49 protein-coding genes and 4 pseudogenes (2 of these 53 cut by a window edge) are annotated in these 57,671 nt (G+C 52.0%); 49 read left to right on the forward strand and 4 right to left on the reverse strand.

Annotated elements, in window-relative coordinates:
• The 5 genes from ET464_RS02390 to ET464_RS02410 form a co-directional block, all read left to right on the forward strand.
• Positions 1-188, forward strand: partial view of a TerC family protein gene (locus tag ET464_RS02390; protein ID WP_129437932.1) — the 3' portion only. 484 nt of this gene lie to the left of the window's left edge; 188 of the gene's 672 nt are visible here — the last part of the coding sequence; its start codon lies beyond the left edge, outside the window; the stop codon is at positions 186-188.
• A 179-nt stretch (positions 189-367) separates the two neighbouring features.
• Positions 368-850 (forward strand): hypothetical protein, encoded by a 483-nt coding sequence (locus ET464_RS02395; protein WP_129437934.1) that lies wholly within the window; start codon positions 368-370, stop codon positions 848-850.
• Between the two features lie 55 nt (positions 851-905).
• Positions 906-2,744, forward strand: a complete 1,839-nt coding sequence (gene typA / locus ET464_RS02400) for a translational GTPase TypA (protein ID WP_129437936.1) — start codon at positions 906-908, stop codon at positions 2,742-2,744.
• A gap of 92 nt (positions 2,745-2,836) precedes the next feature.
• Positions 2,837-3,148, forward strand: coding sequence for a YlaH-like family protein (locus ET464_RS02405; RefSeq protein WP_129437938.1), 312 nt, complete (start codon positions 2,837-2,839; stop codon positions 3,146-3,148).
• Between the two features lie 40 nt (positions 3,149-3,188).
• Entirely contained in the window at positions 3,189-4,223 is a 1,035-nt protein-coding gene (locus tag ET464_RS02410) for an LCP family protein (protein WP_244226638.1), read from the forward strand.
• A gap of 274 nt (positions 4,224-4,497) precedes the next feature.
• Here the strand turns inward: ET464_RS02410 and ET464_RS02415 are convergent, their stop codons facing one another.
• Entirely contained in the window at positions 4,498-5,073 is a 576-nt protein-coding gene (locus ET464_RS02415) for a YhcN/YlaJ family sporulation lipoprotein (protein WP_129437939.1), read from the reverse strand.
• A gap of 101 nt (positions 5,074-5,174) precedes the next feature.
• Here ET464_RS02415 and ET464_RS02420 point away from each other — a divergent pair, with 101 nt between their 5' ends.
• Positions 5,175-6,524 carry a PhoH family protein gene (locus ET464_RS02420; RefSeq protein ID WP_129437941.1) on the forward strand — a complete coding sequence of 450 codons (1,350 nt, stop codon included), beginning with the start codon at positions 5,175-5,177 and terminating at the stop codon, positions 6,522-6,524.
• A 391-nt stretch (positions 6,525-6,915) separates the two neighbouring features.
• The gene (locus ET464_RS02425; RefSeq protein WP_129437943.1) at positions 6,916-8,151 is read left to right on the forward strand and encodes a type 2 periplasmic-binding domain-containing protein; all 1,236 of its coding nucleotides are present in this window, start codon (positions 6,916-6,918) and stop codon (positions 8,149-8,151) included.
• Here ET464_RS02425 and ET464_RS02430 read toward each other — a convergent pair.
• Both ET464_RS02430 and ET464_RS02435 read right to left on the reverse strand, forming a co-directional pair.
• The gene (locus ET464_RS02430) at positions 8,140-9,264 is read right to left on the reverse strand and encodes a hypothetical protein (protein ID WP_165279872.1); all 1,125 of its coding nucleotides are present in this window, start codon (positions 9,262-9,264) and stop codon (positions 8,140-8,142) included. The genes ET464_RS02425 and ET464_RS02430 overlap by 12 nt on opposite strands.
• Positions 9,265-9,441: 177 nt before the next feature.
• Positions 9,442-9,678 carry a DUF2626 family protein gene (locus ET464_RS02435; protein ID WP_129437947.1) on the reverse strand — a complete coding sequence of 79 codons (237 nt, stop codon included), beginning with the start codon at positions 9,676-9,678 and terminating at the stop codon, positions 9,442-9,444.
• Between the two features lie 277 nt (positions 9,679-9,955).
• Between ET464_RS02435 and ET464_RS02440 the strand changes: the two genes are divergently transcribed.
• From ET464_RS02440 to ET464_RS02605, 34 genes and pseudogenes are all read left to right on the forward strand, one after another.
• Positions 9,956-10,606 (forward strand): RsfA family transcriptional regulator, encoded by a 651-nt coding sequence (locus ET464_RS02440; protein WP_129437949.1) that lies wholly within the window; start codon positions 9,956-9,958, stop codon positions 10,604-10,606.
• Between the two features lie 106 nt (positions 10,607-10,712).
• On the forward strand, positions 10,713-11,750 hold the full coding sequence (locus ET464_RS02445; protein WP_165279873.1) for a ketopantoate reductase family protein: 1,038 nt from the start codon (positions 10,713-10,715) through the stop codon (positions 11,748-11,750).
• A gap of 23 nt (positions 11,751-11,773) precedes the next feature.
• A complete protein-coding gene (locus ET464_RS02450) occupies positions 11,774-12,166 on the forward strand; it encodes a DUF3397 domain-containing protein (RefSeq protein WP_341869773.1) in 393 nt (130 codons plus the stop codon).
• 201 nt (positions 12,167-12,367) lie between these two features.
• A complete protein-coding gene (gene bshC / locus ET464_RS02455; RefSeq protein ID WP_129444004.1) occupies positions 12,368-14,020 on the forward strand; it encodes a bacillithiol biosynthesis cysteine-adding enzyme BshC in 1,653 nt (550 codons plus the stop codon).
• A gap of 35 nt (positions 14,021-14,055) precedes the next feature.
• Positions 14,056-15,279 (forward strand): adenosylhomocysteinase, encoded by a 1,224-nt coding sequence (locus ET464_RS02460; RefSeq protein ID WP_425271753.1) that lies wholly within the window; start codon positions 14,056-14,058, stop codon positions 15,277-15,279.
• Positions 15,280-15,430: 151 nt separating this feature from the next.
• A complete protein-coding gene (gene rocF / locus ET464_RS02465) occupies positions 15,431-16,342 on the forward strand; it encodes an arginase (RefSeq protein WP_129437957.1) in 912 nt (303 codons plus the stop codon).
• Positions 16,343-16,486: 144 nt separating this feature from the next.
• Positions 16,487-16,924, forward strand: coding sequence for a division/cell wall cluster transcriptional repressor MraZ (gene mraZ, locus ET464_RS02470; RefSeq protein WP_129437959.1), 438 nt, complete (start codon positions 16,487-16,489; stop codon positions 16,922-16,924).
• 37 nt (positions 16,925-16,961) lie between these two features.
• Entirely contained in the window at positions 16,962-17,912 is a 951-nt protein-coding gene (gene rsmH, locus ET464_RS02475) for a 16S rRNA (cytosine(1402)-N(4))-methyltransferase RsmH (RefSeq protein WP_208543889.1), read from the forward strand.
• Positions 17,913-18,231: 319 nt separating this feature from the next.
• The gene (gene ftsL, locus ET464_RS02480) at positions 18,232-18,642 is read left to right on the forward strand and encodes a cell division protein FtsL (RefSeq protein WP_129437963.1); all 411 of its coding nucleotides are present in this window, start codon (positions 18,232-18,234) and stop codon (positions 18,640-18,642) included.
• A gap of 56 nt (positions 18,643-18,698) precedes the next feature.
• Complete coding sequence (locus tag ET464_RS02485) at positions 18,699-21,008, forward strand: PASTA domain-containing penicillin-binding protein (protein WP_244226639.1); 2,310 nt, start codon at positions 18,699-18,701, stop codon at positions 21,006-21,008.
• 91 nt (positions 21,009-21,099) lie between these two features.
• On the forward strand, positions 21,100-23,037 hold the full coding sequence (locus ET464_RS02490; RefSeq protein ID WP_129437967.1) for a stage V sporulation protein D: 1,938 nt from the start codon (positions 21,100-21,102) through the stop codon (positions 23,035-23,037).
• A gap of 54 nt (positions 23,038-23,091) precedes the next feature.
• Positions 23,092-24,579, forward strand: a complete 1,488-nt coding sequence (locus ET464_RS02495) for a UDP-N-acetylmuramoyl-L-alanyl-D-glutamate--2,6-diaminopimelate ligase (RefSeq protein ID WP_129437969.1) — start codon at positions 23,092-23,094, stop codon at positions 24,577-24,579.
• Positions 24,576-25,991: a UDP-N-acetylmuramoyl-tripeptide--D-alanyl-D-alanine ligase gene (locus tag ET464_RS02500; RefSeq protein ID WP_129437971.1), complete on the forward strand. Its 1,416-nt coding sequence runs from the start codon at positions 24,576-24,578 to the stop codon at positions 25,989-25,991. The genes ET464_RS02495 and ET464_RS02500 overlap by 4 nt, the downstream gene beginning before the upstream one ends.
• A 5-nt stretch (positions 25,992-25,996) precedes the next feature.
• A complete protein-coding gene (gene mraY / locus ET464_RS02505) occupies positions 25,997-26,959 on the forward strand; it encodes a phospho-N-acetylmuramoyl-pentapeptide-transferase (RefSeq protein WP_129444006.1) in 963 nt (320 codons plus the stop codon).
• A gap of 270 nt (positions 26,960-27,229) precedes the next feature.
• Entirely contained in the window at positions 27,230-28,660 is a 1,431-nt protein-coding gene (gene murD, locus ET464_RS02510) for a UDP-N-acetylmuramoyl-L-alanine--D-glutamate ligase (RefSeq protein ID WP_129437973.1), read from the forward strand.
• Positions 28,661-28,740: 80 nt separating this feature from the next.
• A complete protein-coding gene (gene spoVE, locus ET464_RS02515; RefSeq protein ID WP_129444008.1) occupies positions 28,741-29,805 on the forward strand; it encodes a stage V sporulation protein E in 1,065 nt (354 codons plus the stop codon).
• Between the two features lie 9 nt (positions 29,806-29,814).
• Positions 29,815-30,935: pseudogene (gene murG / locus ET464_RS02520) on the forward strand (undecaprenyldiphospho-muramoylpentapeptide beta-N-acetylglucosaminyltransferase).
• A gap of 218 nt (positions 30,936-31,153) precedes the next feature.
• A pseudogene (murB, locus tag ET464_RS02525) lies at positions 31,154-32,057 on the forward strand (UDP-N-acetylmuramate dehydrogenase).
• A 15-nt stretch (positions 32,058-32,072) separates the two neighbouring features.
• Positions 32,073-33,350: a UDP-N-acetylglucosamine 1-carboxyvinyltransferase gene (gene murA, locus ET464_RS02530; RefSeq protein ID WP_129437975.1), complete on the forward strand. Its 1,278-nt coding sequence runs from the start codon at positions 32,073-32,075 to the stop codon at positions 33,348-33,350.
• A gap of 87 nt (positions 33,351-33,437) precedes the next feature.
• The gene (locus tag ET464_RS02535; RefSeq protein ID WP_129437977.1) at positions 33,438-34,205 is read left to right on the forward strand and encodes a cell division protein FtsQ/DivIB; all 768 of its coding nucleotides are present in this window, start codon (positions 33,438-33,440) and stop codon (positions 34,203-34,205) included.
• Between the two features lie 256 nt (positions 34,206-34,461).
• Positions 34,462-35,702 (forward strand): annotated as a pseudogene (ftsA, locus tag ET464_RS02540) (cell division protein FtsA).
• 15 nt (positions 35,703-35,717) lie between these two features.
• Positions 35,718-36,854, forward strand: a complete 1,137-nt coding sequence (ftsZ, locus tag ET464_RS02545) for a cell division protein FtsZ (RefSeq protein WP_129437979.1) — start codon at positions 35,718-35,720, stop codon at positions 36,852-36,854.
• A gap of 290 nt (positions 36,855-37,144) precedes the next feature.
• Positions 37,145-38,071 (forward strand): sigma-E processing peptidase SpoIIGA, encoded by a 927-nt coding sequence (spoIIGA, locus tag ET464_RS02550; protein WP_129437981.1) that lies wholly within the window; start codon positions 37,145-37,147, stop codon positions 38,069-38,071.
• Positions 38,072-38,116: 45 nt separating this feature from the next.
• Positions 38,117-38,839 carry an RNA polymerase sporulation sigma factor SigE gene (gene sigE / locus ET464_RS02555; RefSeq protein ID WP_129437983.1) on the forward strand — a complete coding sequence of 241 codons (723 nt, stop codon included), beginning with the start codon at positions 38,117-38,119 and terminating at the stop codon, positions 38,837-38,839.
• Positions 38,840-38,979: 140 nt separating this feature from the next.
• On the forward strand, positions 38,980-39,762 hold the full coding sequence (sigG, locus tag ET464_RS02560; protein WP_129437985.1) for an RNA polymerase sporulation sigma factor SigG: 783 nt from the start codon (positions 38,980-38,982) through the stop codon (positions 39,760-39,762).
• 204 nt (positions 39,763-39,966) lie between these two features.
• Positions 39,967-40,251 carry a YlmC/YmxH family sporulation protein gene (locus ET464_RS02565; RefSeq protein WP_129437987.1) on the forward strand — a complete coding sequence of 95 codons (285 nt, stop codon included), beginning with the start codon at positions 39,967-39,969 and terminating at the stop codon, positions 40,249-40,251.
• 35 nt (positions 40,252-40,286) lie between these two features.
• Positions 40,287-41,135 carry a peptidoglycan editing factor PgeF gene (gene pgeF, locus ET464_RS02570; RefSeq protein ID WP_129437989.1) on the forward strand — a complete coding sequence of 283 codons (849 nt, stop codon included), beginning with the start codon at positions 40,287-40,289 and terminating at the stop codon, positions 41,133-41,135.
• Between the two features lie 10 nt (positions 41,136-41,145).
• Positions 41,146-41,859: a YggS family pyridoxal phosphate-dependent enzyme gene (locus ET464_RS02575; RefSeq protein ID WP_129437991.1), complete on the forward strand. Its 714-nt coding sequence runs from the start codon at positions 41,146-41,148 to the stop codon at positions 41,857-41,859.
• Between the two features lie 2 nt (positions 41,860-41,861).
• Positions 41,862-42,320, forward strand: a complete 459-nt coding sequence (locus tag ET464_RS02580; protein ID WP_129437993.1) for a cell division protein SepF — start codon at positions 41,862-41,864, stop codon at positions 42,318-42,320.
• Between the two features lie 7 nt (positions 42,321-42,327).
• A complete protein-coding gene (locus ET464_RS02585) occupies positions 42,328-42,594 on the forward strand; it encodes a YggT family protein (protein ID WP_425271737.1) in 267 nt (88 codons plus the stop codon).
• A gap of 38 nt (positions 42,595-42,632) precedes the next feature.
• Complete coding sequence (locus ET464_RS02590; protein ID WP_129437995.1) at positions 42,633-43,415, forward strand: YlmH family RNA-binding protein; 783 nt, start codon at positions 42,633-42,635, stop codon at positions 43,413-43,415.
• Positions 43,416-43,513: 98 nt separating this feature from the next.
• Entirely contained in the window at positions 43,514-44,011 is a 498-nt protein-coding gene (locus tag ET464_RS02595) for a DivIVA domain-containing protein (protein WP_129437997.1), read from the forward strand.
• A 512-nt stretch (positions 44,012-44,523) separates the two neighbouring features.
• Complete coding sequence (ileS, locus tag ET464_RS02600) at positions 44,524-47,622, forward strand: isoleucine--tRNA ligase (RefSeq protein WP_129437999.1); 3,099 nt, start codon at positions 44,524-44,526, stop codon at positions 47,620-47,622.
• Positions 47,623-47,811: 189 nt separating this feature from the next.
• Positions 47,812-48,153 (forward strand): DUF5665 domain-containing protein, encoded by a 342-nt coding sequence (locus tag ET464_RS02605; protein WP_129438001.1) that lies wholly within the window; start codon positions 47,812-47,814, stop codon positions 48,151-48,153.
• Positions 48,154-48,173: 20 nt separating this feature from the next.
• Here ET464_RS02605 and ET464_RS02610 read toward each other — a convergent pair whose 3' ends face one another.
• Positions 48,174-48,911, reverse strand: a complete 738-nt coding sequence (locus tag ET464_RS02610) for a TraR/DksA C4-type zinc finger protein (RefSeq protein ID WP_129438003.1) — start codon at positions 48,909-48,911, stop codon at positions 48,174-48,176.
• Between the two features lie 161 nt (positions 48,912-49,072).
• Here ET464_RS02610 and lspA point away from each other — a divergent pair, with 161 nt between their 5' ends.
• From lspA to carB, 8 genes and pseudogenes are all read left to right on the forward strand, one after another.
• Complete coding sequence (lspA, locus tag ET464_RS02615; RefSeq protein ID WP_244226640.1) at positions 49,073-49,609, forward strand: signal peptidase II; 537 nt, start codon at positions 49,073-49,075, stop codon at positions 49,607-49,609.
• A complete protein-coding gene (locus ET464_RS02620; RefSeq protein WP_244226641.1) occupies positions 49,587-50,534 on the forward strand; it encodes an RluA family pseudouridine synthase in 948 nt (315 codons plus the stop codon). The genes lspA and ET464_RS02620 overlap by 23 nt, the downstream gene beginning before the upstream one ends.
• Positions 50,535-50,682: 148 nt before the next feature.
• The gene (locus tag ET464_RS02625) at positions 50,683-51,918 is read left to right on the forward strand and encodes an LL-diaminopimelate aminotransferase (RefSeq protein ID WP_129438007.1); all 1,236 of its coding nucleotides are present in this window, start codon (positions 50,683-50,685) and stop codon (positions 51,916-51,918) included.
• Positions 51,919-52,335: 417 nt separating this feature from the next.
• Entirely contained in the window at positions 52,336-52,926 is a 591-nt protein-coding gene (pyrR, locus tag ET464_RS02630) for a bifunctional pyr operon transcriptional regulator/uracil phosphoribosyltransferase PyrR (protein WP_129438009.1), read from the forward strand.
• Positions 52,904-53,806 carry an aspartate carbamoyltransferase catalytic subunit gene (locus ET464_RS02635; RefSeq protein WP_129438011.1) on the forward strand — a complete coding sequence of 301 codons (903 nt, stop codon included), beginning with the start codon at positions 52,904-52,906 and terminating at the stop codon, positions 53,804-53,806. Before pyrR ends, ET464_RS02635 begins: the two co-directional genes overlap by 23 nt.
• Positions 53,807-53,848: 42 nt before the next feature.
• A complete protein-coding gene (locus ET464_RS02640; RefSeq protein ID WP_129438014.1) occupies positions 53,849-55,132 on the forward strand; it encodes a dihydroorotase in 1,284 nt (427 codons plus the stop codon).
• Positions 55,133-55,171: 39 nt separating this feature from the next.
• Positions 55,172-56,316, forward strand: a pseudogene (gene carA / locus ET464_RS02645) (glutamine-hydrolyzing carbamoyl-phosphate synthase small subunit).
• Positions 56,303-57,671, forward strand: partial view of a carbamoyl-phosphate synthase large subunit gene (carB, locus tag ET464_RS02650; protein WP_129438016.1) — the beginning only. Its footprint extends 1,850 nt past the window's final position; the window shows 1,369 of its 3,219 coding nt (coding positions 1-1,369); its start codon is at positions 56,303-56,305; its stop codon lies beyond the right edge, outside the window. The pseudogene carA and the gene carB overlap by 14 nt, the downstream one beginning before the upstream one ends.

Raw genomic sequence — 57,671 nt, forward strand, 5'->3', positions numbered from 1 at the left:
TTCTCGTTTATTTGGGTGCAGGCCTGCTTGGCTACACAGCGGGCGGGATGCTTGTGCATGACACCGGCGTCCGCGAGCTCATTCTTTCATTCAGCTGGGCCAAAACCGCGACCGAAGCGGTTCCGCTGTTCTGTGCGCCGCTGGTCATTGCGGCGGGAATTATGATCCGCCGGCGCAAAGGGATATAGGCGGAAAGGACGGGTTTTGTTCCGATACCGATTGCCTGCAACTTGGCTATCGGTATTTTTTTGTAAGGAAGGTTACCTTTGCACTGGCATTTTCACTTCACTTCCTTTAAACTAGTATAGATAAAAATTGTCGTCTTTCGTCAATTCTTGAGTGGGACGTTGTAAGGAGCGGAAGCGAGATGCCGAATAACAAATATTCCGCTGGAATTATTTTGCTATTGGCTGGAATTGTCATACTTCTGGGCAAATGGGGGGTCTTTTCTTTTTTAGGGGCCATGTTTTGGCCGCTGCTGGTTTTAATTCCAGGGATTCTGCTGCATGTACTTTATTTTGGCAGAATGCTTCCCGCTACTGTGCTGGTTCCGGGGGGCATGCTAATTGTTTATACGGTGTTGTTTATTTTCTGCAACATTTTCGGCTGGAAAGTCATCCATTATTTATGGCCGGTATTTTTGCTTGGCATCGCCGTAGGACTATATGAATATTACTTGCTTGGCAATTCCCGAACTCGTGCTATCTTGACGACGTCGCTTGGACTTGGCGGCGCCGCCATCATTTTGATCATCCTGTCGCTTGTATGGAGCTGGGGCATGTACGCTGTTGCGATCGTGCTTATCGCCGCAGGCGGATGGATGACGTTCGCCAAACGTTCGCGCTGGTGAATGAAGGACGCTTATTGTAATATATAAAAAAGAAAATTGGAGTGGATTAGTAGTTATGCATGCAAGAGAAAACATCCGCAATATCGCGATTATCGCCCACGTTGACCATGGTAAAACGACATTGGTCGACAAGCTGCTTCAACAATCTGGTACATTCCGTGAGCATGAAGCCGTTCAAGAGCGGGCGATGGACTCCAATGATTTGGAACGCGAACGCGGGATTACCATCCTGGCCAAAAATACGGCGATCACGTATAAAGAAAATCTGATCAACATCGTGGACACGCCAGGACACGCCGACTTTGGCGGCGAGGTTGAACGGATTATGAAAATGGTTGACGGCGTATTGCTTGTTGTCGACGCTTATGAAGGCTGCATGCCGCAAACGAAATTCGTGCTTCGCAAGGCGCTTGAGCATCAACTGACGCCAATCGTTGTCGTGAATAAAATCGACCGTCCGGCCGCTCGTCCGGCAGAAGTGATCGACGAAGTGCTGGATCTGTTCATTGAGCTTGGCGCGAACGACGACCAGCTGGAATTCCCGGTTGTTTATGCTTCCGCATTGATGGGCACGTCCAGCCTCGATCCGGAGAAGCAGGATGAGAACATGGAGGCGCTCTACGAAACGATCGTCAGCCATATTCCGCATCCGACCGAAACGATGGATGAGCCGCTGCAATTCCTTGTTACGCTGCTCGACTACAACGAATACCTGGGCCGTATCGCGGTCGGCCGCGTTAACCGCGGTGTTATTCGCCAAGGCCAGCCGGTTGCCGTGATGACGCGCGAAGGCGCGGTTAAACAGGCCCGCATCGAGAAGCTGTTTGGCTTCCAGGGCTTGAAGCGGATTGAGATCGACGAAGCGGGAGCGGGCGATATTATCGCTGTTGCCGGCATTCGCGAAATCAACATCGGTGAAACGATTGCCGATTCTTCTAAACCGGAAGCACTGCCGGTGCTTAAAATTGACGAGCCTACGCTGCAAATGACGTTCCTCGTCAACAACAGCCCGTTCGCAGGACGCGAAGGCAAATGGGTTACCAGCCGCAAGCTGCGTGAGCGCTTGTTCAAAGAGCTGGAAACCGACGTTGCGCTGCGCGTGGATGAAACGGACAGCCCGGACGCATTTATCGTATCCGGACGCGGCGAGCTTCACCTCGGCATCCTGATCGAAAATATGCGCCGCGAAGGTTATGAGCTTCAAGTTTCCAAGCCGGAAGTTATCATCAAGGAAGAAGACGGCAAAAAACAAGAGCCGTACGAACGCCTTCTGATCGACGTGCCGGAAGAAAGCATGGGCGCGGTTATGGAAAGCCTTGGAACGCGCAAAGCGGAAATGGTCAACATGATCAACAACGGCACCGGCCAGGTCCGTTTGGAGTTTATTATTCCGGCACGCGGCTTGATCGGCTACCGTACGCAATTTTTGACACTGACTCGCGGCTACGGCATTATGAACCATGCGTTCGACAGCTACGGACCGCTTGCTACCGGTGTTGGCGGCCGTCACCAAGGCGTGCTCGTATCGAGCGAGACCGGAACGTCGACGTTCTACGGCATGCTGGGCGTTGAAGACCGCGGTATTCTGTTCGTAGAGCCAGGTACGGAAATTTATGAAGGCATGATCGTTGGCGAACATACACGCGACAACGACATTATCGTTAACATTTGTAAAGAGAAGCAGCTGACAAACGTCCGCTCTGCTACGAAAGACGATACGGTCAAGCTGAAAACGCCTCGCACCCACTCGCTGGAGCAGGCGCTGGAATACTTGAATGACGATGAATATTGCGAAATTACGCCAAAATCGGTCCGTCTGCGTAAAAAGATTTTGAACAAAGGCGAACGCGAACGTGCGGAGAAACACCGCAAAACGTCGCAAGCCGGCGTTTAAGGCCGCTTAAGTTCATAAAGGATGCCTTAGTTGCGCGCTGTCCATGACGGCGCGCACGGCACCTGCAAGCACGCCATAAAGGGGGCTGCCGAATGCAGCATTGGTTAAGCGAACATCATTTCGTTTCCTATGTGCTTATATTGGGATTTACGATTTATATTTTCAATACCGTTTTTCGGGCGCAGCAAAGACTGCCGATTTTGAAAGAAGTTCTCGTATACCTCCTGATGGCAATCGGCGCCTTTGTGCTTATGATTCTTCAAGTTGACAAGCTTCCCATTATTCAATGCATGGGAATTGCCGTCATTATGATGCTGATGCTCCGCGGCCGCCAGCTGTACGACAAGTATAAGAAAAAAAAGGCGGAACGCGGCGCCGTGAACGAAGCGGAGCCAGGCCGGTAGGCCGGCTCCGTTAATCTTTTTGACGTGAGGGTGATTGCTTGTGTCACAAAATGCGTTGCCTCCAAGAGCTTCGGGCAAAACCGCTCCAAAATCCGGCAAGGGGAAAAAGAAAAAGCGGCCTGTGCTGCGTGTACTTTTAAGCTTGATGCTGGTTGTCCTCGTTGTTGTTGCGCTCTATTTGGGCAATATCGTGAAAAAAGCCGGCGATGCGCTTGATACGTCCAGCACGGTTGATAATGTTACGGTTCCTGCTGCCGAATCCGTCAAGAAAAAAGCAGTGGGCATTGTACTGCTAGGCATGGACACCCGTCCCAAAGGCGGGACAATGAATACGGACGTGATGATGGTTGCGGTATTTAACCCGAATACCAAAACGGCTACCGTTGTTTCGATGCCGCGCGATACGCTGATTGAACTGGACGGCTATAAGGAACGGAAAGCAAACAGCTATTATGCGAATTTTTACAATCAGGCGATTGAAGAAAAAGGCTTAAGCAAGGACGCGGCGAAAGAAGACGCGCGCCAAGCGATGAGCCGCATGATGAGCAAATATTACGGCATTGACATTAAATATACCGGCATCATTAATTTCCAAGGTTTTGTCGATGTTGTAGATGCGCTTCACGGCATTAAAGCCGATGTCGATATCAACATGAGGTATGTAGATACGGCTGACGGCACCAACATTAACTTGAAAAAAGGCGTGCAGACGCTGAACGGCCAGCAGACGCTGGATTTTGTCCGATATCGGAAATCGAATGACGGCTCCAACATGTCGAGCGATTTTGACCGGAACCAGCGGGAAAGCCAGGTGCTTAGCCTCATTACCGACAAGATGAAATCGTTAAACGGCGTAACGAAGCTGGGCGATGTGATTGAAGCGGTAGGCAAAAACTTCTCGATCGATATGCCTTCAAACGAAATGCAAAACATGCTGAAAACGTATTTTGGCATATCCAGCTCGGACATTACGCTTATTCAGCTTGAAGGAACATGGAAAAGTCCTTATGTGTATCTGGATGAATCCAAGCTCGATGAAGCCCGTGCGGCGCTTCAGGCAAAAATGGCGGAATGACCATAGACTGGCGGGGCTAATCTGTTTATAATGGAACCATGGACGCTGCAGCATCCCATTTCCTCCAGAAGGAGATCATGCGAATGACCCAAACCCATTTCATCGGACTATGGCCTGATGCAACAAAAGCGGCACCATGCGTTCTGATCAGCAAAGAGGATATGACTTCCAAACCATATGCAATCGCCGCTGCTCGTCCTTGCGGACAAGTGTGCGCGGCGCATGACAAGAAAGCCTGGTGACTCGTTCACCAGGCTTTCTTGCTTGTACCGCATTAATGATGGTGATGATGCATTTGGTTGGTCTGAACAGGAGCAGGAGCGGCCGGAGCTTGCTGCTGCTGAACGTGGTCGTCGTCTTTAGGCATGACATCACGCGGAACCTGCGGGATAATGCGGCCCATAATATCGGCCATTTCCTCGGCAAAGCCGGTTACCGGCTTGCCCCGGCGAATGTCCGCGCCAAGCTCGGCAATCCGTTTCGAGAGATCCATGTCGGCCGTTACAAGCGCGTTAATGCCATAAGGGTCTTTATGGAAAGCTTCCGCAACCGAATATTTAATGGTTCCGACACGGGAACGGTCCAGATTGCCGTCAACATCAATGCCCACTACCGCCGTATTGCCCATCACTACTGCGTGAGCCTTTTTGACGCCGGGTACGGAGCGAGCCAGCTGCTCCAAATGGTTTGCAACATCTGCGGAACTGGCTTTTGCCGGCGCCCTCGGATCGGTCTGCTGCACCCGAACGTTTTTATTATTTTGGGGAGAGGGTGATGTTTCATTCCGCGCTACAGTACCGCAGCCTGCCGCAAGCAGCATGACGAGAACTGCAGCTATCAGCTTATACATGTTGTGCCACCTCGCCTTTTTTCATCTATCCAGCAGTAGTGTATCCGCAATACAATGCGGCTATGTATGCCTATGAAATTCCGTCGCCGGGAGGGTTTTTCATGAAAAAAATATTCGTGCTCGATACCAATGTGCTGCTCCATGATCCGCAAGCGATATTTGCCTTCGATGACAATGAGGTCATCATACCTGCGGTGGTGTTGGAAGAAATCGATTCGAAGAAGCGGCTGGCTGACGAGCTGGGAAGGAATGCGCGGTCCGTATCGCGGCTTTTGGATAAAATGCGGGGAGAAGGGCAGCTGCATGAAGGCATCCCGCTTCCGAAAGGCGGCGTACTGAAGGTCGAGCTGAATCATAAAAGTTTCATTAGGCTGCAAGAGATGTTTGGCGATGTAACCAACGATAACCGGATACTGGCGGTTGCGCTGAATTACCGGCTGGAGCAGGAAGATCTGGCAGCAAGCGGCACGGTTACCGCCGCAAGGGAAGTTATCCTGGTCAGTAAAGACGTGCTGGTCCGGATTAAAGCAGACGTACTTGGCGTTCAAGCGCAAGATTATTTATCCGATCGCATTATTATGTCTTCGGACATCTATTCGGGTTATGTGACGTTATTTGTCCATCCGGCAGTGATTGACGAATTTTATACTTATCGTTATCTTGCGGTTGAGGCGCTTCAGCTTCCTGTACAGCTGAATCCGAATGAATTTGTTATATTACGCGATGAAATGGGCTCCTCGAAGTCCGCTTTGCTCCGGGTAAGCATGGATGGAGGGAAACTCGAGCCGCTTTATTTAAGCAACGACGCCGTGTGGGGCATTACGGCCCGCAACGCGCAGCAGCGGATGGCATTGGAGCTGCTCCTCAACGACGACATTCCTCTCGTGACGCTAAACGGCAAAGCCGGCACCGGCAAAACGCTGCTTGCGCTTGCTGCCGGTTTAATGAAAGTAGAGGATGAGCATAAATACAAAAAGCTTTTAATTGCGAGACCGGTTGTTCCGATGGGCAAAGATATCGGCTATTTGCCGGGTGAAAAAGACGAGAAGCTGCGTCCGTGGATGCAGCCGATTTACGATAATCTGGAATTTTTGTTCGATACTAAAAAATCAGGAGACATTGATAAAATTTTGATGGGCCTTGGCAGCATCCAGGTGGAAGCATTGACCTATATTCGGGGCCGTTCCATTCCAGGCCAGTTCATTATTATCGATGAAGCTCAAAATTTAACGAAACATGAAGTGAAAACAATCGTTTCCCGGGTTGGTGAAGGAAGTAAAATTGTACTGATGGGCGATCCCGAGCAAATCGATCATCCGTATTTGGACTCCATCAGCAATGGCTTGACACATATTGTAGAGCGTTTCAAAGGGGAGTCAATCAGCGGCCATATGACGCTGGAAAAAGGCGAGCGTTCGAAGCTTGCCCAGCTGGCCGCAGACCTGCTCTAGTCCGGGCGACTGCCACGTATAAACAAGTAATAAAAAACTGCATGGTTTCGGGAATTGGGGCTGCCCCTTGTCTCACAGACATAGGGCGCTCCCAGCTTTCCGTGCATGCAGTTTTTTTATTTATACAGCATGAAAACTAGTACAATAGTTACAGGAGTGAGCCTTTCCTCTTAATAATATTTGGACAAAATAGGCAGAACTTGCTATTATATCTGATGAATGAAGCTGAACAGGAGGGATTACTCTGACAAGGCGGGTATGGATTACCGCAGCTGTTGTGCTTTTCATACCTTTGTTATTATCGGTCACAGCGTTGCAGTCGGCTGAGGACGATAGTTTGCTTCATGTAAATGGCAAGTTACAAACGGAAGATTCCGAAGAAGATCCAGGAATGGAAGAGCCGGTTAACGTTTCTGTAACCGTTTCCATGACCTATGCGGAATTTGAAGGCCTTAAACAATATACAGATACTTTTATGACCCAATATCCCAACATTACCGTCTCGCTGTCCAATGATACGGAAGCCTCCGAGGCTAAATGGATGGATGAAGCCGAACTGGGCAGCGGCCCCGATGTTATGCTGCTGAACAGCAGCTCTGTAGGGCGTTTTGCGGGGCGCGGCCTGCTTAAGCCGGCCGAGACGCCTGGCATGTCCGAAGCTGGCTCTGAGCAGGCGGAAGCACTGGTGGAGCCGTTGAAATGGAATGGCTACACATGGGGCACGCCTAAGGATGCTGACCCGTATATATGGGTCTGGAGCGCCTCGCTGCTTTCTTCATTGGGCAGTGCACAGCCGCCTGACGATTGGGAGAGTTACAAGCTCTTAATGGAAGAATGGATTAAACAGGATGACGGCGTGCCTTATATTTATTTAAGCGGCGGTGACGCCGGACAATCTGCTGCTTGGCTTGGCGCATTTGCGCAAGACGCCGCACAAGGGCAAGCCTCCCCCGCCGGCGGACAGCTCCGCCAGCAGGAAGAAGCGGCATTAAGCTGGCTGCAGGCGAATTGGAGCGGCGTCCAGACCCAGGGACTGGACAGCGGCGTGCAGCGTCTTGGCGCTTTGCTGCAGGACAAGCTGCTGTCCGCTTTTGTGCCGTGGTCCGTTTATTTGCAGTTAAGCGCATCCGAGCGAAGCAAGCTGATCGTTGATAAAGGGCCTGTTCGCGAACCATGGCTGGACGCCAGAAGTTTTGTTATTTCATCGCACAGCAAAGTGCCGGAAGAAGCGGCAAAATGGATTGAAGAGATGACCGGCCTGAACAGCCAGCTGGAAGCTTACAGGATGTACGGCAAGCTTCCTTCGGTCAAAGCGCTGTATATGACCGCGAGCAGCGGCGGTTCGATAACGGAGTATCCGCCGAACTGGCTGCTGCAGCAGCTTCAATATGTGCCCCGGAACCGGAAGCAGACGAGTCACTGGCTCTTCATACCGATGAATGGGACAATAATTGGATCAAGCTTACAACGGAAATGGCAGAACAGCCGGATTCAAGCTCATAATGTCATGCCAAGATCAGGATACAATAAACAAACCCGCCGGCTACGGCGGGTTTTTATGCGATTGGAGCGGCGGAAACGCCGCTTTTTTTGGTTTTATTTTGGAGATGGATTGTCACAAACGTAAGCTGAGCTTTACGATCAGCTCGCCATTTGCCGTCTCCACGTCGGTAGCTTTAATGAACGAAGCAATGCTTCCCGGATAAAAGCCGAGATCGAACTTGTTTTCTAGCTCGGCGCGGGTCGTATCCGGCAATGCAAATCCGTTAAACAGCAGTTCATCGACATGGAACAGCAGCTCGTTATCGGGATCGTTAATAATGGAATAATGACCGGTAATGCTTACGGAAATATCGTCTTTTTCGCCGGAGGCGATAATTTTTCCGTCCTTGAACTGGAACTGAAAATGCTGAAACCGGTCGTCCTGCTGCCTGAGGAAGGCATTTAAATCGGTGTCCGGCAGCCGGAGCGTATAATTGAATCCGTTCATCTCCAAATACTTCTTGTTGCCTTCAATGAAATCCGGCAGCTTCCGCATCGCTTTGTCCAATGCGTCAAAATATTGCTCCACTTCATGCAAACCGGCAGTTTCCCAAAATGAATTCAGCTGCTCGATCATCATCTTCAGCTGCTCGGCATCGGGCCGGCTGCTCAACTGCTCGTCAACCTGCGACTGCAACGCCAATACGCGTTCGCGCTGTTTGGACAAATTGCTTTGAATACGGTCGAGTTCGGTTTGCTTCTCCTCCTGCTTCAAGTAACCTTCCTGCAGCTTGGCATATTGTTCTTTGTAGGCGTTTAACGCATGTTTGTCGCTTGTAAAAATCATCTGCACATAATCCCAGATGTTCAACAGCTTCTGCAAGGAGCCGGCGCGGAGCAGCGCGGTGTACAATATGTCGCGTTCACCCATATAGTAGGCGCGGATGACTTTGGATGCCTGCTCCTGCTTTTGTTTCATGAGCTGCTCTTGTTTCTTTAATTCGGCCGAGGTTGTTTCCATATCGGCAGCTAATGTTTGCTGCTGCTGCCGGATTCGGTCAATCTCCTTATCGATTTCCGTTATAGATAAGCTTTGCTCCAGCAGCTGATGCACATCGTCGCCGCTGCTGTCCGGCTGCTGCGCTGTTCCCGGGCTGTCCGCGCCCGGCGCAGCAGCCAAAGCTGCCGGCTGATAGCTTATAAGCAGCATGAACATAAATAAGGGCAAGGTTTTTTGAATGAAACGGTGAATGGCCACTTCTTGCCTCCTTTCGCGGGCTTCCTTGCCGTTAAAAGGGATAAGCCCTATAACTGTTACAGCATTCATTGTATGCGGGGCATGGCCTATTATTTCTCGTTGGCGGGACTCGCTCCCCCCGCAACAAAAAACGGCCCGGCCAGAAGGCCGAGCCGCTGTGATCCGTTATGTATACCATTAGAACGGATTACTGTATTCAAATACGGACCAATAGCTGAATCCGACAAAAGCAATAATCATATATCCCCAAAACATTACAATGTATGTTCTTTCCGTAAACCTTAAATAACCAAGAAAAACGAACGCGACGGCTTGGGCGAAAAACAGGATCGAAAATTCGATCTTATGGCCAGCAAAAGCCATCAGCGCGATAAGCAAGCAAAGGAAACCGAGTACCCGGTACATGCGTGCCATACAAACATCCTCCTTTCCAGAAGAGCCGTTTTTTTCTAAAAATCATTATAGCGTTTTCACGAATTGCTGTAAACCTGAAAATAAACAAAATACAGTTGTATTTTATCATTTTTTGGATGTAGCGGCTTGTTCTATGAGAAGTATGCGCATGTAAGCGATAAATTATGTATGAGTGAATGTAAAAATGGATATACAAATTAGTATCCAATAGATTCTATGAACTCTACCAAGGGCATAGAGATAAGTAAGTGCCTTTACGTTAGGAGGTTTTGGCTTTATGACAGCCGTCAGACAAGATGCCTGGAGTCCCGACGACGATTTGATTCTCGCCGAGGTCACCTTGCGGCATATTCGCGAGGGAAGCACGCAGCTCGCTGCGTTTGAGGAAGTAGGAGAACGGATCGGAAGGACTTCTGCGGCCTGCGGATTTCGATGGAACAGCTGTGTCCGCAAAAGGTATGAAGATGCAATACAACTTGCCAAGCAACAACGGCAAAAAAGAAATTATTTAAAAAAACAGACGGTTGCTGCCCCGCATGTCTCGTCTTTATCCGTGTTTGAAACGGAGGAACGGCCATTTAAGACGACGGACGTGTCTATGACGGAGGAGGCATTGTCCATTGATACGGTGATCCGCTTTTTGCGTCAATGGAAGACGACCTACCAGGAATTGAACAGGCAAATCAAGACTCTTGAAAAAGAACTGAAAGAAAAAGAAGAGGATTTATACCGTTTGCAATCGGATAATGAGAGATTATCAAAAGAAGTAAACAACGTTCAGACTGATTACCGTGCTGTAAACGATGATTACAAAACGCTGATTCAAATTATGGATCGCGCGCGCAGGCTTGCCGTGCTGAACCAGGATGAAGAGGCTAAACCCCGCTTCAAAATGGACGCGAACGGCAACTTGGAACGAATTGAATAGGCACAAAAAAGGCTCGCCGGCGGCGGGCTTTTTTTAATGGCCTGTTCCTGCAAATCTGGGCTCGCGGTAGCCGCTGCAAATGCGGTTATGCCATAATGGAGATAAAATGAATCGTACAGCAGAGGTGTTATTTCACATGGAGATGGATGTCATTGGCGGAGGCTCGATCGGCTTGCTTTTTGCAGCCAAGCTGGCGCTTAGCGGCCAGAAAGTAAATGTATGGACCCGAACAGAGCGGCAGGCGGGTGAAATCAACAGCAGCGGTTTAACGCTGATCGGCGAGTCTGGACCGACTGCCTCGAATATACGGGTTGCATCATATCCTGTCCGTATATCCGGCCGGGACGGCGTATCCAGCGGCGAGCCGCGAATGGCGCTGCTAACGGTGAAACAAGCTGCGATTACGGAAGAGCTGATCCTGTTTTTGGGCGAGCTGCTCAGCCATCCGGGATCGGTTATCATTTGCTTGCAGAACGGCATTGGCCACTTGGAGAAGCTGGAAGCTTCCCTCCCGCATGCGGAGGTTCTTGCCGCCGTCACAACAGAAGGAGCGCGCCGGATAAACGGCTGCTCGGTTCAGCATACAGGCCGCGGCGAGCTGTGGTTCGGGAAGGCTGCCCCCCATGGAGCGGAGAACGAAACCGGCAAGGGAGAAAATGTCGGAATGCGTCCGGACAATAGGCATATTTTGTTCCTTGACATTTTAAATGCAGCAGGATTCCGCAGCTTTCTGTCGAATGATATGAATAATCGGATTTTCCAAAAGCTGCTCATTAACGCGGTTATTAATCCTTTAACTGCGATTTATGATGTACGAAACGGAGAATTGCCGGAGCATCCGCTCCGTCTGCGGCTAATGGAGGCTTTGTACGAGGAGACAGCAGCTTTGCTGATGGCTTCGGGTTGGAAGCCGCAGGGGGATGGGTGGCAGAACATCATGGGCGTTTGCCGCGCAACCGCGGCGAATGTGTCCTCTATGCTGAGCGATGTAAGAGCTGGCCGCCCAACCGAAATCGAGTGGATTAACGGAGGGATTGTACGGCTGGCGGAGCGCCTTGGCTCGAAAGCCCCGCTGAATGAAGCGCTTTTGGCCATCGTGAAGAAGCTGCTGCCTGATGAATCCGGCAAACGATGCGAACCTTAAAAAGGGGCGAATCTTGCGTGCAAATGTTGTTGGATGGACTGAAATCACTGTATGCCTATCTGGCCGTCATACCTGTCATCCCATTCCTTCTTATTTATTTCGGTTACCAATTCATTACCGAGGACCGGAAAAAAGCGTTTCGTCTCGCGATGGATGTGACAACCGTTTTTCTCATCGGCTGCGTGGCAATGCTGCTAAATAAGCTGTTTGACGGATCTTTTGGCATTTATACCATTTTACTGATTATGCTCCTTGGCGGCGGTCTTCTCGGCAATGTGCAGTTTCGGAAAAAAGGCGCCGTCGATGTCAAAAAAGTGTTCCGCGCCATTTGGCGGCTTAGTTTTTTTATGATGAGCGTGCTTTATGTGCTGCTGATGGTCATTGCAGCGAGCAAGGCGATTTTTTTTCAAGCTTAGCCGCATTTGTGCGAAAACCTTCCTTTCGGGGAGGTTTTTTTGCTGCTTTCGGCTTGCTTGCCGCTGCTGTAAAAATTGTAACTTTTTTAATTTCAGTTTTGACGGAAGGCTTATCCTTTGTGTACAATCAAATCTGACGCCTTGTTCATAGAGCGGCAAGGACTAATGGGTTTATTCAAATTGGAGGTTGCAGGCAGCGCTATGAAAACAGAAATTTACATGATGCCAAGCGCTCAGCCTTTGACGGAAGCGTATATCCATCAAACGGATTCGAATGTGGATTCGTTATACGGATACCATCCGGAAAGGGATGAGGATTGGAGCAGAAGGCTTAAGCGCCTGCAGGATCATCCAGGCAGCAGAGCCGATGCTTCCGATGTAGCAAAGGTTCTCCGGACATATAACGAAAAACATCACGCACATCCCAATGCTATGCTTGCAATCAAATCGATTGCAGAAGGCGCCCCTGTTATTGTAGGCGGCCAGCAGGCCGGCTTGTGGACGGGTCCGATCATGGTTATCCATAAAGCAATCACCATTATTCAGGCTGCCCGCTTCGCTTCTCAGAAGCTGGGGACAGCCGTTGTTCCGGTCTTCTGGATCGCGGGTGAGGATCATGACTGGGATGAAGCCAATCACGCTTACGTGATGGCGGCTGACCAAAGTTTGCGCAAGCTGACCGTGCAGCGGCCGGAAGGCCCGAGAACGGCAGTGAGCCGTACGGTGCTGGATGAGAGCAGCTGGGCGGCTGCGCTGGAAGAGCTGGAGCAGTCGCTGCCCCATTCCGAATTCAAGGAAGGCATGCTGCAGCAGCTGAAGCAAGCGGCGGAAGGCGCGAACACGCTTTCGGATAGCTTTGCGCGTATCCTCGGTTATTTGTTTGGCGAGCAAGGGCTTGTACTTATTGATGCGGATGATGCCGGATTGCGCAAGCTGGAGAGCCCGATGTTTACCCGGCTTATCGAACGGAACGATGAGCTGGAGCAGGCTTATGCCGGCACTGCTGAGCAAATGAAGCAGCTTGGTTATCCGCTGCAGGCGGACGTGGTGGCAGGCAGTGCCAATCTGTTTGTGTTTCAACAGGATAACGGCAATGAGCGGACCTTGCTTCATAAACGCGACGGCTTGTTTCAAGACCGTAAAGGCGTTGTATCGTGGACGAAGGAGGAGCTGCTGGCGCTTGCGGCAGACCGTCCCGAGCAATTAAGCAACAATGTGCTGACCCGTCCTCTGATGCAGGATTATGTGTTCCCGGTGCTGGCAACGGTGCTTGGTCCGGGCGAAATTGCTTATTGGGGCACAACCGGCGAGGCGTTCCGGACGCTGGGCATGGAAATGCCGATTATTTTGCCGCGCCTGTCGTTTACGCTTGTGGAAGGCACGATTGATAAACATATGGCCAAATACGAACTGAGCTTCGAAGATGTGGTGAAACGGTTTGACGAGCGGAAGGAAGCTTGGCTGAAAGAACAGGACCAGCTGTCCATTGAAGAGAAGTTTGCCGCAGCCAAGCAGGCTTTTAACGACCTGTACGAACCGATTGTAAGCCTTGCTGCTTCGGTTCAACAAGGGCTTGCCAAGCTTGGGGAGACAAACCGGCAAAAGATTGTGGAGCAAATTGAATATTTGGAATCCAAAACAAAAGATGCATTCAGCAAGCAATACGAAGCGTCCATCCGGCAGCTGGACCGCATTTATTCGACTTTGTGTCCGGAGGGCAAGCCTCAGGAACGGGTAGTGAACTGCACGGTATATTGGAACCGGTTCGGACAAGATATCATTGGCAAGCTGCTGGAGCTGCCGTTTGACCGCAGCGGCACCCATCGAATCGTATATTTATCGCGGGAGGAATAATATTGAACACGATAGACAAAAGCATTGTCCGGGACATGTCGCTTGCGGGCGAAGGCCATCTGAAAATTGATTGGGCCAGCGCCCATATGCCGGTATTAAACCGGATTCGCGAGCAGTTTGAGAAGGAACAGCCGTTTAAAGGGCTGAAGGTTTCCATTTGCCTTCACCTGGAGGCCAAAACCGCTTATCTTGCCAAAGTGGTGCAAGCAGGCGGAGCGGAAGTGACCATTACAGGCAGCAATCCGCTGTCGACGCAGGATGATGTGTGCGCGGCGCTTGTAGAAGACGGCATTACGGTATATGCCAAACATAATCCGGGCATGGACGAATTTAAACAGCTGATTGTCAAAGCGCTGGAAACGAAACCGGATCTCATCATTGACGACGGCTCGGATTTTGCGACCATTTTGCACGGCGAACGCCCGGAGCTGGCTGAAAATATTCGCGGAGGCGCAGAAGAAACGACAACCGGCATCATTCGCCTGAAGGCGCTGCAAAAAGACGGCATCTTGAAATTCCCGATGGTTGCCGTCAATGACGCGTACTGCAAATATTTGTTCGACAACCGTTACGGTACCGGCCAGTCCGCTTGGGACGGCATTATCCGTACTACCAATCTGGTCGTATCGGGCAAAACGGTTGTTGTCGTCGGCTACGGCTGGGTCGGCAAAGGCATAGCGATGCGCGCCAAAGGGCTGGGCGCCAGCGTAGTGGTTACCGAAGTGGATCCGATCCGCGCAGTTGAAGCGTATATGGACGGATTTAAGGTGCTGCCGATGCTGGAAGCTGCGAAAATCGGTGAAATTTTCGTAGCAGCTACCGGCAATAAGAGCGTCATCAACGGCGAACATTATGCCGTCATGAAAAGCGGCGCTTTGCTTGCGAATGCGGGCCATTTTGACGTCGAGGTAAACAAGCCGGATCTTGCCGCGCTGGCGGCGGACATCCGTACGGTGCGCCGCAACATTGAAGAATATCGTTTGAAGGATGGCCGGAGCTTGTATCTGCTTGCGGAAGGGCGCCTTGTCAATCTGGCTGCTGCAGACGGCCATCCCGCTGAAATTATGGATACAACGTTTGCTTTGCAGGCGCTTGGCTTGAAATACGTCAATGACAATTACAAAAACCTGTCGAAGCAGGTTGTGAATGTCCCTTACGAACTGGACGAACAAGTCGCCCGGTTTAAGCTGGAATCGCTTGGAGTTACAATCGATTCCTTATCCGATGAGCAGAAAGCTTATTTGGACAGCTGGAAATAAATTATAATTTATGCGGCACGCCGCCTGTTACAGCAGCTATCTCGATGATGCTGCCGCAACAGGCGGTTTTTTTTGTGGAGTAACAAGCTGTTGATGTCCGGCGTAGCATAAGGGAAAGAGGGCCGCTTATGCAGGAAGGGGAGGACATCAAATGCAGCGGGACATGGAAGTGTTGCTCGTTCCTTTCGGACAGGGTGCGGGCAGACCGGGCAGTGAATGGGGACCGGAGGCGTTAGTGAAAGCAGGGCTGCTGGAAAAGCTGGAAGCGCAAGGCTGCAAGGTGAACCGGAGCTGGGTGGTGCCGCCGGCTGGCAGCAGCGTCAGCTTGGAGAAGGTCTGCGCGGGTGAACAGATCGGGGCGATGAAGCATAGCTCATCTGTACGGGGCATGAACCGGCTGCTGGCGCAGCAAGCTTCGGCTGCTGTCCGGCGAGGACGTTTTCCTTTGCTCATAGGAGGAGATCACAGCCTTGCAATGGGCATGCTGGCCGGCATAAGCGAGCATTACCGCCGTTTGGGCGTGATTTGGCTGGATGCGCATGCGGATATGAACACGGAAGCTACCAGCCCGTCCGGCAACATGCACGGCATACCGCTGGCGGTTGCTATGCATGTTGCCGAGCTGAAGCTAGCCGATATTTGGCCCCGCGCCCAATCGATTGATCCGCGCCATTTGGCGCTTGTAGGAGCAAGAGATATTGATCCCGGTGAAAGCAGGCTGATGGAGGATCTGCATATCCGCTGCTTTTCACCTCAAGAAATAAAACATCGCGGCGCGGCCAATACGATGCTGGAAGCGCTTCAAATTGCACAGCGCGGAACGGATGGCATTCATTTGAGTTTTGATGTGGATAGTCTGGATCCGCAATATGTCCCGGGAACGGGTACGCCGGTGCAAGGCGGCCTCGTGCCAGGCGAGATAGCGGCCGCTTTTGGCGTTCTAAGGCGTTCCGGCAAGCTGACCTCGATGGACGTTGTAGAAGTGAATCCGCAGCTGGATCAGCCGGACGGCAGAACAGCGAGGCTGGCCGCCGGACTGGTTGCTTCTTTGTTTAACCGTTGATGTGAATAATTTTTAATCACATGAAATAAATTCTAAAAATCCTTCTCATCGAGAAGGATTTTTATTTTAGGTGGCGAACTAGTCTTAACAAGTGGGGAATAGTGGTGCAAAGTGGTAGACTTGGGGGAAGGGTGGAACGGTTTAATGTTCATGGGCGAATATCAGCATAGCATTGATGATAAAGGCCGCATCATTATACCGTCCAAATTCCGCGAGGAGCTTGGCGCTTCTTTTATTGCCACTAGAGGTCTTGATAACTGTTTATTTGTTTATCCGGCGAGTGAATGGGCAGTGCTGGAGCAAAAGCTGAAATCATTGCCGCTCATGAAATCGGATGCCCGCGCGTTTACCCGCTTTTTCTTCTCGGGTGCAACCGAATGCGAGCTCGATAAACAGGGAAGGGTAAATATACCTGGACATTTGAGAGAATATGCAAAGCTTGATAAGGACTGTATGGTGCTGGGCGTATCCGGCCGTGTGGAAATTTGGAGCAAAGAAACATGGAGCAGTTACTACGAACAGTCCGAGCAAGCCTTTAACGAAATCGCAGAAAAACTGGTTGATTTCGATTTTAACTTCTAAGCGAATGGCTGACAGAAAGAACGGGAGGCAATATAACGTGTTTCAGCATATTACAGTGCTGCTGGAGGAAGCAGTTGAAGGTCTGGCAATAAAGCCGGACGGTATCTACGTCGATTGTACGCTTGGGGGAGCGGGACATAGTGAAAGGATCGCATCCAAGCTTGGCGATGGAGGACGGCTCATTGCTTTCGATCAGGACGATCTGGCGCTGGACAATGCGCGTGTGCGGCTGGCTCCCTATATGGATAAAGTCACATTAGTAAAAAGCAATTTTCGTTATCTCGAAGATGAGTTGAAAGGTTTGGGCGTTCCGATGAAAGACGGTTTGCCGCAAGTCGACGGCATACTGTTTGACCTTGGCGTATCCAGCCCGCAGCTGGATGAAGCCGATCGCGGCTTTAGCTACAACCACGATGCGCCGCTGGATATGCGGATGGACCGCGATACCGATTTGACAGCGGCAGAAATCGTCAACGAATGGGAAGAGCGGGAAATTTCCCGCATTTTATCGGTATACGGGGAAGAGAAGTTTTCCCGGCAGATCGCCCGAAACATCGTGCAGGCGCGCGCTAAAGCGCCGATTGAAACAACAGGAGAACTGGTCGAGCTGATCAAAACTGCGATACCGGCAGCTGCAAGACGGACAGGCCCGCATCCGGCGAAACGTTCGTTCCAAGCGCTCCGTATCGCGGTTAACGATGAACTTGGCGCAGAAGAAGATGCGCTGGAGCAGACGGTAAGATGCCTGGCCCCGGGCGGCAGAGCATCCGTCATTACATTTCATTCGCTGGAAGACCGCATTTGCAAGCAGGCATTTGCCAAGTACATTGAAAAATGCACATGCCCGCCTGATTTTCCGATGTGCGTCTGCGGTGCCAAAGGAACGCTTAAGCTGGTAAACCGCAAGCCGATTGTGCCAAGCGAGCAGGAATTGGAAATGAACCCGCGCGCGCGTTCCGCCAAGCTGCGCGTAGCGGAGAAACTATAACGGAGCGGGCAAATTGCTTGCGAAGCAGGCTTTTGCCCCGTACCTAATCCTTTAACGGATTAGGTATTACTTACAAAACCAAGCGAAATGCTTACGAAGCAGGCTTTTGTTCGTACCTAATCCTTTAACGGATTAGGTATTACTTACAAAACCAAGCAAAATGCTTACGAAGCAGGCTTTTGTTCGTACCTAATCCTTTAACGGATTAGGTATTACTTACAAAACCAAGCGAAATGCTTACGAAGCAGGCTTTTGTTCGTACCTAATCCTTTAACGGATTAGGTATTACTTACAAAACCTTAAGGAGGGTTATTAAACGATGGCTTATACAACAAACGGGAATTTGGCGATGCAGCCGAAGAAGAAGCCGGAGCAGCAGCCGGTCTACCGTGAAACCAAAAAGATTGTTGTCAAAAAGAATCCGCTTCCGACACGTGAGAAGCTGCTTTGGCTGTTCACGATTGTCGTGCTTGTTGTTGTAGCGGGGACTATTATTTTTCGTTACGCTCAAATCTATAATACGAATCTCGAAATCAAGCAATTAAAAAATGAGTATAATGCAGTTAATTTAGATATTAAAGAAATGCAAAAGCAAGTAGAGTCGCTTAGCGATCCGGACCGGATTACTGCTATTGCGAAATCGCAAGGAATGATCAGCTCGATGGACAGCGAGATTACAGTCGATCCGGATAAAGGCGGGGCTTCAGCAGCCGCGACGGGCAGCAGGTGATTGGCATGGGAACGGGAAAACGAATTAGAATGCGCACGCTGCTTTTTGGAGGGATAATGACCCTCCTTTTTGCTGTTTTAATCGGCCGTATTTTTTGGGTGCAGGTTGTGCGCGGCGACTTCTGGCTGCATAAAGCGGAAGCGCGCTGGTCGGCATCGGAGACGCTTAAGGCCAAACGGGGCAATATTACGGACCGCGATGGCAATATTCTTGCGATGGATACGCTGGCTTATACCGTGGCGGTAGAGCCGGACCGGATAAACAAGCTGGGCGATCAAGAGGAAGTCATTCAAGGGCTGCACAATATATTAAATAAGCCTGAGAACGAGATTGAAGCGCTTGTAACCGCCAAGGATGAGAACGGCAAATATTATGTGCAGCGTGAAGTGAGGCCGGAGGGCTGGAAGATCGACAAAACGACAGCCGACAAAATCACTGCTCTAAACGATCAGATTAAGGAAAAGACCGGACAAAAGGACAACGGTATTCTTTTAATCAACGATGAGAAACGTTATTACCCGAAACAAACGATGGCTTCACAGCTGCTTGGCTACATGAGCAAGGAAGGCCAGCCGATGACGGGCATTGAATCGTATTTCAATGACCAGCTCAAGGGCGAAAACGGGGAGTTCAAATATATGAAGGACGGCAAGCAGGTACAGCTGTCAAAAGGAGAGGTGGATTATACGCCGGCGAAGGACGGTCAAGATATTAAGCTTACGATCGACAGCATGATTCAGAACTACGTGGAGGAAGCCATTAAGGAGGTTTATGATAAATACCAGCCCAAAAGCATAACGGCGATTGCAGCTGACCCCAATACGATGGAAATTTTGGCGATGGCGAATATGCCAACGTACAATCCTAATGATTATTGGAATTATGGATTTGAAAACTATTATAACCATGCGACCAAATCGTTGTACGAGCCAGGTTCAACGTTTAAAATCGTGACGCTGGCCGCTTCGGTACAGGAAGGCTTGTTTAACCCGAATGCAACCTATCCTTCTGGCAGCATTCAGATTCCCGGGTCTAAGCCAATCCGGGACATTAATCGTAACGGATGGGGAACGATTACGTACTTGGAAGGGCTCAAACGGTCCAGTAATGTGGCGTTTGTCCGTCTGGAGCAGGCGCTTGGCGCGCAAAAGCTTCATGATTATGTCATGAATTTTGGTTTCGGACAAAAGACTGGTATCGCGCTTGGCAGCGAACTGGCAGGTAACGCAAATTTTAATGCCAAAAACGCTCGTGACAGCGCCTCTGCTGCGTTTGGCCAAGGCGTATCGGTTACGCCTATTCAGCAGGTCGCAGCAGTGGCTGCGGTCGCCAACGGCGGCAAGCTGCTGCAGCCGCAAATTGTGAAGGAAATTTATGACCCGAACACCAAAACAACGCAGAAATTTGAACCGAAGCTGGTGCGGCAGGTCATTTCGCCGGAAACGTCCAAGCAGGTGGGCGAATATTTGGAGCAGGTCGTGTCGGATGCAAAAATCGGCACAGGCCATGGCGCTTATATTGAGGGTTACCGGATTGCTGGCAAAACAGGTACGGCGCAAAAAGCGGTTAAAGGCGGAGGTGGCTATTCCGCCGATAAGTTTGTCGTTTCCTTTATTGGCTACGCGCCGGTCGAAAATCCTAAAATCGTCGTTTATATCGTCGTCGACGAGCCTAACGATTCAACGGCCGGCGGCGGTAAGGTGGCCGCTCCGGCTTTTCAGGAAATTATGTATAAAAGCTTGCGTTATATGGGGATAGCCCCAACAGTCACTCCAAATAAAGATGACGCCAATGCGAAGGAAGACAATATTACCGTTCCGGATGTATCGAATTTGACTGTTGCGAATGCGGAATCGAGGCTGAAGGACAAATCGCTTACGTATGAAGCGGTTGGCAAAGGCGATAAAGTGCTGCGCCAAATACCTGCTGCAGGTTCAGCTGTTCATGCTTCGCAAACGATTTATTTGATTACCGAGCAGCAGGATAAGCTGCAAATTCCGGATTTGAAGGGCGCTTCTTTGCGCGACGCAGTTGAAATGGCTTCCATTTTGGGTATCCGGCTTGAAACGCAAGGAGAAGGTTATGTCGTCAGCCAATCGGAAGACACTCCGAACGGCCAGCGGGTGTTAAAGCTGGTGCTGCAGCCGCTGGGAGGTCCCGACGAAGAGGACGCAGACACGGATGAATCCGGCAGTGCCGCCGGTGAAGAAGGAGGCGCCTCGGACGGTTCTGCTTCCGCCGATAACGGCGATTCCGGCAGTACAGGAGGATCTGCTGACAACGGCAGCTCCAGCAATGCCGACGGTACAGCCGATTCCGGGTCCTCCGGCAGCACGGCTGGCAACACAGCAGCGCCGCTAGACTAATGCTTGTTCTATCCCCCTCTTGTCCCGAATAGGCTGAGATTAAGCGCGTCCACGCGCGCTCTACTGCAGCAGAAGGCAGAGGAGGGGGAGAATGAAAGTTTCAGGTGTGACGGTGAGACGGCGGTTATTTGCCGCATTAATCATCGCGATAGTTGCGTTTCTTGCCTTAATCGTCCGGCTCGCCTATATTCAGCTTTGGCAAGGGGATGAAATATCGGCAAAAGCGGAGGATTCGTGGCGCAGGGATATTCCTTATATGGCCAAGCGCGGTGAAATTCAAGACCGCAATGGCGTCAAGCTTGCTTATAACGTCAGCTCGCCTACCGTTTGGGCGGTGACGGCGCAAATTAAGGACCGCCAGAAAACGGCGGCCGAGCTTGCTCCGATTTTGGACATGACTCCGGAAACCCTTCTAAAAAAAATAACGACCAAACAAATGCTTGTCGAGCTCAAGCCCGGAGGCCGCAAAATGACGCTCGCCAAAGCGCAGCAGGTAAAGAACCTTAATCTGCCCGGCATCGTTGTGGCGGAGGACAGCAAACGGTATTATCCGTTTGGCGATCTGGCTGCGCAGGTGCTTGGCTTTACCGGCATCGACAAAGGGCTCACCGGCGTAGAAGCTTCTTACAACAGCGAATTAACCGGTGTGCGCGGGAGTGTCTCCTTCCTGTCGGATGCCTCCGGCGGGACGATGCCGAATTCGTCCGATACGTATACGCCGCCCAAGGACGGCTTGACACTGCAGCTTACTCTGGACGAGAAAATCCAGGCTTCAATGGAGCGCGAGCTCGATCAGGCGATGACGGCGCTGCAGGCAGACGGGGCGATCGCCATTGCGATGGACCCGAACACCGGCGAAATATTGGGAATGGCCAGCCGGCCTACGTTTGACCCGGCCAATTATCAGGCTTCTCCACCCGAGGTCTACAACCGTGATTTGCCGATATGGATGACGTACGAGCCCGGTTCCACGTTCAAAATTATTACGCTGGCCGCGGCACTTGAGGAAAAAAAGGTCGATCTGAAACATGAAATGTTTTTTGATCCCGGCTCGGTTGAGGTTGGCGGCGCCAAGCTCCGCTGCTGGAAAAAGGGGGGCCACGGCAGCCAGACGTTTTTGCAGGTGGTCGAGAACTCCTGCAACCCCGGCTTCGTCATGCTCGGTCAGCGGCTGGGCAAAGACAAGCTGTTCCAGTACATTAATGCGTTTGGCTTCGGCAAAAAAACCGGCATTGATCTGGGCGGCGAAGAAAACGGCATTTTGTTCAAGCCTAGCCAGGTAGGTCCGGTCGAGCTGGCCACAACGGCGTTTGGCCAAGGCGTATCGGTAACGCCTATTCAGCAAATCACGGCCGTGTCCGCTGCAATCAACGGTGGGATCTTGTTTAAGCCTCACGTTGCCAAAGCGTTTATCAATCCCGACACTGGGGAGACGGTTAAGACGATTGAGCCCGAGGAGGTCCGGCAGGTCATCTCGGCGGATACGTCCAAGCAGGTCCGCGAAGCGCTGGAAAGCGTCGTCGCCAACGGGACCGGCGGCAATGCCTTTATCGACGGCTACCGTGTAGGCGGCAAAACCGGTACCGCGCAAAAGGTCATCAACGGCAGATATTCGCCGAACGAGCACATCGTATCGTTTATTGGATTTGCGCCGGCCAACGATCCGAAGGTCGTCATCTACGTTGCGGTCGACAATCCGCAAGGCATCCAGTTCGGCGGCGTTGTGGCGGCCCCAATCGTCAAAAGCATGATGACCGATGCGCTGCAAGTATTGGGCGTGCCGAAACAGGCGAACCAGATCGACAAAAAATATAAGCTGGGCGAAGCGCCGTATGTGACTGTGCCTAATCTGGTAGGCAAAACCGTGTCCGATATTTATGAGGATATGAACACGAATTTTAACTTGACAAGCGCAGGCTCCGGAGATACGGTTATTCGGCAAGCACCGGCGGCCGGGGAGCGTATGACGAAGGGTTCGACGATACGCATCTATTTAGGCGCCGGCGATGATACAATGCATTCGCATTGACTATAATGGTAAGGAATGGAATGTGCCGTTTGATTTGAAGGAGGAAATAGGTTTATGCAACTGAACGAACTGGCAAAGCTGCTCATTACGGCAAAATTAAAAGGCGACGGAGCTGTGTCCGTAACCGGCGTCGAAATCGACTCCCGCAAAGTGAAGCAGGGTGATCTGTTTATTTGCTTGCCCGGGCATACGGTAGACGGGCATGATTATGCGCCGCAGGCGATCGCAGGCGGAGCTGTCGCGCTTGTGACGGAGCGGGATCTTGGCGTCAGCGTGCCGCAATTGATCGTTAAGAACGCCAGGCTCGCCATGGCGGTTGTTGCGGACCGCTTTTACGGGCATCCAAGCCAGCATGTAAAATTAATTGGCGTTACCGGAACAAACGGTAAAACGACCACTACATATTTGATCGAAAAAATGTTGAACGACAACGGCCGTCCGGCCGGCGTAATCGGCACGATTGAAGCCCGTTACGCGGGTCAGGTGCTGCCGATGTCCGGCACGACGCCGGAAGCGCTTGGCCTGCAGCAGTATTTGTCGCTCATGCAGCAAGCGGGCACGGCATATTGCGCGATGGAGGTATCCTCTCATGCGCTGGAGCAAGGCCGTGTGAAAGGCTGCCGCTTCCGGACCGCGATCTTTACGAACCTGACGCAGGATCATCTGGATTACCACGGTACGATGGAAAAATATGCAGCGGCGAAGGAACTATTTTTCTCGCGGCTTGGCAATGATTATGCAGCCGATCCGGCTGAACGCTCTTACGCGGTGCTGAATGCGGATGATCCGGCGGCGGCTCAGTTTGCCCGGGCAACGGCGGCTGAAGTCATTACGTACGGCATTGACCATGAAGCGGACGTAAGTGCTGCCAACATCCGCATTACGGCGCAAGGCACTTCGTTTACGCTGCGCACGTTCCGCGGTGATACGGAACTGACGCTGCAAATGGTCGGCAAGTTTAACGTTTATAACGCGCTTGCTGCAATATGCGCTGCGCTGATTGAAGGCTTGCCGCTGGAACAAATCAAAGCGAGCCTCGAAGCCGTACCGGGCGTTCCGGGACGGGTGGAGTCGGTCAACGCCGGCCAGCCGTTTGCGGTCATCGTCGATTACGCCCATACGCCGGACGGCCTCGACAATGTGCTTAAAGCGGTGAAAGAGTTGTCTCCGAACCGGATATTGTGCGTCTTTGGCTGCGGCGGAGACCGCGACCGGACGAAACGGCCGCTAATGGGCAAAATCGCTGCCCGCTATTCGGATTACGTGCTTGTGACATCCGATAATCCGCGCACCGAAAACCCGGAGCTTATCCTGCAAGATATTAAAGCGGGTCTGGACGAAGACGGCGTCTCGGAAAATCGTTACGAGCTTATTGTGGACCGCCGCGCCGCAATTGAAAAAGCGGTTGAAATGGCAAGCCCGGGCGATGTAGTATTGATTGCGGGGAAAGGTCACGAAACATATCAAATTATCGGAACGGTAACGCATTCGTTTGATGATAGGCTTGTGGCGAAAGAAGCGATAAGGGGATTGTTACATTGATTAAACGCCGATTGGGACAAATTGCCCGCATGTGCGGGGGACAATGCGATGCGGCTTTTGCCGATATCGAAATTGCCGGCGTAGGCAAAGATTCACGCCAGGTGGAGGCGGGATCGCTGTACGTACCGATTGTAGGCGAGCGCTTTGACGGGCATGATTATGCCGCAGGCGCGCTGGCTGACGGTGCGGCGGCTTCGTTATGGCAGCAGGACAAGGCGGTGCCGGAGGAGCTGAAGGAAGCTCCTCTTGTATTCGTGGATGATCCGCTTGCCGCGCTTCAGCGGCTGGCTGCCGCTTACCGGAACGAGCTGCCGGTCAAGGTGATCGGCATCACGGGCAGCAACGGCAAAACAACAACAAAAGATATGGTCGCGGCGGTGCTGTCGGCGAAGTTCCGCGTTCATAAAACAGCCGGCAACCTGAACAACCATATCGGGCTGCCGCTTACGGTGCTTCAATTGGACGAGACGGTGGAGGCGGCTGTACTTGAGATGGGCATGAGCGGCTTCGGCGAAATCGAGCTGCTGACCCGGATTGCGCAGCCGGATATTGCGGTCATTACCAATATCGGCGACGCGCATCTGCTCCAGCTTGGTTCGCGCGAAGGCATCACACAAGCGAAGCTGGAAATAACGGCCGGCCTGCGAGAAGACGGCCTGCTGCTGTTTAACGGCGATGAGCCGCTGCTTCATGCCGGCTTGCAGAAGACGGTGCTGCCGCAAGGCGTCCGGACGGCCACTTTCGGTCTGTCGGAGCAAAATGACTGGTCGCCCGCACAAATTGAAGTGGAAGCTGCAGCCTCATCGTTCTCTGTACGCGAATCGGATAATTGGCATTATGCGCCTGCCGTTCACATTCCGGTGCCCGGCAAGCATAATGTATCGAATGCGCTGGCTGCGATAGCGGTCGCCCGGAGCCTTGGCGTCCCGGAGCCGGATATCGCCAAAGCGCTTCAAGCCGGCTTGACGCTGACCGGTATGCGCATTCAGCCGGTTGCCGCTTTCAACGGCGCCATGATTCTGAATGATGCCTATAACGCCAACCCTACGGCTGTCAGGGCTGCGGTTGATCTTGTCGGACAACTGTCCGGTTTCCGCCGCAAGTGGGTTGTGCTGGGCGATATGCTGGAGCTTGGCCCGGACGAAGATGCGCTGCACCGGGAAATCGGCGAATACGTTACGCCTGACAAAGCGGATGCGCTGCTGGCGTTCGGCCCATTGTCGAAGCATACCGCCGATGCGGCAAAACCGCTGTTTGCGGGCAAGGATCAGAGCCTGATCCGCCATTTCGAAGACCAGGAAGAGCTTGCAGGCTTTCTTCGCAGTGAGCTTCAAGCGGAAGATCTGGTTTTGGTGAAAGGCTCCCGCGGCATGCGGATGGAGAAAATTGTTCACGTTTTGGAAGCGAGGTAATGAAAATGGACATGATGGTCATCTTTTTCTCAATCGGGGCTTCCTTCCTGCTAGCGGTATTGCTCGGACCATTGTTCATCCCGCTTCTAAGGCGGTTAAAGTTTGGTCAGCAAATTCGCACGGAAGGCCCGCAAAGCCATTTGAAGAAAAAAGGGACGCCAACGATGGGCGGCATTATTATTATGCTGGCCATGCTTGTGGCGTTTCTGAAATTTTCCGACAAGACGGACGACTTCTGGGTGCTGCTGATCGCTTCGCTTGGTTTTGGCCTTATCGGATTTTTGGACGATTATATTAAAATCGTATTTAAACGTTCGCTTGGGTTAACAGCCCGCCAAAAGCTGATCGGACAGCTCGTATTTTCGATTGCGGTATGCTGCCTTCTGTACAATATGCACCACAGCACGGAAATTACGGTTCCCGGAACAAGCTACGGTTTTGACCTTGGCTGGCTCTATTATCCGTTTGTAGTTATCATTTTGTTTGCGACAAGCAATGCCGTCAATTTTACGGATGGCGTGGACGGACTGTTGTCCGGTACAAGCGCGATTGCGTTTGGCGCCTTTGCCATTATTGCGCTGCATGTGTCGGCGAACGAATCCGCCGTTTTCTCGGCGGCAATGATCGGCGCGGTGTTAGGGTTTCTCGTGTTCAACGCCCATCCCGCCAAAGTGTTTATGGGCGACACCGGTTCGCTTGGCATCGGCGGGGGTATTGCGGCGGTAGCGATTTTGACGAAAACGGAGCTGCTGCTCATTATAATCGGCGGGATATTCGTTCTGGAGATGTTATCTGTTATTTTGCAGGTCGGTTCGTTTAAGCTGAGAGGCAAGCGGATATTTAAAATGAGCCCGATTCATCACCATTTCGAAATTTCCGGCTGGTCCGAATGGCGTGTCGTTACGACATTCTGGTCGGTCGGCCTCGTATTTGCAGTCGTTGGCCTAGCCCTCGGCAAGTTTTTGTAAGAACATGGGGAAGGGACAGCTTGGCACACAAGCCTGTCCCTTCCGCTATGCCTGCCGCTATGCACAGCTGTATGGCCGGATGTGACAGCTTTCCAGGCATTCGCGCCGGCCAACGAACCGGCGGCATAAGCCCCATGCACGGGCTGTCGCCCCCCTGTTGAACCAAATGTCCTTTCCTGTCACGAAAATAAATGCAGGCGTTCTCCTCATCCGCTGTGACAGCGGTACGCTTGTGAACCGAACAAGTATGCTTAGAAGGGGTTGTCCATCATGAATCACCCGGCTTCCTACCGGAATAAACGCGTTGTAGTATTGGGTTTGGCAAGGAGCGGTGTCAGCGTAGCAAAGGTATTTCACGCTTTGGGCGCAGACGTCACCGTCAATGATAAAAAAGAACGTGAACAGTGTCCCGAAGCGGATGAACTTGTCGCTTTGGGCATTTCTGTACTATGCGGCTATCATCCGGACGATCTGGTTACCGCGGAAACGGCGCTGCTGGTGAAAAACCCCGGCATTCCGTATACGGCGGAGCCGGTACAGCAGGCGCTCCGCCACGGGGTGGAAATCGTTACGGAAGTAGAGGTTGCTTATCATCTGTCACCGGCGCCGATTATCGGCATTACCGGCTCCAACGGTAAAACAACGACCACGACCTGGACCGGCAAAATATTGGAAGAGGCCGGGCTGAACCCGATTGTCGCCGGCAATATCGGCCGCCCGCTTTGCGAAGCCGCACAGGAAGCAGACGCGTTGAACTGGATTGTCGCCGAGCTGAGCAGCTTCCAGTTAAAAGGGACAACCTTCTTCCGCCCGCGTGTCAGCGTGCTCTTGAACTTGGCGGAAACGCATCTCGACTATCACGGCGGCATGGACGATTATATCGCGTCCAAAGCGAAGCTGTTTGCCAATCAGACGGCGGAGGATACCGCCGTATTGAACTGGGACGACGCCGTATGCCGCCAGCTTGCAGGCAGCCTTGCGGCGAAGCTGTTCCCGTTCTCGTTGTACGAACGGCTGGAGCAGGGCGTCTTCATCGACCCGCCGTTCCCGGCACCGGGCACGGAAGATTCGCATCCGGATGCGGAACGCCGCATTGTAGTACGTGACAGAGGTTCAGAAACCGTTATGCTGCCGGTTCATAAGCTTGGCCTTCCGGGCCGCCACAACGCAGCGAATGCGATTGCGGCGATTGCGGCCTGTTACGCGGCGGGAGCCCAGCCGCAGCAAATGCTGGATGCGCTTCGCGAATTCCGCGGCGTAGAGCACCGGCTTGAATTTGTAAGGGAGACGGGCGGCGTATCGTATTACAACGATTCGAAAGCGACGAACGCAACGGCAACAACGATGTCTGTCGGCTCGCTGAAAGCCCCGATCGTGCTTGTCGCCGGCGGGCTGGACCGCGGCTCCGACTATATGGAGCTGCTGCCTGTATTCCAAAGCCGGGTCAAGGCGCTTGTCGCGCTTGGCCAAACCAGGGAGAAGCTGGCGAAGGTTGCGGCTCTGGCAGGTTTACAGCAGGTCGTTATCGTCGAACCTAAAGAGGACGCCGAAGCGACCTTGAAGGAAGCGGTACTGCAGGCTGCGCGTCTCGCGGAACCGGGAGATGCGGTACTGCTGTCACCGGCTTGCGCAAGCTGGGATATGTTTGAATCGTTTGAACAGCGGGGAAGCATTTTTAAGCAATCGGCGCATACCTTGTAAGTAGGGGGCTTGTCCCTACTTTGCAACGCTTAAAGAGGTGTGTTTGCTATGGCCAAAGGCAGGTCCGCCCGGACGTGTGGATGCTGGTTTCGATCGGATTAATACTTGCGATCGGGCTTATTATGGTTTACAGCGCAAGCGCTGTGCTTGCCTTTCATGATTACGGCGACCGGTTTTATTTTGTCAAAAGGCAGCTGCTGTTCGCCGGACTCGGCGTAGGCGCGCTGTTTTTTACGATGAATATCAGCTATACCGTCTGGCAAAAGTGGTCAAAGCTGTTCCTGATCATTTGCTTTGTTTTGCTTATCATCGTACTGATCCCCGGCATCGGGGTTGTCCGGGGCGGCGCCCGGAGCTGGCTTGGGATCAGCTCCTTCGGAATTCAGCCGTCCGAATTTATGAAGCTGGCCATGGTGCTTTTTTTGTCCAAATGGCTGTCGGAGAAGCAGCAGAACATTACGCAGTTCACACGCGGGCTGCTGCCGCCGCTTGGCCTTGTGCTGCTGGCGTTTGGCCTTATCATGATGCAGCCGGACCTCGGCTCCGGCACGGTCATGGTAGGCGCTTCGCTTATATTGATCTATACGGCAGGCGCCCGGATACGCCATCTGGCTTCACTAGGGCTGCTAGGCGCTGCCGGTCTGGTTGGCCTGATATTAGCGGCTCCTTACCGGCTGAAGCGGATTACCGCCTTTCTGGACCCGTGGTCCGATCCGCTTGGCTCCGGCTATCAGATCATTCAATCGCTGTACGCGATTGGGCCGGGCGGGCTTGTCGGTCTGGGACTTGGCATGAGCCGGCAAAAGTACAGCTATTTGCCGGAGCCGCAAACGGACTTTATTTTTTCCATCGTGTCCGAAGAGCTTGGCTTTATCGGAGCTTCGGCGCTGATTCTATTATTTTTAATTTTAATATGGCGAGGCATCCGCACGGCGATTGCAGCTCCCGATACGTTCGGCAGCCTGCTGGCCGTAGGCATTACCGGCATTATCGGCGTACAGGTGCTGATTAATATAGGCGTGGTCATCGGCATGATGCCGGTGACGGGCATTACGCTGCCGCTTGTCAGCTACGGCGGCTCTTCATTGACGCTGCTGCTGACTGCGCTTGGCATTTTATTGAACATATCCCGCTACTCGAGGTGACTTTTTTACATGCGTATCGTATTAACAGGCGGCGGCACAGGCGGGCATATTTATCCCGCCGTCGCCATCGGCAAACAGATGGCGAAGGACGAGCCTGGAACCGAGCTTTTATATATCGGCACGGAGAAAGGGCTGGAGAGCCGTATCGTGCCGCAGCTTGGCATTCCGTTTGAATCGATTCATATTACGGGCTTCCGGCGGAAGCTTTCCTTTGAGAATGTCAAGACAGTCGCCCGTTTTCTGAAGGGCGTCCAGCGCTCCAAACGGCTGCTGGAGAAGTTTAAGCCGGATGTCGTTGTAGGAACCGGCGGTTATGTATGCGGCCCGGTCGTTTACGCTGCAGCGAAGCTGGGCATTCCGACTTTTATCCATGAGCAAAATGCGGTTCCAGGATTAACCAATCAATTTTTGGCCCGCTATGCCGATACAGTAGGGGTAAGCTTCCGCGAGGCGGAAACGTTGTTTCCGAAGGCGAAGCGGACGGTGTTTACCGGCAATCCGGTTGCAACAGCGGTGATGAACGCCGCGTCTGGTAAAGGGAAGGGCCTTGCTTCGCTGGGATTGCCGGAAGGAAGCAAAGTAGTGCTCGCTGTCGGCGGAAGCCGGGGGCGAAAGCGATAAACGATGCGATGGTCGACATGGCGCCGAAGCTCGGCAGGCTGCCTGACGTCCATTTTGTGTTTGTTACGGGCGAATCCTACTATGAAGCGACCAAAGAACGGATTCGGCCATCCGGAGCACTGGAGTCGGAACAGCTGAAGCTTGTACCCTATTTGCACAATATGGCGGAAGTGCTGGTGGACAGCGAGCTGCTTGTCGGCCGCTCCGGCGCATCCTCGCTTGCAGAGGTGACGGCTATCGGGCTCCCGGCGATTCTTATTCCTTCTCCGAATGTAACCAACAACCACCAGGAGGCGAATGCCCGCAGTCTTGCGGCTGGCGGCGCAGCCGAAATTATTCTGGAGAAAGAGTTGTCCGGCGAGCTGCTGCTGGAACGCATCGGCGCGATCATGGGCGATGAAAGCCGCAAAAAACAGATGGGCGAAGCGGCATTGAGGCTGGGGATGCCGGACTCGGCCGAAGCCATCGCTGCGGAGCTGCGGCGGCTGACAGGCGGGCGTACCCGTTAAAATCTGCTGTTTATGCGGATGAAGAGCATAACGGCGGAACACTTAGGCAGCTGTCACACACGATTCATGCAAGGCATAATATATCCCATAATCGTGGCCGTCACCCTACAGACGGTTGTTGCAGATGCTAACCCTGTTTGTTTCATGCTTTACGCATCAGGCGAACAGGAGCGAATCCGTATCCGGATCGCACCAATAAGCAAAGGAGGTTCGACATTATGGAACAACTAATAAGCGAGCTGCAGGAGGCAGGCATCGGCAAGGTGCTGCCAAATGAACCGCTTTCTACCTATACAACCTGGAAGATAGGCGGACCCGCTGATCTGCTGATCGTCCCTGACACCAAAGATGAACTCGTGTCGGCCGTCCGGCTGCTGAACAAGCATGGCATTCCGTGGTTTAGTCTGGGCCGCGGGTCTAACATGCTGGTGAGCGACAAAGGGATTCGCGGCGTTGTCATCAAGCCTGGAGAGGGCTCGATTATGCTCGCTTTGAGGACACGGTCGTCCATGCTGGCGCATCGTACTCTTTCGTCAAGTTATCCGTCATGGCCGGTAGAGAAGGATTAACCGGGCTTGAATTCGCGGGGGAATTCCGGGTAATGTCGGCGGAGCGGTCTATATGAACGCAGGCGCGCACGGATCGGATGTGTCGCGTATATTCAGATCAGCTGAAGTTGTGCTGGAAACAGGTGAATTGGTTCGATACGAACGAGAGGATATGCATTTTTCCTATCGTCATTCCATTCTGCAGGAGCACAAAGGGATAGTCGTGGAAGCGACCTTTGAGCTGCAGCATGGGGACCGTAAGGAAATATCCGCTGCTATGGCTGCGCTCAAAGAGAGAAGGCTGCGTACGCAGCCGCTCAAGTCGGCGACCTGCGGCAGCGTGTTCCGCAATCCGCCGGGCGATTATGCCGCTAGATTAATTGAATCGGCAGAGTTGAAAGGGGTTCGTGTCGGAGGCGCAGAAGTTTCCGTGCAGCATGCCAATTTCATTGTAAACACCGGGCAAGCGACAGCTGAAGATGTTCTCGCTCTCATGTCCCATATTCAAGGCACCGTATATGAACGATTCGGAATTAAGCTTGTGCCTGAAGTATTGGTGGTGGGTGAGCGGTAATTCGGAGGTGATACATTGGACAAATTGGTGATTGAAGGCGGGAAACCTCTCTCAGGAACCATTGTTATCCAAGGAGCGAAAAATGCCGCTTTGCCGATATTGGCTGCAAGCATGCTTGCTAATGGCACCGTGACAATTGATCATGTGCCCAAGCTGCTCGATATCGAGGTTATGCTGAACATTTTGCGCGAACTGGGATGCCGCGCCGAGCACATCGGCGAAACCGTCGTATTGCATACGGATTCGGCTACTTCTTCTCATGTCCCGGAGTCGTTGATGAACAAGATGAGATCGTCGATCTTCCTGATGGGGCCGCTGCTGGCCCGATTTGGAGAGACGACGGTTTATCAGCCCGGGGGCTGTGCGATCGGCGAAAGAAAGATTGATCTTCATTTAGAAGGACTTAAGGCGCTTGGCGCAGAAATTGAAGAAACAGGCAACCGGATTGTATGCCGGGCAGCTAAGCTTCGGGGTGCGGATATCCATCTGAGCTTCCCAAGCGTCGGAGCCACCGAGAATATAATGATGGCAGCCGTGCTTGCAGAAGGCCGGACGACGATTACGAATGCTGCCAGAGAGCCGGAAATTCAAGATTTGCAGCGTTTTTTGAACACAATGGGAGCCAAAATTATCGGAGCAGGAACGGATACGATCACTATTGACGGTGTTAAAAAGCTTCAGCCATGCCGCTATACGGTTATTCCCGACCGAATTGTGGCGGGGACCATTATGGTCGCGGCTGCGGCAACACGCGGCAATGTTACTTTGCAGAACGTCAATCCCGGACATTTGTCTTCGCTTATTTATGTGCTCCGCAGAGCAGGTGTTCAAATAACAGCCAGCGATGATATAATTAAAGTCAGTCATGCAAGCAGGCCTAAAGCCATTGAAAGGCTTGTCACTTCTCCATATCCCGCATTTCCAACCGATTTGCAGTCGCAGGTTATGGTGCTGCTTGCACTTTCCGACGGTGTCAGCATTTTGAAAGAGACGGTATTCGAAGGGCGCCTGAAGCATGTGGATGAACTGACCCGAATGGGCGCCGATATTCGCGTCGATATGAATGCTGCATTTATAAAGGGAGTTCCCCGTTTGTACGGCGCTACGGTAGAAGCAACCGACTTGCGGGCAGGAGCGGCTCTCGTTATTGCCGGGCTTGCTGCCCAAGGCAAAACGATCGTCGAGCAGATTCACCATATCGACCGCGGCTATGACCGGATTGAATCGATGCTTTCGCGCCTTGGTGCGCGGATTACGAGATATTCCCCGGTGCCGAACAATACCATTCAATGAAATGCCGGATAGGCGGCCGATTATACTTCCGGCTCCCTCCTCTCGGATGGGGGACCGGTTGTTTTTCAGAGGAGGAACGGACAAGCCATGAGCACGACGATGCCTGTGTTGAAAGAGCCGGTCAAAAAACGCAAAAGCAGCCGTCGGCTGCTTACTGTGCTTTTTTTGCTGTTTATCGTGATTTTGTCGGTTCTATTCTTCAATTCTTCGATTAGCAAAATATCAGAGATTAAGATTACAGGCGCAGTTTACGCCTCTACCGGAGACATCGGGCAGGCGGCGAATATTAAAATTGGGGATTCATTTTTTGGCACTTCGGCACACGCAATCGAGAACCGGATCGAAAAGCTGAGCCCGATTGAAAGCGTGACCGTCAGCAAAAAATTTCCCGGAAAAGTGAATATTGCGGTCGAAGAACATAAGGTGGTTGCATTCGAGTTGTCGGACCAGGGTGAAATGACTGCCATTTTGTCGAATGGAGCAGGCGTTAAAGCAGCTCCCGGCGAAAGCCTGGCAGACCGCCCGGTCTTAACCGGCTGGGACAAAGACAACCCGGTTCTTAGCCAGCTGACGAAGCAGCTTAGCGCCATCTCGCCAAGCGATTTGAATGACTTATCGGAAATTGTTCCATTTCCTTCCAAGGCTTACCCGGACCGCATAAAAATGTACACGCGCACCAAATTTGAGGTCGTGACGGCGGTTTCCGTTCTGCAAGAAAAAATTAAAGCCATCAATGCGGTTATCGAGACGCAGGAGCCGGGCAAGATTACGATGCTGCTAGCGGATACGTATGTTCCCTTTGATGTAGCAACGGCAGAAAACGAGAATTCATCGGAAAAAGACTCTACTCAATAGTTAGAAAGAATGGTAGAATTTTAGGTACGGAATTAGGTGGATGAAATGTTATTTTTTTCGTTGCCAAATGGAATGGAACTTTACTAGAACATGAGCAACAAGGAGATAAAAACGAACTTTTAGAAAAGAAAAATGAAAAATTTGTAGAAAAAAGAGGGATAATTTTACGCGCGTTGAATAAGTAGAAGGATGTTTAAAAAACGATTATTTCAAGAAGAACGATTATTTCAAGAAGTTGGAACGGAGGTGCCGCGGGTTGAGCAGTAACGACATCATCGTAAGTTTGGACATCGGTACATCCAAAGTTCGTGCTATTATTGGCGAAGTGAATAACGGAACCATTAATATTATTGGAGTTGGATCTGCCGACTCGGAGGGTATTCGCAAGGGAGCTATTGTTGATATTGATCAGACCGTACAGTCGATCCGTAATGCGGTTGGGCATGCAGAACGTATGGTTGGCATTCAAATATCCGAGGTTTATGTAGGCATTCAGGGCAACCACATTGCACTGCAGACTAACCATGGCGTCGTGGCAGTATCCAACGAGGACCGTGAAATAGGCGAAGAAGATATTGAGAGAGTGCTGCAAGCGGCCAAGGTTGTCGCGCTGCCCCGGAGAGGGAAATTATCAATCTCGTACCTAAGCAATATTTGGTAGACGGGCTGGAAGGGATCTCGGACCCTCGCGGCATGATAGGCGTAAGGCTTGAAGTGGAAGCAACGATTGTAACAGGCGGCAAGACGGCGATACATAACTTGATGCGCTGCGTGGAAAAAGCCGGTCTCCGCATATCTGGCGTCATTCTGATGTCGCTTGCTTCGGGCGTGATGTCGCTGACGAAGGACGAGAAGGTATCCGGTACGGTATTAACCGATATCGGAGCAGGCTCGACGACTGTGACGATCTTCCAGCAAGGCGGTTTGGCTGCGATATCTACGCTGCCGGTTGGCGGCGAGCATGTCACGAATGATATTGCATACGGCCTTCGCACGCAAGGCGACCATGCGGAAAAAATCAAATTGAAATACGGCTGCGCGGTAGTAGATGACGCGGCTGATGATGTGAAATTTAAAGTGATGCGAATGGGCAGCAATGTGGAGAAGGAATTTTCCCAGGTTGATCTGGCCAGCATTATCGAGCCGAGAATGCAGGAAATTTTCCATCTGGTCAAACAGGAAGTTTACCGCCTGGGATACGGCGACAAGGTGAACGGATACGTCCTGACCGGCGGAGCGGTAACACTGCCCGGCACACTCGAGCTTGGACAAGCTGAACTTGAATCATCCGTTCGTATCGCGCTTCCTGATTATATCGGCGTCAGAGATCCTGCGTTCAGCAGCGGCGTCGGCATGATCCAGTATGTCTCGAAGTACATGGGAGCGCGCGGGATAAGTACTGTAAAGAAGACGGCAAACCGAAAGGCGAGTTCCACCGTTTCAACGAAGCCCGGTATGTTCGAGCGCTTAAAAAATATGTTTAACGAATTTATTTGATCGGGGGAAGTGAAAATGTTGGAGTTCGATTTCGAGCTGGAGCAGCTGGCTCAAATTAAAGTAATCGGCGTTGGCGGCGGCGGCAGCAATGCAGTCAACCGAATGATTGATAACGGTGTTAAAGGTGTAGAATTTATTACGGTGAATACGGATGCGCAAGCTCTTCACCTTGCCAAATCCGAGCATAAGCTGCAAATCGGCGATAAACTTACGCGCGGACTTGGCGCAGGGGCCAATCCGGAAGTAGGCAAAAAAGCAGCTGAAGAATCCCGCGAAGCGATCATGAATCAGCTGAAAGGCGCGGACATGGTATTCGTAACAGCTGGCATGGGCGGCGGCACCGGTACAGGCGCAGCTCCTGTCATCGCTGAAATCGCACGCGAATGCGGCGCATTGACGGTTGGGGTTGTCACCCGCCCGTTTACATTCGAAGGCCGCAAGCGTTCCACGCAAGCCGAACTTGGCATTGAAGCGCTGAAAGAGAAAGTCGACACGCTGATTGTCATTCCTAATGACCGGCTGCTTGAAATTGTAGACAAGAAAACGCCGATGCTGGAAGCGTTCCTGGAAGCCGACAACGTGCTTCGCCAGGCAGTCCAAGGCATTTCCGACCTGATTGCCGTTCCTGGCTTGATCAACCTTGACTTTGCCGATGTGAAAACAATCATGACGGAGCGCGGCTCCGCTTTGATGGGTATCGGCGTGGCAACAGGCGAGAATCGTGCGGCTGAAGCGGCACGCAAAGCAATCATGAGCCCGCTGCTCGAAACTTCGATCGACGGCGCTCGCGGCGTTATTATGAATATAACCGGCGGAACGAACCTTTCGCTGTATGAAGTGAACGAAGCGGCTGAAATTGTTATCTCGGCTTCCGATCCGGAAGTGAATATGATTTTTGGCGCTATCATTAACGAAGATTTAAAAGATGAGATCAAAGTAACGGTTATTGCGACAGGCTTCGAGAACAAGCCGGCGGCGAATGTTCGCCGTGCGCCAGCTGAGCAGCCGGAATCGCGCCAAGGAGCTTCCGCACCGGTCAACCCGGCGCCAAGCAGCGGTACGCCAAGCGTAAAACCGTTTGGCGCAGCGCCAACAAGCGATCAGCTGGAAATTCCGGCGTTTTTGCGCAATCGCCGCAACAATGACCGCTAAGCCAGACATATTGTGACAAAAAAGCTTTCCTGAAGCCGGTATGGCGACAGGAAAGCTTTTTATTTTTTCGATATAAAGCGTTGTTTCACTCGAACGATCACCCGTAATCCAACTCCGCCCTTTTTGTATCCCCTTCAATTGGTTCTGATTCCCCTCGACAAAAAAAGAGTGTCCCCGGCGTCATGATTAGACAGACATCGAAATAGGATTTTAATATACTGATGTCAAGCTTCCGGCGCTTGATGCAGAGACTGCTTCAGCCGCATACGGAGGCTGGAGGGGGATCGCCCTTGGCCGTCTATATTGATGTCGTGTTTTTGCAGGAACTGTTGATCGACGGCGGCATATTGTTAACGACCGCATGGGTTCGCCACGTACGGGCCAATCCATGGCGCGTGCTGGCAGCAGCGTCGATCGGTGCATGTTACGTTGTTTTGATGTTATTCCCTCCGTTGTCATTTATGTACACTTTGGCTGTGAAAGTCGCATTATCTTTTCTTATTTTATGGGTAGCATTTGGTTTTGGGTCGCTGCAATTTTTTTCCCGGAACGTTGCCGCCTTTTATACGGTAAATTTTGTTGCGCTTGGAGCGGTGCTTGGATTTCATTATTTGCTGATGAAAGGCTCTGCCAGTGTATGGAAAACGATGACGCTAAACGGCAGCGGAGGCGTCGATATCGAAATGAGAATGGGCGCGGTGTATATGTTGGCGGCGCTCTCCATCGGCCTGTATATTTACCGGGCTGTCTGGAGCCAAAAGCGAAAAGCGGCACAGGTGCAAAGCCATACGGCATCCGTGAAGGTAACGATTGGTGAAAGCGTACGCAGTTGTATCGGGCTGGTGGATACCGGCAATCAGCTGTATGATCCGTTAAGCCGTTCGCCCGTTATGGTCATGGAAGCGGCGTTGTGGAACGATGCCCTGCCTGCTTCCTGGCTCGAAGGAATCAAGCATTCTCAGGTGGATCGTTTAATTGCAGATCTTGATGGGGAAACGTTCGAATGGCGCGATCGCCTTCGCCTTGTTCCTTATCGGGGCATCAATCGCGGGACACAGTTCATGCTCGCTCTTAGACCCGATGCGGTAATCGTTGAACGGGAAGGACAAGTGTATGAATCCCGGAAAGTGCTAGTCGGCCTGGACGGCGGGAAGCTTGCGGCGGACGGGGCTTATCAAGCCATCATCCATCCTTCGCTTGTGCAGCAGGTCCAGTGACAGCAACATTAGGTTATATTCACACATTTTCGGGAGGGGTAAACAATGGTAGTCAAATGGAAACTGATCCTTCAGTTATATTATTATCGGCTTTTGTTTTTATTCGGATTAAAAAGCGATGAAATATATTATATCGGCGGCAGTGAAGCGCTGCCTCCTCCGCTTACGCGCGAGGAGGAGGAGTTTCTGCTGGAGAAGCTTCCGTCGGGCGACAGCGCGATCCGCGCGATGCTGATCGAACGGAACCTTCGCCTTGTCGTTTATATTGCGCGCAAGTTTGAGAACACGGGGATCCACATTGAAGATCTCGTGTCCATCGGGGCAATCGGACTGATTAAAGCGGTGAATACGTTTGATCCGGAGAAAAAAATCAAGCTCGCCACGTATGCTTCCAGATGTATTGAAAATGAAATTTTGATGTATTTGAGGCGGAACAGCAAGACGCGCACCGAAGTGTCGTTCGACGAGCCGCTTAATATTGACTGGGACGGCAATGAGCTGTTGTTGTCGGACGTATTAGGTACGGAAAATGATACGATCTACCGGAATATTGAAGAGCAGGTTGACCGCAAGCTGCTGCATAAAGCGCTCGACAAGCTGACGGAGCGTGAGCGGATCATTATGGAGCTGCGCTTTGGGCTTGCGGACGGCGAAGAAAAAACACAAAAGGATGTTGCGGATTTGCTTGGCATTTCGCAGTCCTACATTTCAAGGCTGGAGAAGCGGATCATTAAACGGCTCCGCAAAGAATTTAATAAGATGGTGTAACCGCTCCGAATCCGCGAATCACAACGATTGTGCCTGCTGCCGGCGGCTGACGGACATGTCGAACGGTGTCAGCTGAAGGAATAAAATAGGCCTTCAAGGAGATAATGTACATTAATGTTTCTCCTTGGGAGGTAATCACGTTGACCCGAAACAAAGTTGAGATCTGTGGAGTAGATACCGCGAAACTGCCTGTTCTGACTAATGCCGAAATGCGGGAATTATTCACGGCGTTACAAACGAAAAATGAGTGGTCAGCAAGGGAGAAATTGGTTAATGGCAACCTGAGGCTGGTACTCAGTGTCATTCAGCGTTTCAATAACAGGGGAGAGTATGTGGACGACTTATTCCAGGTCGGCTGCATCGGGCTGATGAAAGCGATCGATAACTTCGATCTTGGCCAAAACGTTAAATTTTCGACCTATGCCGTTCCGATGATTATCGGTGAAATCCGCCGTTACTTGCGAGATAACAACCCGATCCGCGTTTCCCGCAGCCTGCGGGATATTGCATACAAGGCACTGCAGGTCAGAGACAGCCTGACGAACAAAAATTCCCGCGAACCAACGATATTTGAAATATCGGAAGAGCTGAATGTGCCGAAAGAAGATATCGTATTCGCGCTGGATGCGATCCAGGATCCCGTATCCCTCTTTGAGCCGATCTACCACGACGGCGGCGATCCGATCTATGTGATGGATCAAATTAGCGACGACAAAAACAAGGATGTTTCCTGGATTGAAGAAATCGCGCTGCGGGAAGCGATGCACAAGCTGAACGACAGAGAAAAAATGATTTTGTCCATGCGTTTTTTTGAAGGCAAGACGCAAATGGAAGTTGCGGACGAAATCGGTATTTCACAGGCGCAAGTATCCCGGCTGGAGAAATCGGCCATTCTTCAAATGCAGAAGCATGTTAAAACGTAACAGCTTATCCCTTTCCCTTTGCACTTCATGAACGACGATGCCCATACGGAGCCGGCAGGCTGCCTGTATGGGCTTTTATTTTGCCTGCAGGCCCTTTGTGCACGCAGGCGGCGCATTTTTCAAGTTAACAGTACATTTTGGGCTAAAGTCACATATAGTTAGTACTAGTAGATGTTTACTTCGCCGGAAGCGTGGTGATCGATAATGAAAATATCGGATTTTCAAACAAAGGACGTTATTAATATTGTGGACGGAAAGAAGCTGGGCCATATTACCGATCTGGAGCTTGATTTGCGCCAGGGGCGGATCGATTCCATTGTTGTGCCGCAGCTGACCCGGTTCAGAGGGATGTTTGGCGGCGGCGGCGGAGCCGAAGTAGTTATTCCATGGCGGAACATTGTCAAGATCGGAACGGATGTAGTGCTTGTCCGGATGGACGATGCCAAAGGATATAAACCGGAGGAAGAGGATTTGCACGTGCGGACGTAACGCGGTAAACTGGCTGAAGAGGTGATCAGCAGAAGATGGAAAGTTTTCAGCAGCATGCTACAGCGAAGGAACCTTCGCTTTTTTTGTTGTCTTCTTGGATGGAACAGGAGCCAGGGCTTACGGCCGGCTTTACCGGCAGAAGCGGCGGTGTAAGCGGCAGCCCCTGGACTTCGCTCAATATGGGGCTGCATGTCGGGGATGACGAGGAGACGGTTGCACGGAACCGGCGGCTGCTCGCGGAAGCGATAGGCTGGCCGTTCGAGGCGTTTACTTGCGGCGAGCAGGTGCATGGGTGCGCCGTATATAAGGTGACAGCATCCGACCGCGGCAAGGGCAGGCTGTCACGCGAGGACGCGGTCCCGGATACGGATGCCCTGATGACGAATGAGCCGGATACGCTGCTTGTATCCTTTTACGCGGACTGTGTGCCGCTATATTTTTACGATGCGGAGCATCGGGCGATAGCGTTGGCGCACGCCGGCTGGAAAGGTACCGTGCAGCAGATAGCGGCCCGCACGCTGGAGGCGATGCATGAAGCGTACGGGACGCGGCCGGACGCGGTGCAGGCGGCCATCGGCCCCTCCATCGGAGACTGCTGCTACGAGGTGGACAATTATGTCATCGACCGGCTTATGCCGGTCATCGACTCGTTTGAAGCCGGGGATGAAGCGGTTCAGCGGATGCTGAGGCCTGTTCCGGATGGAAAAGCAATGGTAAACTTGAAAGAAATAAACCGACAGATTATGATAAAAGCAGGAATTTTGCCGATCCATATCGAAATGTCCAAGTGGTGCACCGGCTGTAACCGGGATTTGTTTTTTTCGCACCGGATGGAAGGCGGCCGAACGGGTCGGATGGCCAGTTGGATCGGCATTCGGAAATGAGGTAACCAAATTGTCATTATCAGATAGGATCGAAACAGTAGAGAAGCGGATTCAAGAAGCTTGCGGCAGAAGCGGCCGCAGCCGTGAAGAGGTACAAGTGATAGCGGTCACGAAATATGTGTCGGCGGATACCGCTCTAAAGGCCGTGGAGCTCGGCTTGCATCATCTGGGCGAGAACCGCTGGCAGGTCGCTCAGGACAAATGGAAGGCGATCAGCGGGGCGGTTCCGGAGGGAGCGGACAACCCGGTCGTATGGCATTTTATCGGATCGCTGCAGTCGAACAAGGTGAAGGAAGTCATCGGGAAATTTACATATATTCATTCGCTGGACAGGCTGTCGCTTGCGAAAGAAATTCAGAAGCAAGCTGAGCAGCATGGGCTTGTCGTTCCGTGTTTTATTCAAGTAAACGTTTCGGGCGAAGAAAGCAAACACGGCTTGCAGCCGGATCAGGTACTGCCTTTTCTGCGCGACCTTCGACAATTGAACGCCGTAAGGCCTGTTGGTCTTATGACGATGGCGCCGCTCGAGGCGGAAGCGGAAGCAACGAGGCCGGTATTCCGGGCTTTGCGGCAGCTGAGGGATGAGCTGAACAGATCGGGCGAACTCGATTTTCCGCTTACGGAGCTTTCCATGGGGATGTCAGGAGATTTTGAAGTGGCGATTGAAGAAGGAGCTACCTGGGTCAGACTTGGAACGATACTCGTGGGAAAAGAGGAGGAATAACAATGAGCGTTATGAACAAGTTTCTGAACTTTATCGGACTCCAGGAAGAAGAAGAGGTTATCGAGCGGGAGCGCGTTGATCAGCAGCATGCGACGGAAGAGCATGAAATTGAAACCACTCCTTTCGAAACACGTAAACATACGAAGAGCAGCAATATCGTCAGCATCCATTCGCAGAAAAATGTCCGTTTCGTGCTAAGCGAGCCGCGTTCCTACGATGAAGCTCAGGAAATAGCCGACCATCTTCGTTCGCGCAAGCCGGTTGTCGTCAACCTGCAGCGCGTCCGTTACGATATTGCGATGCGCATTGTCGATTTTCTGAGCGGCACCGTATACGCTTTGAACGGTACGATCTCGAAGCTCGGACCTAACATTTTTCTGTGTACGCCGGATACAGTAGAAATTCAAGGGACAATCACGGAAATGCTGGCAGAGGAGAACGATTACAATAGAATGAGGTGACCTTGGATTGAGTATTGACGGACTGATTTACGGTTTGGAGCAGATTTATTCGATATTAATTATCGTCTACGTGCTGATGTCCTGGTTCCCGAATGCGCGGGAGAGCTTCATCGGCAATTTTCTCGCCAAAATCGTTGAACCGTATTTGAGCATCTTCCGCAGATTTATTCCGTCTATCGGCGGTATGATTGATATTTCGCCAATCGTGGCTTTGTTCTGCTTGCGGTTTATCGCCGCGGGGCTGATCGCCGTGCTTGGGTTTATCGGCCTGTAACGGACAGGCCAAGATTAGGCGCAAGGAAGGACAGAGAGATGAAGACATCCTTATATGAGCATTTTCACCCGGAGGAGAAATCGTTTGTCGACCGGGCATGGGAATGGATTGAACGGTCCGCACAGCAGCATGAGCTGAAGCGGACCGATTTTTTGGATCCGAGACAGGCGCAAATCGTACAAATGCTGGCTAATCGCGAACCCGATGTTCAGATTATGCTTGTCGGCGGTTATCCGGAAGCCGAGCGCCGGCGGGCGCTGATCGCCCCGGACTATCGAAATTTGGACGACGAGCCTGCCGGGCTGCTTGTGCTTGCCGTTCATGCGCAAGGCGGAGTGCAGCTTGAGCTTGACCATGGCGACTATTTAGGCGCATTGTTAGGGCTTGGCATCAAAAGAGACCGGATTGGCGATATCCATGTCCATGGCGATTTTTGCCATATTATTGTGGCAGAAGAAATTGCCGACTACTTGAACGTCCATTTGAGGCAGGTACATCGAGCGTCGGTGCTGACGGACATTTTGCCGCTGGAACAGTTGCAGCCCGTTGTAGTGAAGCTGCAGGAGATGAGCTTGTCCGTTGCGTCCATGAGGCTTGACGGCATCGCCAGCGATGTTTACCGGGTCAGCCGGACGAAAATCGTCGATCCGATCCGGGCGGGACGGTGCCGGGTGAATTTCAAGACGGAAGAGGATCCGTCCGAGCCGCTTAAGGCCGGAGACATCGTATCCATTAAAGGGCTTGGCCGGTTTAAGGTGCTTGAAACCGAAGGCGTTACAAAAAAAGGAAGAGTCCGCGTCAAAATTGGCAAATTTATTTAGGCCGTTGCAGGAATTTGGTGGCAGTTGTCGAATCTTTTCACGACAAATGTTTCCAAGGCGGTAAGAGCCGGGAATCAGAACTTTAAGGAGGTGGACCAATGCCGTTAACGCCATTGGACATACATAACAAAGAGTTCGGACGCCGATTGCGCGGTTATGACGAAGATGAAGTAAATGAATTTTTGGACCAGGTCATTAAAGACTACGAGTCCATCATTCGCGAAAACAAAGAGCTGCAAAATCAGGTTCTGTCGCTGCAGGAGAAGCTGAATCACTTTGCCAATATTGAAGAGACGCTTAGCAAAACGATTATCGTTGCGCAGGAAGCGGCCGATGAAGTGCGGAACAATGCGAAGAAGGAAGGACAGCTGATTCTGAAAGAAGCGGAGAAGAATGCTGACCGGATTATTAACGAAGCGCTCGCCAAGTCGCGTAAAGTATCGCTTGAGGTGGAAGAGCTGAAGAAACAAGCCTCCATCTACCGTGCGCGTTTCCGTACGCTGGTGGAAGCTCAGCTGGAACTGCTGTCGCAAGACGGCTGGGAGTCGCTTGAAGCGGCGGCAAGCGCGTCGGAGTATGAGCCTTTCTCACGTTAACAGGCATGCAGGCGGTTCGTCGCCTATTTTCGCACGAATGATTTGACAATGCGGTGCCGTATAAGCTATAACTAATACTAATTCGACTACAATTTGTGCAATGAACTTCTGTGACGAGAACCAGTACGCTCCGCCGAGTCGTTCCCCAGAGAGCCGGACCAGCTGAAAACCGGCGTTCGACAGCGAGCCGAATATCATCTCCGAGAAGCGGAGCCGAAACGATGTTTGTCCGTAAAATTTTACGGGCGAAGCAGCCTATTAAGCGCCGACGGCAGTCCCCCGTTACAGGGAACCGCGAATGTTCTATTCGCGAGCGAAGGTGCCGCACGGCATGTTTGCTTTGGCTTTGCTCCATATGAGCAAAAGGTCAAGGACCAGACATTATTTTGTGCGGAACAAGGGTGGTAACGCGAGCATGCCTCGTCCCTTTTACAGGGGACGGGGCTTTATTTATTTTCACCAGCAATAAATGACGCTTGGCTCGGAATACGAATTTGGAAGGGGTATGAACCATGCAGCGTGTAGACGTCAAAGAGCGCGCAAGAGCCCGTGAACTGCGGGTTCTGGACAAATGGAACAAAGAAGGCACATTTAAAAAATCGATTGAAAATCGTGCGGGTAAACCGAACTACGTGTTTTATGAAGGGCCGCCAACCGCAAACGGCAAGCCGCATATCGGCCATGTGCTGGGCCGCGTAATCAAAGACTTCGTTGGCCGTTACAAAACGATGTCCGGTTACCGCGTCGTCCGCAAAGCGGGCTGGGATACACATGGACTGCCGGTTGAGCTTGGCGTGGAGAAGCAGCTGGGCATCTCCGGCAAGCAGGAAATCGAAAAGTACGGCGTTGAAGCATTTATTAAGAAATGCAAAGACAGCGTATTTGAGTATGAAAAGCAGTGGCGCGAGCTGACGGAAGGCATCGCATACTGGACCGATCTGGACGATCCGTACATCACGCTCAAAAACGAGTATATCGAAAGCGTATGGCATATCCTTTCGACCATTCACAGCAAAGGGCTGCTGTACCGCGGCCACCGCGTCAGCCCATATTGTCCTTGCTGCCAAACGACGCTTAGCTCGCATGAGGTTGCACAAGGCTACAAAGATGTGAAAGACCTGAGCGCGACGGCGAAGTTCAAGCTGAAGGACAGCGGCGACTATGTGCTCGCCTGGACGACAACACCTTGGACACTGCCGGCGAACGTTGCGCTTGCTGTTCATCCGGAGCTGGACTATGTGCGCGCGTCCAAAGACGGCGAGGTGTACATCGTAGCCAAAGCTTTGGCGGGCGACGTGCTGAAGGACGGCTACGAGGTGCTGTCGGAGCTGAAAGGCGCGGAGCTTGTGAACCGCAGCTATGAGCCGCCGTTTGGTTACGTGAAGCCTGAACGCGGCCATATCGTTATCCCGGGCGATTTCGTCAGCGATACAAGCGGTACCGGTATCGTTCACATTGCGCCTGCACACGGCGAAGACGACTATAAAGTATCCCGCCAGAACGATATCAGCTTTGTCAGCGTCGTGAACGGCGAAGGCAAATATAACGAAGAGATCACTGATTTTGCCGGCCGGTTCGTCAAAGACCCGCAGCTGGATATCGACATCGTGAAAGCGCTGAGCGAAAAAGGTCTGCTTTACTCCAAAGAACGTTACGAGCACAGCTATCCGTTCTGCTGGCGCTGCGACACTGCTTTGATCTACTATGCGACGGAAAGCTGGTTCATCAAAACAACGGCGGTCAAAGATCAGCTCATCGCGAACAACAACTCGATCGACTGGTACCCGGGCCATATCCGCGAAGGCCGTTTCGGCAAGTTCCTGGAGGATCTGGTGGACTGGAACATCAGCCGCAACCGTTATTGGGGCACGCCGCTTAACGTATGGGTATGCGAAGCGACCGGCAAGGAATATGCGCCAAGCAGCATCGCCGATCTTCGCGAGCGCGCGGTTGATTTTGTGCCCGAGGATATTGAGCTGCACAAGCCTTATGTGGACGAAATCAAGCTGAAATCGCCGTTTGCCGAAGGCGCGGTCATGACGCGCACCTCCGAGGTTATTGACGTATGGTTCGACAGCGGTTCGATGCCGTTTGCACAGCAGCATTATCCGTTCGAAAATCAGGAACGTTTCGCCGAACAATATCCGGCCGACTTCATCTGCGAAGGCATCGACCAGACACGCGGCTGGTTCTACAGCCTGCTGGCCGTATCGACGCTTTATAACGGCAAGGCGCCGTACAAATCCGTTATTTCCACCGGTCACGTGCTGGATGAAAACGGGCAAAAAATGTCCAAATCAAAAGGCAATGTCATCGACCCGTGGGAAATCATCGACGAGTATGGCACGGACGCTTTCCGCTGGGCTTTGCTTGCCGACAGCGCGCCTTGGAACAACAAACGGTTCTCCCGCGGCATCGTAGGCGAAGCCAAATCGAAAGTGGTAGACACAATTGTCAACACCCATGCGTTCTACGCGCTGTATGCTTCGATCGACGGTTTTGTAGCTGAGGAGCATGCGGAGAAGCCGTCCGCCAACAAGCTGGACCGCTGGATCGTATCCCGCCTGAACAGCTTGACGAAGACGGTTGTCAAAGGTTTGGACAGCAACGACTTCCTGAACCCGGCCAAAGCGATTGAAACGTTTGTGGATGAGCTGAGCAACTGGTACATCCGCCGCTCGCGCGACCGTTTCTGGGGCAGCGGACTGACGGAAGATAAAATCGCCGCTTACCAAACGCTGCGCAGCGTACTGCTCACGCTTTCCAAGCTGATCGCGCCGTACACGCCGCTTGTGGCGGAAGATGTATACGGTAACCTCGGGGGCGGCGAAAGCGTGCATCTGGCCGACTATCCGGTTGCAGACGAAGCGGCAATCGACGAGCAGCTGGAGCGGGACATGGAGAACGCGAAGCTCATTGTGGAGCTGGCGCGCAACGTCCGCAACGAAACCGGCATCAAGACGCGCCAGCCGTTGTCGGAGCTGATCGTTTCACTTAGCGATGATTTTGATGTAGAAGGCTATCAAGACATTATCAAGGATGAAATCAATGTGAAGGCTATTGCAGTTCAACATAGCGACAGCGGGTTTGTTGATTTTGCTTTCAAGCTGAATTTGAAGCTTGCCGGCAAAAAATACGGCAAAAACGTTGGCCCAATCCAAGCCTGGCTGAAAGGTCTGTCTCCGGATCAGACACGCGCTGCCATGCAAGAAGGCGCTCTTGCCTTTACGACAGCGGAAGGCGAAGCACTCTCGATTGCCATCGACGAGCTGCTTGTCGAAAAACAAGCGAAGTCCGGTTTCGCGTCCGCTTCTGCTAATGGCGTGACTGTTGCGCTCAATACGGAAATTACGCCTGCGCTTGAGCAGGAGGGCTGGGTGCGCGAAGTAGTGCGTGCCGTTCAGGATACGCGCAAAAAGCTGGACCTGCCGATCGAACGCCGCATTGATCTTGTGCTTGAGGCTGACCGCGAGCTGCAGGCTGCACTTGAAGCATTTGAAGATGTGCTGCGCGAAAGCGTCCTGCTGAACAGTGTAACGTATGGAACGGATGCGCAAATGGAACGCGTACAGCTTGGGGAAAAAGAGTTAGGAATCCATATTCGCGGGTAATATATATTAGTCAGGCATTTCGCCGGCTATAAATGAATAAGCCATACAAACGGCGCCTAATGTCCCGCTGTCAGCGGCATTCGGCCAGGCTCCCTGCGCGGAGCCGCACCGCCTGTATGGCTTTAATACTCGCGAAACGGCCCCTCCGAATGGAGGCGGAATGGTTTTCGCCTGCAAAGGGGGACGGAGATGGAGCGCAAGCCGGATAAGGAGCGGACGGATGATCGGGATGAAATCATTCAGTCGTTAAGCTTTCTCGATAAACGGCTTCAAAAAATTGCCGCTGATATGGAGAAAACGCAAATTGCCGATTACGTCGATTTGATGAACCGGCCATTTAAGCTGATTTGGCGAAATCTCGTTGCCGGTCTGGCCAGAGGCGTCGGCATCGCGGTCGGGTTTACTTTTTTTGCGGCAACGATTATTTACTTCCTCCAAATATTAGGCGCTTTGAATTTGCCGATTATTGGCGACTATATAGCGGACATTGTCCGCATCGTGCAAATTCAGCTGGAAGGCAAAACGTATTAATGAAAGAAGAGAACCGTTAATTAACGGTTCTCTTCGTCTTCAGGAGCAATATCCGGCTCCAAGCCGTGGTCGCCTTCATCCGCGTCCAGATAATGGTCGTACCGGCGGTTGCGTACAATATACGTATGGCGCCCGGTAATGTCAGAAGCGACAAAACTTTCGAACGGCTCGACATAACCGTCCAGCTCATCTGCTTCAATACCGACATGGTCATAATCGGTTGCTTCATTGTTTTCGGAATAGGCGGGTGATGAGGAATCGCCCCAGCTTTCAACGATTTGCCAGGCGTCTTCGCCGTCAAAGCCGTTGTAGGAATCCTGCTCGTCCATACTGGTTCGTCCAAACGGCGGATTCAGGAACTGTTCCTCGACCGGGCGATTACTGGACATTTGCTGCCTCGGTGCATGCTCGGCGCAATATAAAGCATCGGGCAGCGCTTCAAGCCGCTCAAACGGAATATCGCGGCCGCATGTCCGGCAGACGCCGTAGGTACCGGCGTCCATAGCTTGAAGCGCAGCGTCGATCCGGTACAGATGCAGCTCCTTATTTTCCAGCAGGGCGATGTCCTTGCCGCGTTCAAACATTTCGGAGCCCAAGTCGGCCGGATGATTGTCAATCGGCGACAACTCCCCGGTCATATCGCGCATTGACTCGGTCAAGCCGTAATGGCCGTTTGCTTCCAGCTCGCGTTCGACGGCTGCTTTATCTTGTTCCAGCCTCTGCCGAAGCTGCTCAAGCTGACTGCGTTGAAGAGCCATATTTTACCGCTTCCTTTCACATCGAAGTGAGGCCTGCATGGCAATAGCATTTGCAGGAGAGCCTTAATTATTGTGAGGACATCGCTGGGAATTGCAATTGGAAATGAAGTGGCGGCGCTGTCTGCCATTATGCTACAATATGGACGGACATATTAAGGGGGATGGCAAATTACATGCGCTTGTTCTATTACGGAATTGCATTGTTTGTATTTGTGCTTGATTTGGTAACGAAAAAAATCGTTGAAGCCCAATTGGAAATTAGCGATCAAATCAGCGTCATAGGGAATTTTTTCCTTATTACGTCTTACCGCAATCGCGGGGCGGCATTTTCCATATTGCAAGACCAGCGTTTCTTCTTTATTGCCATAACGGTTATTATCGCTGTCGGCATTATATGGTACATGCAGTCCATAAAAGATAAAAACCGCGCGATTTTGTTGACCGGGCTTGGTTTTGTGCTAGGCGGAGCTACCGGCAATTTTTTGGACCGCGCGCTGACAGGCGAAGTGGTTGATTTTCTGCAATTCAATTTCGGCAGCTACACGTTTCCGATCTTTAACATCGCCGATTCGGCCATTACCGTCGGCGTAGTGCTTATTATTATTGACACGTTACTGCATTCAAAAGATGAGAATAAGAGCTTGAATGGCGGAGAGGACAAGGAAAACAACGGGCATGAGCAACGTACCATCTCTTAATACGGAAGATCAGTTTGAATGGGTCGTTTCGCAGCAGCAAGCAGGCGAACGATTGGATAAATTTGTTAACGAACAATTGGATATCGACGGCGTCTCCCGGACGCAAATCCAGGACTGGATTAAGCAGGGAGCAGTGCAAGTCAACGGCAAGGCCGTCAAACCTAACTATAAATTAAATGAAAGCGACCAGCTGCTGGTTGTCGTACCGGAGCCGGAGGACGCCTCGATTGAACCGGAACCTATTCCGCTGGACATCGTTTATGAGGATTCGGATGTAATCGTCATCAATAAGCCAAGAGGCATGGTCGTGCATCCGGCTGCCGGACATTCCTCCGGCACGGTCGTTAATGCTTTGATGTACCACTGCAAAGATTTGTCCGGCATTAACGGCATGCTTCGTCCCGGCATCGTACACCGTATCGACAAAGATACATCCGGTTTGCTGATGGCCGCCAAAAACGACCTGGCGCATATTTCGCTGGCCGAGCAGCTGAAGGATCACTCTGTTACCCGCAAATACATTGCGCTTGTTCATGGCAATATGCCGCATGATCAAGGAACGGTGGATGCGCCGATCGGCCGCGACCCGCATGACCGGAAACTGTTTACGGTTACCGACCAGAACAGCAAGCGCGCCGTGACGCATTTTCTTGTAAAAGAGCGGATCGGCGACGATTTTACGCTGCTCGAGCTTCAGCTCGAAACAGGAAGAACGCATCAAATCCGCGTCCATATGAAATATATCGGTTACCCGCTGGCAGGCGATCCGGTATACGGCCGCAACAAGACGGTTGCATTAAACGGGCAGGCTCTGCATGCCGCGGTTATCGGCTTCAGACATCCGCGCAGCGGACAATATTTGGAATTTGAAGCGCCGATTCCGGATGATATGGAGCAAGTACTGCAAGCATTAAGACAACGTTAATCAGGCTAAAATAAATAAGCTACCACAGTTCCGATGCGAAAAGTGCAAACTTTTCTCCAATTAAGTCATTAATGTGAATCGGTCAAGTAAGCTATCCTAGAGCTAAATCGTACTTTTTTAGGTACAACCTATAAGGATTGGTGATTTCATGACTCTCATTAACGGCAATTATCTGGAGCTGCAAGGCAGCTATTTGTTTTCGGAAGTGGCGAAACGCCGCACCAAATTTGCTCAAGAAAATCCAAACGCGGAAATTATTAGCCTTGGCATTGGCGATGTCACGCGCGGCCTGCCGGAAGCGGTTATTAAAGCGATGCACAGCGCGGTTGACGAAATGGCTGTACCGGGCTCTTTCCGTGGTTACGGCCCTGAGCAAGGGTACGATTTCTTGATTAACGCTATTATTGAAAATGACTATAAAGCCCGCGGCATCGACATTCAAGCGAATGAAGTCTTCCTTAGCGACGGGTCGAAATGCGACGTAGGCAACATTCAGGAAATTTTCAGCAACGATACGATTGTGGCCGTGCAGGACCCCGTCTATCCGGTATATGTGGATACGAACGTAATGGCTGGCCGTTCGGGCAAATTCAATAAAGAGACGAACCGCTATGATAACATCGTGTATCTGGAATGCACGGCGGACAATAACTTTAAACCAAGCTTGCCTGACCGCAAAGCGGATTTGATCTACCTCTGCTACCCGAACAATCCGACGGGCATGACGCTTTCGAAAGACGAACTGAAAAAATGGGTCGATTATGCCAAAGCTAACAATGCGATCATTTTGTATGACTCGGCTTATGAAGCGTTTATTCAAGAAGAGGATGTTCCGCACAGCATTTATGAAATTGAAGGCGCTAAGGAAGTGGCCATCGAATTCCGCAGCTTCTCCAAAACAGCCGGCTTTACGGGCATCCGCTGCGCGTACACGGTAGTGCCGCGCGAGCTGAAAGGCTTTACGCCTGACGGCCAGCAAGTGCTGCTGAACGATCTGTGGAACCGCCGCCACACGACGAAGTTTAACGGTGTGTCCTATGTGACGCAGCGCGGTGCGGCTGCCATTTATTCGCCGGAAGGCAAAGAGCAGATCAAAGCGCTTGTTGATTATTACATGACCAATGCTAAAATTATCCGCGAAGGACTTGCTTCGATCGGCCTGGAAGTGTATGGCGGCGTTAACGCACCGTATATCTGGCTGAAGACGCCAAACGGCCTTGATTCCTGGGCGTTTTTTGACAAGCTGCTTTCGGAAGCGAACATTGTCGGAACGCCAGGCGTCGGTTTTGGCCAAAGCGGCCAAGGCTACTTCCGCCTCACCGCTTTCGGCAGCCGTGAAAACACGGAAAAAGCAGTGGAAAGAATCCGCGGCCTGTCGCTGTAACATCCATTTATTAGAAGCTCTATCCAACTGCCGCAAAGCCGATTGGCTGCGCGGCAGTTTTTATTTGACATGTACAATCGCCCGCATAAACGGCCATACTAAAAAGGTCCTTTATAGCTCTTGACAGGAGTCATGATGTCTGGCATAATTTCTACGATACATGGCAGTACCTTTAACTCAGTCCCGTGAGGCTGGCAAGGTAGCGTGAATAACTTTTGTACCGGGCAATGGATAGTGCAGCCGGGGTAAGCCGTCTCTCGAGGCAGAGCGCGGATGCCCTTGGCTGTCCGTGCGCCTGTGTGCAATGACACACTCCTTGCGTTAAGCAAGGAGTTTTTTTGTGCCTAAAGTTACTGCGCCCTTCGGTTAAAGCAACCCACAACTAAGGCAAGCTGCGGAAAAGGAGGAAGGCTTCAGATGGAGGAACAACGTTTAGTGCTTATGGATGAGACGGCAATCCGCCGTGCTTTGACTCGAATCGCCCATGAAATTGTCGAACGGAATAAAGGAATCGACGATTGCGTGTTCGTCGGCATTCGAACAAGAGGCATCTACTTGGCAAGAAGAATTGCTGAACGTATTAACGACATCGAAGGCAAACCGGTTAATGTGTACGATCTTGACATTACGCATTACCGCGATGACCGGGTCCGGCCGGAGGTATCCGACGCGGAAGTGGTCGGTCTGCCGGAAGACCTGATTAACGGAACGTTCACAGTGCAAGACAAACGGGTCATTCTGTTTGACGATGTGCTGTTCACCGGACGAACGATTCGCGCTGCGATGGATGCGCTGATGGACAGCGGCAGGCCGCAAAGCATTCAGCTGGCCGTGCTGGTGGACAGAGGACATCGCGAGCTGCCGATCCGTCCGGATTTTGTAGGCAAAAACGTGCCGACCTCAAAGCAGGAAGAAATTCAAGTTTCCTTGTCTGAAATTGACTCGACCGATCAAGTAACGATTATTCAACAAAGGGGCAAGCTGTATGACAACACTGACAGCTCTTAAACAGCGTAGTTTGCTCGGACTGAAAGAACTGGATAAAGAAGAAATCGAATCGATTTTGCAGCGTGCGGCATTTTGGGAACAGCAGGACAACAAAGTAAATGAAGTCCTGAACGGCAAATTTATCGCCAACATGTTTTTCGAGAACAGCACGCGCACCCGCTTTTCCTTCGAAGTAGCGGAGAAACGGCTTGGCGCAGAAGTTCTGAACTTCGCAGCGGCCGCTTCCAGCGTAGAGAAAGGCGAATCGATCTACGATACAGTCAAAACGCTTGAGTCGATGGGGATTGACGCAGGCGTCATCCGGCTGAAGCCAATCGGCGTACTGGCCGAGCTTGCCGACAAAATTAAAGTGCCGCTGATCAATGCCGGCGACGGCAACAATGAACACCCGACACAAGCGCTGCTTGACTTGTATACGATGCGCAACCATTTTGGCAATTTGAGAGGTTTGACTGTTACAATTGTCGGCGATGTGATGCACAGCCGCGTGGCTCGTTCGAATGTGTACGCGCTGCGCAAATTTGGCGCTAACGTTCAATTCTGCTCGCCGGATAATATGCGCGCGCCCGAACTGGACGTACGGGAAGTTTCGATGGATGAGGCGCTGAAATCAGATGTGGTTATGATGCTTCGCGTCCAGCTGGAACGCCATGAAAGCGGCAAGCTGAAATCCGCTGAGCAATACCGTGCACAATACGGCCTGACTGTAGAACGAGCGGCTAAAATCGGCTCCCATGCCATTATTATGCACCCGGCTCCCGTAAACCGGAACGTCGAAATCGACAGCGAGCTTGTCGAGCATCCGCAATCCCGCATCTTTACGCAAATGGCGAACGGCGTGCCGATTCGGATGGCGGTTATCGAACGGGCTTTAAGCTAGAACATCTAAGCAAATCGAATAAAACCGGAGGGTGAACAAACAATGTCATTATGGATTATAGGCGGCAACGTATGGAACGAAGCCTCTGGCCAATTGGAGAAAAAAAATATCCGAATCGAAGGAACGGCAATCGCAGAAATCATGGACGGTTCGGTAACACCGGACACCGGCTCCGCTGAAGTGATTGACGCAGCCGGCAAGCTGGTATCGGCTGGTTTCATCGATATGCACGTGCATCTTCGTGATCCGGGATTTGAACATAAAGAAGATATCGAAACAGGAACGAAATCGGCGGCAAAAGGCGGCTTTACGACAATCGCTTGCATGCCGAATACACGTCCGGTGACGGACACGCCGGAAACGGTCGAATATATTTTGAACAAAACGGCGGAGGTGGGCTCCGTGAAGGTGCTGCCTTACGCCGCCATTACGAAAAACGAGCTGGGCCGCGAGCTGACCGACTTCGCCGCGCTTAAAGCAGCCGGAGCTATCGGCTTTACGGATGACGGCGTTGGCGTCCAAAGCGCGCAAATGATGAAGGATGCGATGGCGCTTGCCAAATCGCTGGACATGCCGGTAATCGCGCATTGCGAAGACAACACGCTGGTTGAAGGCTTGTACGTGTCGGAAGGCGAATTTGCCCGCAAAAACGGCATCAAAGGCATTCCGAACGAATCGGAAGCCATTCATGTCGGCCGCGACGTTCTGCTTGCGGAATCGACAGGCGCGCATTACCATGTGTGCCATGTGAGCACGGAGCAGTCGGTCCGCCTGATCCGCCTTGCTAAGAGCGTCGGCGTGCAAGTAACTGCAGAAGTGTGCCCGCACCATCTGGTATTGTCCGATGAAGACATTCCGGGCATGGATCCGAACTGGAAGATGAACCCGCCGCTCCGTACGCCTCGTGACGTACAGGCGGTCATCGAAGGGCTGGAAGACGGCACGATTGACATCATCGTAACCGACCATGCGCCGCATGCTGCGGAAGAAAAAGCAAAAGGCATGCAGCTTGCGCCGTTTGGCATCGTTGGTTTTGAAACGGCGTTTCCGCTGTTGTATACAAAATTTGTGCGCACGGGCAAATGGTCGCTCGGCTTCCTGCTGCAGCGCATGACCAGCGACCCTGCAAGGGTGTTCCGTCTTGCGGAAGGCCGTCTTGAAGCAGGCGCTCCGGCGGATATTACGATCGTTGATTTGGACAACGAGCGTGCAGTCGATCCGGCAACCTTTGCTTCCAAAAGCAATAATACGCCATTTGGCGGCTGGAAGCTGTACGGCTGGCCGGTAGCGACCGTGGTGAACGGCGCCGTTGTTTGGGCAGAATAAGCAATAGAACAGAACATGCACACCTGAGGAGTGATACGGATGGAAGCAAGATTATTGTTGGAGGACGGCACGTTGTTTACGGGTCTCTCGTTTGGAGCGGAAACCGAAACGATGGGCGAAGTCGTTTTTAATACAGGCATTACCGGTTATCAAGAAGTAATTTCGGACCCGTCTTACTGCGGGCAAATCGTTACGATGACTTATCCGCTGGTTGGCAACTACGGCATCGCGCGCGACGATTTCGAATCGATTCGTCCTTATATTCACGGTTTTGTTGTTCGCCGCCACGAACCGGTGCCAAGCAACTGGCGCGCCCAATACACGCTGGACCGCCTGCTGAAGGAATACGGCATTCCGGGCATCAGCGATATCGACACACGCATGCTGACTCGCAAGCTGCGCCATTTTGGCACGATGAAAGGCATTCTGACGACGGGCAAAGAACGGATCGAAGAGCTGCAGGAACGCCTGTCGCTGACGACGCTGATGACCGATCAAGTTGCCCGCACCTCGACCAAATCGGCTTTCTCGAGCCCAGGCGAAGGCGAGCGTATCGTGCTTGTCGACTTCGGCGCAAAAAGCGGCATTCTGCGCGAGCTGACGAAACGTGGCTGCGACGTTGTCGTTGTGCCTCATGACACAACGGCGGACGAAATCCGCCGCCTGGCTCCGGACGGCATTCAATTGTCCAACGGCCCTGGCGACCCGAAAGACGTTCCTTACGCGGTCAAAATGATTTCCGAGCTGCTCGGCGAATTCCCGATCTTCGGCATTTGCCTTGGCCACCAGCTGTTTGCCCTTGCTTGCGGCGCAGATACGTCCAAGCTGAAATTCGGCCATCGGGCGGAAACCATCCGGTCAAAGAACTGGAAAGCGGCCGCTGCTACATTACATCGCAAAACCATGGCTACACGGTGCTTGACGAATCCGTGGCCAACACAGACCTGATTGTTACGCATATCAATAACAACGATAAAACCATCGAAGGTTTGAAGCATAAGCAATATCCGGCTTTCTCGGTGCAGTATCACCCGGAAGCGGCGCCTGGCCCGTTTGATTCCAGCTACCTATTCGATCAATTCCTGGATATGATCCGCGAACATAAAAGCCAAAACCCACAAAAGCCTCGTCAAGCTATACTTGCGGAGACGTTGAAAGGAGAGCTTCTGTATGCCCAAAAATAAAGAGCTGAAAAAAATTCTCGTTATCGGTTCCGGCCCGATCGTTATCGGCCAAGCGGCCGAGTTTGACTACGCCGGCACACAAGCTTGCCAAGCGTTAAAAGAAGAAGGTTATGAAGTTGTTCTGATTAACAGCAACCCGGCTACGATTATGACCGACACGAACATGGCCGACAAAGTGTATATCGAGCCGATTACCCTTGAGTTTGTAACGCAAATTATCCGTCAGGAGCGTCCTGACGGCCTGCTGCCGACACTGGGCGGCCAAACCGGCCTGAACATGGCCGTTGAGCTTGCGAAAGCGGGCGTGCTGGAGCGCGAAGGCGTGAAGCTGCTTGGTACGCAGCTGTCGTCCATCGAGCAGGCGGAAGACCGCGACCTGTTCCGCGACCTGATGCGCCGCCTGGATCAGCCGGTGCCGGAAAGCACCATTGTAACAACGGTGGAAGAAGCGGTAGCTTTTGCTAACGAAATCGGCTATCCGATCATCGTTCGTCCGGCTTACACGCTGGGCGGCACTGGCGGCGGCATTTGCGCGAACGAAGAAGAGCTGCTGGAGACGGTTGCTTCCGGTATCCGCTACAGCCCGATCAATCAATGCTTGATCGAGAAATCGATCGCCGGCATGAAGGAAGTTGAATATGAAGTAATGCGCGACGCCAACGATAACTGTATCGTGGTGTGCAATATGGAAAACTTCGACCCGGTTGGCGTTCATACCGGCGACAGTATCGTCGTAGCGCCAAGCCAAACGTTGTCCGACCGCGAATATCAAATGCTTCGCTCGGCATCGCTCAAAATTATCCGCGCGCTGAATATCGAAGGCGGCTGCAACGTGCAGTATGCGCTTGATCCGTTCAGCTTCCAATATTATGTCATCGAAGTAAATCCGCGCGTAAGCCGCTCCTCTGCGCTTGCATCCAAAGCAACCGGTTATCCGATTGCGAAGATGGCGGCCAAAATCGCAGTTGGCTACACGCTGGACGAACTCGTTAACCCGGTTACAGGCCAAACGTATGCATGCTTCGAGCCTACGCTCGACTACATCGTATCGAAAATCCCGCGTTGGCCGTTCGATAAGTTCGTGAACGCCAACCGCAAGCTGGGCACGCAAATGAAAGCAACCGGCGAAGTTATGGCGATTGGCCGCACGTTCGAGGAATCGATCCATAAAGCAGTTCGCTCGCTGGAAATCGGCGTTCACCGCCTGCATTTGAAAGAAGCGCACAAGCTGGATGACGAAACGCTGCGCACCCGCCTGGTGAAGCCGGACGACGAGCGTATGTTCCTGATCGCAGAAGCGTTCCGCCGCGGCTACACGCTGCAAGAGATTCAAGACCTGACAAAGGTTGACTGGT

It is taken from the genome of Paenibacillus protaetiae, assembly GCF_004135365.1.
GTDB classification, from domain to species: domain Bacteria; phylum Bacillota; class Bacilli; order Paenibacillales; family Paenibacillaceae; genus Paenibacillus_AP; species Paenibacillus_AP protaetiae.

Coding starts and splice junctions, on each gene's coding strand:
- ET464_RS02450 (WP_341869773.1), top strand. CDS start 11,774: ATGTTGTTGGATGGACTGAAATCACTGTATGCCTATCTGGCCGTCATA.
- ET464_RS02440 (WP_129437949.1), top strand. CDS start 9,956: ATGACAGCCGTCAGACAAGATGCCTGGAGTCCCGACGACGATTTGATT.
- ET464_RS02435 (WP_129437947.1), bottom strand. CDS start 9,678: ATGGCACGCATGTACCGGGTACTCGGTTTCCTTTGCTTGCTTATCGCG.
- bshC (WP_129444004.1), top strand. CDS start 12,368: ATGAAAACAGAAATTTACATGATGCCAAGCGCTCAGCCTTTGACGGAA.
- mraY (WP_129444006.1), top strand. CDS start 25,997: ATGGACATGATGGTCATCTTTTTCTCAATCGGGGCTTCCTTCCTGCTA.
- rocF (WP_129437957.1), top strand. CDS start 15,431: ATGCAGCGGGACATGGAAGTGTTGCTCGTTCCTTTCGGACAGGGTGCG.
- ftsZ (WP_129437979.1), top strand. CDS start 35,718: ATGTTGGAGTTCGATTTCGAGCTGGAGCAGCTGGCTCAAATTAAAGTA.
- ET464_RS02595 (WP_129437997.1), top strand. CDS start 43,514: ATGCCGTTAACGCCATTGGACATACATAACAAAGAGTTCGGACGCCGA.
- ET464_RS02490 (WP_129437967.1), top strand. CDS start 21,100: ATGAAAGTTTCAGGTGTGACGGTGAGACGGCGGTTATTTGCCGCATTA.
- ET464_RS02580 (WP_129437993.1), top strand. CDS start 41,862: ATGAGCGTTATGAACAAGTTTCTGAACTTTATCGGACTCCAGGAAGAA.
- spoVE (WP_129444008.1), top strand. CDS start 28,741: ATGCTGGTTTCGATCGGATTAATACTTGCGATCGGGCTTATTATGGTT.
- ET464_RS02485 (WP_244226639.1), top strand. CDS start 18,699: ATGACCCTCCTTTTTGCTGTTTTAATCGGCCGTATTTTTTGGGTGCAG.
- ET464_RS02610 (WP_129438003.1), bottom strand. CDS start 48,911: ATGGCTCTTCAACGCAGTCAGCTTGAGCAGCTTCGGCAGAGGCTGGAA.
- ET464_RS02640 (WP_129438014.1), top strand. CDS start 53,849: ATGTCATTATGGATTATAGGCGGCAACGTATGGAACGAAGCCTCTGGC.
- pgeF (WP_129437989.1), top strand. CDS start 40,287: ATGGAAAGTTTTCAGCAGCATGCTACAGCGAAGGAACCTTCGCTTTTT.
- ET464_RS02425 (WP_129437943.1), top strand. CDS start 6,916: ATGGAAGAGCCGGTTAACGTTTCTGTAACCGTTTCCATGACCTATGCG.
- ET464_RS02565 (WP_129437987.1), top strand. CDS start 39,967: ATGAAAATATCGGATTTTCAAACAAAGGACGTTATTAATATTGTGGAC.
- pyrR (WP_129438009.1), top strand. CDS start 52,336: ATGGAGGAACAACGTTTAGTGCTTATGGATGAGACGGCAATCCGCCGT.
- ileS (WP_129437999.1), top strand. CDS start 44,524: ATGCAGCGTGTAGACGTCAAAGAGCGCGCAAGAGCCCGTGAACTGCGG.
- ET464_RS02590 (WP_129437995.1), top strand. CDS start 42,633: ATGAAGACATCCTTATATGAGCATTTTCACCCGGAGGAGAAATCGTTT.
- ftsL (WP_129437963.1), top strand. CDS start 18,232: ATGGCTTATACAACAAACGGGAATTTGGCGATGCAGCCGAAGAAGAAG.
- sigE (WP_129437983.1), top strand. CDS start 38,117: ATGGTAGTCAAATGGAAACTGATCCTTCAGTTATATTATTATCGGCTT.
- ET464_RS02620 (WP_244226641.1), top strand. CDS start 49,587: ATGAGCAACGTACCATCTCTTAATACGGAAGATCAGTTTGAATGGGTC.
- ET464_RS02635 (WP_129438011.1), top strand. CDS start 52,904: ATGACAACACTGACAGCTCTTAAACAGCGTAGTTTGCTCGGACTGAAA.
- mraZ (WP_129437959.1), top strand. CDS start 16,487: ATGTTCATGGGCGAATATCAGCATAGCATTGATGATAAAGGCCGCATC.
- ET464_RS02415 (WP_129437939.1), bottom strand. CDS start 5,073: ATGTATAAGCTGATAGCTGCAGTTCTCGTCATGCTGCTTGCGGCAGGC.
- ET464_RS02460 (WP_425271753.1), top strand. CDS start 14,056: ATGTCGCTTGCGGGCGAAGGCCATCTGAAAATTGATTGGGCCAGCGCC.
- murD (WP_129437973.1), top strand. CDS start 27,230: ATGAATCACCCGGCTTCCTACCGGAATAAACGCGTTGTAGTATTGGGT.
- ET464_RS02625 (WP_129438007.1), top strand. CDS start 50,683: ATGACTCTCATTAACGGCAATTATCTGGAGCTGCAAGGCAGCTATTTG.
- ET464_RS02535 (WP_129437977.1), top strand. CDS start 33,438: ATGAGCACGACGATGCCTGTGTTGAAAGAGCCGGTCAAAAAACGCAAA.
- ET464_RS02420 (WP_129437941.1), top strand. CDS start 5,175: ATGAAAAAAATATTCGTGCTCGATACCAATGTGCTGCTCCATGATCCG.
- lspA (WP_244226640.1), top strand. CDS start 49,073: ATGGCAAATTACATGCGCTTGTTCTATTACGGAATTGCATTGTTTGTA.
- ET464_RS02495 (WP_129437969.1), top strand. CDS start 23,092: ATGCAACTGAACGAACTGGCAAAGCTGCTCATTACGGCAAAATTAAAA.
- typA (WP_129437936.1), top strand. CDS start 906: ATGCATGCAAGAGAAAACATCCGCAATATCGCGATTATCGCCCACGTT.
- ET464_RS02605 (WP_129438001.1), top strand. CDS start 47,812: ATGGAGCGCAAGCCGGATAAGGAGCGGACGGATGATCGGGATGAAATC.
- ET464_RS02405 (WP_129437938.1), top strand. CDS start 2,837: ATGCAGCATTGGTTAAGCGAACATCATTTCGTTTCCTATGTGCTTATA.
- ET464_RS02445 (WP_165279873.1), top strand. CDS start 10,713: ATGAATCGTACAGCAGAGGTGTTATTTCACATGGAGATGGATGTCATT.
- ET464_RS02395 (WP_129437934.1), top strand. CDS start 368: ATGCCGAATAACAAATATTCCGCTGGAATTATTTTGCTATTGGCTGGA.